Below are 56,141 nucleotides of genomic sequence, written 5' to 3' on the forward strand. Positions count from 1 at the left end.
GGTCGCGGGGTTGCTCGCCGGGTTACTTGATCAGCGGGTCGCGCGGCATGCCCAGGATCCGCTCGGCGATCTGGTTACGGGTCACCTCGGAAGTGCCTCCCGCGATGGCCATTCCACGCGCACCCATCACCATCCGGCCGGCCAGCGCCGCCGGCCCGTCGGTCAGCGCGACTTCCGGGCCCAGCAGCGCCGACCAGATCGCCGCCGCCTCGCCCATGTGCTCGGCGAGGGTCAGCTTGGTGACGTTGCCCTCCGGGCCCGGGCCGGCACCGGCGATGCTGCGGGCGGCGCGGCGCAGGTTGAGCAGTCGCAGCGCGTGGTCCTCGGCCAGATAGTTGCCCATCCGGATCCGGGCGCCCGCCACCTGGTCTTCGTGCTTCTGGACCAGTCCTACCAGCAGATCGGCCACCCCGTCGTAATACGTTGTGCCGCCGCCGATGCTGACCCGCTCATTGCCTAGCGTCGCCCGGGCCACCGTCCACCCGGTGTTGGGTTCGCCGACCACGTCTTCGTCGGGAACGAACACATCATTGAAGAACACCTCGTTGAAGTCCGAGCCGCCGGTGATCTGCCGCAGCGGACGCACCTCGACGCCGGGGCCCTTCATGTCGATGATCACCGTGGTGATGCCGGCGTGCTTGGCGGCATCGGGGTCGGTGCGCACGGTGGCAAGGCCGCGGCTGCAGTAGTGCGCCCCCGACGTCCACACCTTCTGCCCGTTGATCTTCCAGCCGCCGTCGACGCGGACCGCGCGGGTTTTGACCGCCGCGGCGTCGGATCCGGCGTCGGGCTCGGAGAACAGCTGACACCACACTTCGTCCTGGCGCAGTGCCTTCTCCACGAATCGTTCGATCTGCCAGTCGGTCCCATGTTGGATCAACGTCAAAATGACCCAGCCGGTGATCGAGTAGTCGGGCCGCTTGACACCGGCGGCCGCGAACTCCTCCTCTGTCACCAGCTGCTCCACCGCATTGGCGGCCCGGCCCCACGGCTTGGGCCAGTGCGGCATGATGTAGCCGGTCTCGATCAGCTTGTCCCGCTGCGCGTCACCCTCCAACGCGGCGATCTCGGCGATGTCGGCGCGAATCTGGACACGCAACTCCTCTGCCTCGGGCGGCAGGTCCAGGCTGTTGGCCCGGGTGACGCCGGCCGCGGTGTCCTCGAACACATCGCGGGCGGGTCCGTCTCCGCCGAAGATCGCCCGCACCGCCAGCGCGCGGCGCAGATGCAGATGCGCGTCGTGTTCCCAGGTGAAGCCGATGCCGCCGTGCACCTGAATATTCAGCTCGGCGTTGCGCGCGTAGGCCGGGAACGCGAGCGCCGCGGCCACCGCCGCGATCAACCGGAACTGGGCTTCGTCTTCGTCGGCCGCGCGGGCGGCGTCCCATACCGCCGCAGTCGCCGACTCGGCAGCCACCAGCATGTTCGCGCAGTGGTGCTTGACGGCCTGGAAAGTGGCGATGGTGCGCCCGAACTGCTGGCGTACCTGGGCATATTCGACCGCGGCGTCCACGCAGTCGGCGGCCCCGCCGACCGCCTCGGCCGCCAGCAGTGTCCGGGCCCGCGCCCGCGCCGAGGCGAGGGCGCCGGGCAGCACATCGTCGTCGGTGACGGCGACGTCGCTCAGACTGACCCGCCCCGAGCGTCGGCCCGGATCCAGGTTCTCGGGCACCTGCACCGATAGCCCCGCCCGCTCCCGGTCCAGCACCAGCACGTCCTCACCGGCGGCGATCATCAGCACGTCGGCCAACCCCGCGCCCAGCACGATGCCGGCGTCACCGCTGGCCACCCCGCGCTCGATGCGAACAGAACCGCCCAAACCCACTGCGGCGGTGACCGTTCCATCGATCAGTCCGGGCAGGAGCCGGGACTTCTGATCGGAGTTGCCGTCGGCGGCGATCGCCGCCGAGGCGATCACGGTGGGAACGAACGGTCCGGGTGCGACCGCACGGCCCAGTTCCTCGATCACCACGACCAGTTCGGGCAGCCCGAACCCGGAACCGCCGTACTGCTCGTCGATGTGCAGACCCAGCCAGCCCAGCTCGACGAGGTCCGCCCAGAACGGTGGACGGGTCTCCTCGGCGGCGTCGAGCAGGTCCCGCGCCGCCGCGCGGGCCTTCTGCGCGGTCAGGAACCCCCGGGCGACTTCAGCGAGCTCGCGGTGGTCGTCGGTAACTGCGATTCCCATCAGGGCCTCCTCATCAGCCGAGCCAGTGGACCGAGCGTACGCACAGGCACAGCCCGCGAATCACTTGGGCGCGAAGCGCTGCCCCGCGTCGAGCCGCAAGCACTGACCGTTGAGCATCGGGTTGTCCACGATGGCCGCCACCAGCTTGGCGTACTCCTCGGGCCGGCCCAGCCGCTTGGGAAATGCCGCGTCCTTGGTCAGGGCCGTCGCGTACTCGTCCGGGATGCCCTTGGTCAGCCCGGTGGCGAACAGGCTCGGCGCGATCGCGAGCACCCGGATGCCCTGCGAGCCGAGGTCGCGCGCGGCGGTCAGGCACATGCCGGCGATCCCGGCCTTGGCCGCGGTGTAGGCGACCTGACCGATCTGGCCCTCGAAAGCGGCGATCGAAGCGGTGTTGATGATGACGCCGCGCTCGTCGTCCTCGGGCTCGTTGCGGCTCATGTGTGCCGCCGCCAGCCGGGTGATGTTGAAGGTGGCGATCAGGTTGAGGTCGATGACCTTGCGGAAGGCGTCGAGATCATGCGGGCCGGACTTGGACAGTGTCCGCTGGGCGATGCCGCCACCGGCGGTGGTCACGATGACGTGCAGGCCGCCCAGTGCGTCGACGGCCTCGGCCAGCACGGTTTCGGTGCCGTCGAAGTCGGTGACATCGACCGGGTAGAAGTTGCCGCCGATCCCGGCCGCGACCTCTTTGCCGTCCGACCCCTCCCGGTCGAGCACCGCGACATTGGCGCCGCGAGCGGCCAGCAGTTCGGCACTGGCGCGCCCCATACCCGAGGCGCCACCGATGACGACCACCTTCTTGCCGCTGATCTCCATGCCGATCTCCTTGTCTGTTTTTGCTATTAATGCAAGTTAGCGCGCCGTGGACGACGGTCACGCCCGGGGTCCACCGCTCCGCCCCCACTGAAATCCATACAGTATCAGGAACGGGATGCCCCCACCGGGCCAGTACCCGGCACGGCTGTCCGGGTCGTGCGAGGATCACGCGCAAGCAGAACTCGACCGTCATCCAGGGAGGCCCAGTGGCGGTACCGACAGCCCAGCACGACGGACCGGTCCGCCTCATTCGCACCGATGCCGAACTGCCGCCGGTCGCGATCATCGACCGCTCCCCGATCACCGCCCGGCATCGGCTGATTTTCGGCCTCGTCGCCGTGCTGGGCGCGCTGGCCTGGGCGGTCATCGCATTCACCCGCGGCGAGACGGTCAACGCGGTGTGGTTCGTGATCGCCGCCATCTGCACCTACGTCATCGGATTCCGGTTCTACGCACGGCTGATCGAGTACAAGATCGTGCGTCCGCGCGACGACCACGCCACCCCCGCCGAAGTTCTCGAGAACGGCGCCGACTACATGCCCACCGACCGGCGGGTGCTGTTCGGACACCATTTCGCCGCGATCGCCGGGGCCGGTCCGCTGGTCGGACCGGTGCTCGCCACCCAGATGGGCTACCTTCCCGGCGCCATCTGGATCGTGTTCGGCGCGGTGCTCGGCGGCTGCGTGCAGGACTACCTGGTGCTGTGGATCTCCACGCGTCGCCGCGGCCGCTCGCTGGGCCAGATGGCCCGCGACGAGCTCGGCCCTGTCGGGGGCACCGCGGCCATCGTCGGCATTCTGTTCATCGTCGTCATGCTGATCGCGGTGCTGGCCCTGGTGGTGGTGCGGGCGCTGGCGGTCAGTCCATGGGGCGTGTTCTCGATCGCCATGACGATCCCGATCGCGGTGTTCATGGGCGTCTATCTGCGGTTCCTGCGGCCCGGCCGGGTTTCGGAGGTGTCGCTGATCGGCGTCACACTGCTGCTGCTGGCCATCATCTCCGGGCGTTGGGTCGCCGACACCGCCTGGGGCGCCTCGTGGTTCAGCCTGTCGCCGGTCACGCTGTCGTGGTGTGTGATCGGTTACGGCTTCGCCGCATCCGTGCTGCCGGTGTGGCTGCTGCTGGCACCGCGCGACTACCTGTCGACGTTCATGAAGGTGGGCACCATCGCGCTGCTCGCCGTGGGCATCCTGATCGTTCGCCCGGTGATGGCGGCGCCCGCTGTCTCACCGTTCGCCGACCGCGGCGACGGCCCGGTGTTCGCCGGTTCGCTGTTCCCGTTCTTGTTCATCACGATCGCCTGCGGTGCGCTCTCCGGATTCCACGCGCTGGTGTCCTCGGGCACCACCCCAAAGCTGCTGGAGAAGGAAAGCCAGATGCGGCTGATCGGCTACGGCGGCATGCTGACCGAATCGTTCGTCGCGGTGATGGCGCTGATCACCGCCTCGATCCTCAACCAGCACCTGTACTTCACGCTCAACGCGTCCGCGGCCCAGACCGGCGGAACCGCGACCGGCGCCGCGGCCTACGTCAACGGCCTGCAGCTGACTGGGGCGCCGGCTACCGCCGAACAGATCACCCAAGCCGCCGCCGATGTCGGGGAAACGTCGATCGTGTCGCGCACCGGCGGGGCGCCCACGCTGGCGTTCGGGATGTCCGAAGTGCTGCAGCGGATGTTCGGCGGTACGGGGCTGCAGGCGTTCTGGTATCACTTCGCGATCATGTTCGAGGCACTGTTCATCCTGACCACCGTCGACGCCGGCACCCGGGTGTCCCGGTTCATCCTGTCCGATGCGTTGGGCAATCTGGGCGGGCCGCTGCGCAAGCTGTCCAATCCGAGCTGGCGGGTCGGCGCCTGGGCGTGCAGCCTGGCCGTGGTCGCCGGCTGGGGCTCCATCCTGCTGATGGGCGTGAGTGACCCGTTGGGCGGGATCAACACTTTGTTTCCGCTGTTCGGCATCGCCAATCAGCTGTTGGCGGCGATCGCGCTGACGGTGGTGACGGTGGTCGTGATCAAGAAGGGGTTGCTGGCCTGGGCGTGGATTCCGGGGATCCCGCTGCTGGGCGATCTGGTGGTGACGCTGACCGCCTCCTGGCAGAAGATCTTCTCCAGCAACCCCCAGTTGAGTTACTGGGCACAGCATCTGCAGTACCGGTCGGCGCAGCTGGCCGGCAAGACTGAGTTCGGTTCGGCGCACAACCCCGATCAGCTCGCCGCGGTCATCCGGAATACGTTCATCCAGGGCAGCCTTTCGGTGGTGTTCGCCGCGGTCGTCGTGGTGGTGGTCGCGGCGGGAATCGTCGTGGCATTGGGTGCGATTCGTGGCACCGGACGCCAGCTGACCGAGGAGGAGCCGGTGTTGTCGCGACGGTTCGCTCCGTCCGGGCTCATCGCCACCGTCACCGAACGGGAGGTGCAGGCCCAATGGGACGCATTGGCCGAATAGCTCGTGGGATCGGCTGGTACTGGGGCGCCTTGATGGGCGACTCGCACTACCGGCGCTACCTGGACTACCGGCGCCGCGCGCACCCGGGCGAGCCGGTGTTGTCAGAACGGGACTACTGGCGCCGGCGCTATCAAACCGACCCGGGTGCGCGCTGTTGCTGACACCGTCTACCGTCTAGGTGGACCAACCAACCGGTTAGGAGAGACGGATGGACTTGCAGTGGTCAGCGGCCGACTCGGCATTCCGCGACGAGGTCCGCGACTTCCTGGACGCGAAACTGACCGCAGAGCTGCGGCAGGCCGGGCGCCTGATGACCAGCGTCTACGCCGACCACGACGCCAGCATGGCCTGGCAGGCGATCCTGCACGAGCGCGGTTGGGCGGCGCCGGCGTGGCCGGTCGAGCATGGCGGCTGTGATTGGTCCTTGACCCAGCACTACATCTTCCAGCGGGAATCGATCCTGGCCGGCGCCCCGTCGTTGTCACCGATGGGGATCAGGATGGTCGCGCACGCCATCGTCGCATTTGGGACGCCCACGCAAAAGGAGTTCTTCCTGCCGCGCATCCTGACCGGCGAGGTGTTCTTCTGCCAGGGCTACTCCGAGCCGGAGGCGGGTTCCGACCTGGCGGCGCTGTCGATGGCGGCCGCTGAAGACCCGGCCGACGGCGCCTACCTTCTCTGCACCGGCAGCAAGATCTGGACCACCCATGCCCGGGAAGCGAATTGGATGTTCGCGTTGGTGCGCACCTCGCGGTTGGCCAAGAAACAGCAGGGCATCACCTTTGTGCTTCTGGACATGGCCTCGCCGGGCATCGAGATCCGGCCGCTGGTGATGACCTCGGGTGAAGAGGTCCAGAACCAGGTGTTCTTCGACGCTGTCCGAATCCCCAAGGAGAACGTGATCGGCCAGATCGACGACGGCTGGACGGTCGCCAAGTACCTGCTGGAGTTCGAACGCGGCGGCGGGGCGGTGGCGCCCGCGTTGCAGGTGATGGCCGCTGAGGTCGCCGAGGCGGCCGCCACCCAGCCCGGGCCGGCGGGCGGTTCGCTGCTGGATGACCCGGCATTTGCGGCCCGGCTTGCCGACGCCCGGATCCGCACCGAGGTGATGGAAATCCTGGAGTACCGCACGCTGTCGGTGGTGGCCGGGGGCGGCAATCCCGGTCCGGCATCGTCGATGCTCAAAATCCTCGGCACCGAGCTGAGCCAAACGCTGACAGAGCTCGCCCTGGTGGCGGCGGGACCGCGCGGTCGGGTGTATCAGCCGCATGCCACCCGTCCCGGCGGACCGGTCACCGAATTCGAGCCGCCGCCAGACGGATACGTCAGCGGCGAGCCGTGGCAGGCGGTGGCGCCGCTGCGGTACTTCAACGATCGTGCCGGCTCGATCTACGCCGGCAGCAACGAAATTCAGCGCAACATTCTGGCCAAAGCGGCGTTGGGACTCTGATGGACTTCACCCTGACCAAAGAACAGCAGCTGCTGCGCGACGGGCTGGCCAAGTTCCTGGCCACTCGCTACGACCTGCACACCAGCCGCGCCGCTGCCAAGACCGGCGCCGGCTGGCAGCCGGACGTGTGGCGGGGATTCGCCGAGGAGCTGGGCATCCTGGGCGCCACCCTGCCCGAAGAGGTCGGCGGGATGGGCGGCGGCCCAGTCGAATCGATGGTGATCGCCGAGGAATTGGGTCACGCGTTGGTGATCGAGCCGTATGTGGACACCGTGGTGGTAGCCGGTGGTCTCCTGCGGCGCGCGGGCGGTCATCGCGCCGGCGCGGTGCTGGAGGCGATCGCCGCCGGTGACGCGGTCGTGGCGTTGGGGGCGACCGAACCCGAGTCCGGCGATGACCTGACCCGGATTTCGACGACGGCGGTGCCCGACAGCGACAGCTGGGTACTGAACGGCACCAAGATCGTCGCGGTCGGTGCGCCGCTGGCCACCCATCTGCTGGTCACCGCCCGCACCTCGGACGGGGTCTCGCTGTTCCTCATCGACCTGACCGACGTTGAAGGCCTGGCGCTGCACGGCTATCGGACCATCGATGACCGCCGTGCCGCGGACCTGACGCTCGATGGTGTGCGGTTGCCGGCCGACGCGCTGCTCGGTGAGGCCGGGCAGGCCGGGGCGTCGTTGGAGCAGGCCCGTGACGAGGGCGCGGCGGCGGTCGCCGCCGAAGCGGTCGGTTGTATGCGGAAAGTGTTGGCGGACACCGTCGCCTACTGCAAGCAACGCCAGCAGTTCGGCCAGCCGATCGGCAGCCTGCAGGTGCTGCAGCACCGCATGGTGGATATGAGCCTCGAGGTGGAGCAGGCGGTGGCCGCGGTGTATCTGGCGGTGCTCAATCTGGACGCCGACGCCGCTGAGCGGGCGCGGGCAGTGTCGGCGGCCAAGGTGACGATCGGCCGCGCGGCCCGCTTCGTCGGGCAGAACGCGGTACAGCTGCACGGCGGGATGGGCATGACCGAGGAACTGGCGATCGGGCATTACTTCAAGCGGTTGACCGCCGTCCAGCAGGAGTTCGGGTCAACTGATTTCCACCTGGCCCGCTACTCCGCGCTGACGAGACCGTAGACCCCACCACCCGCGTTGACTCTGCGCTGACGGCGCACTTCACTCGCACTTTCGCGCCCTCACCGCAGAGTCATTGGAGCTTCACCCGCTACGGCGTCGACGAGGACTGCGCGGCAATCGCCCCGCCCAGCCAGCGGCGCACGAAGCGCCGCAACTCATCTGGGCTGCGATCAAGGTCGTTGGGCGCGACGAAGAACGACAGCATGGTGCGCAACGTAAACTCCACCAGGTCCCGTAGCGCGGCGTCGTCGTAGCCATGACTTTGCCAGTCCACGTCGAACCGGGTGATCATCCGCATGCCCAACTCCTGGGCTTGCGGGGAGGCCAGACCGCTGGAATGCGCGCCCAAATACGGCTCGGACAACAGGATGCCCAGGTGCGGGGTGCGCGCGACGGCCTCCAGGGTGTGGAGCACCCCTTCGGTCATCGCCTCGGCCGGGTCGTGGATGCCGCGCACCCGTTCGGCGAGCTGATCGAAGAAGTCGTCGACCGAGGCGATCGCGGCGGCTTCCATCAGCGCATCGGCGGTCGGGAAGTAGCGGTACACGGTCTGGCGGATGACGCCGAGCGATTCGGCGACGTCGGCGATGCTGATCGCCGACCCGGTCGCCGCGAGTAGGTCGACGGCGGCCGCCACGATGCGCCGGGTGGCCTCGTCGTCGCTGGCCGGCGGGTTGCCGCCCCACCCGCGCCTGCGTGCCATCGCGTCCATCCTCCCGGCGTTGACGAAACTCGCCTCGGGCTGCAATCATACGACCATACACACAACATCTTATTTGTATGATTACTGGAGAGCGTGCAGATGACCGACCTACAAATACGCAAGATGCGGTTCGCGTTCGCCGACCGCCCGGTTCCGTTCGTGTGGAACGAGACCAACCCGGCGTTCTCGTCGATGGCCAACGCGGTGTCGTTCTTGGCCATCGCGTTCGAGAAGATGATCGGCAGCATGATTCCCGAGGCGATGCCGCTGATCACCGATCCGGTGATCGCCGAGGAGGCCGATGCGTTCGTGCGCCAGGAAGGCCAGCACGCGATGGCGCATCGCCAGCACGCCAAGGGACTGATCAAGAGTCACCCCGGGCTCAAAGAAACCCTGGACCAGGTGATCGCCTCATTCGACGATCTGACCGCCCATACGCCGTTGAAGTACCGGCTGGCCTACACCGCCGATCTGGAGGCGACGTTCACGCCGGTGTTCAAGCTGATGCTGGACAACGACACGACGCTGTTCGCGCCCGGCGATGACCGGGTGGCCTCACTGTTCTTGTGGCATTTCGTCGAGGAGGTCGAGCACCGCAGTTCGGCGCTGATCATCTACGACGCGGTGGTCGACGACCCGTGGTATCGGATGCGAGTGCTGCCGTCGATCTTCAAACACGTCCTCGACGTGATGCGCATCGCCTGCGAGGGCTTCAACAAGCACGTCCCGCTGGCGGATCGCCAGGTCGATGCGATGAGCATGTTCGCCCGCTACCGGCGCAAGCAGAATCTGTTGCGGCGACTTCCGTTTGGCTCCCCGGCCAACAATGGGACGATGCCGCGGGCGTTCGCACACCTGTCGCTGCGGGAACAGCTGATCGCGTTGTCGGGCGTGGTCCGCAGCCAGCTGCCCAATCACAATCCCGCCCACGAAAAGCTCCCGGTGCTGGCGGGACAGTGGTTCGATCGCTACGACGCCGGATACGACGTCACCCACTGGTACACCGCGGAGGCCTCGCATGTCTGAGCACTGCTCCCCCACGTTCGACCGACTCGCCGAATCGATGGGGTTCTCCTGCCAGACCGCCGGCGGGCTGTTCGAGGTCCGCAACCCCTTCGCTCTGGAGAACTGGACCCTGCCGGTGCTGGAACTCACGGTGATCACCGGCGCGGTGCTGGCACTGGTCTACGCCATCATCCGGCTGCGCCGCCACGGTGACGCCACCAACCTGGTGCTGTGGTCCGGGGCCATCGCCTATCTGCTGATCATCGAACCGCCGCTGTACTTTCCGGCGGCTTTCGGCATCGACAGCCAGGTCGACACCATGTTCGCCCACAACGTATTCACCGTCGACTTCCTGTGGGGCCGGCTCCCCCTCTACATCGTCGCGATCTACCCGATGATGGCCACCGTCGCGTTCGAAATCGTCCGATGCCTCGGGGTTTTCCGCCGCTACGGAACCCTGATCGGCGCGGTCTGCGTCGGCTTCGTACACCATGCGTTCTACGAGATTTTCGATCACCTCGGTCCACAGCTGCGGTGGTGGGAGTGGAGCGTGGACAACCCGCTCAATCAGCCGATGTTCGACTCGGTTCCGTTGCCCAGCGTGGTGGTGTTCGCGGCGCTGTGGCCGATGTCGCTGGCGTTCTGCGTGCAATGGTTCGTCGGCCGGCAGGTCGACCGGGGCCGACGGCTTTCCGGTTGGCAGATCACTTGGCGCACCGTTGTGGTGGGGGTGTTGGCGTCGCTGGGCACCGGCATCCTGCCGCTGCCCGCAACGCTGCTCGGCGGGCTGACCGGTAGCACCACGGTGACCGGTATCGCCTACGCCACCGAGCTCGTGGTGTTGAGCGTTGTCGCGGTCTATATCTTTGCCCAACAGTGGAAGCGGTTCCGCCACGGTGGGGTGGCCATTCTCGACGGCGTCCCGGCCAGCAGGGGCTACGCCAGTCCGTTAGTGATCGGCTATGCCGCAGCGTATCTCGCGGTGATGGCGGTGCTGTGGATCACCGCGCTGCCGGCGTACTTCGGCGCCGTGAACGGCGTCACCGCTAGCGGTGATCCCACCGGCAGCCTGTGGTACACCCTCGTGTGCTTCCTGGTCGCCGGCGCGTGTGTCTACCTGGCCCGCACCGTCAATCGCGCCGCGGCGGCGTCGTCGGGCGCCAAGACATTGGCGGCTGCGGCCTAAGCGGTTGACTCTGCGCTGACGGCGTCTTCTACTCGAACTTTTGCGCCGTGGACGCAGAGTGAACGCCAAAATAGGTGAAGTGGAGCTAAGGGGACTCGAACCCCTGACCCCCACACTGCCAGTGTGGTGCGCTACCAGCTGCGCCATAGCCCCGAAGTGATGCTCATCGAAGCTACACCACCGGCCACTCCGGTTCAAAACCGCAGGTCACCGATGCGCCGAGATCGACGGTAGCGTGGAAAACTGCGAGTGCCGGCCGCGCTGACGTCGATCTCGGCGTAAAACACCCCTCAGGCCGGGTGACCATGCCGGTGCAGCCCATAGGGCACCGCCTCGACCAGGGTGACCGACACCGTGGCGCCGCTGGGCACCCGGTAGCTGCGCCGCTCGCCCGGGCGGGCGCCGGCGATCGCGATCCCCAGCGGCGACTGCGTCGAGTAGACCTCGATGTCGCCGTGCTCGACGCCGCGGGCTCCCAGCAGGAAGGTCTCGGTCTCATCGCCGCCCTCGTAGCGCACGGTGAGCACCATGCCGGGCTCGGCGACGCCGTCGTCGGGCGGATCTTCACCGACGACGGCGTCGTTGAGCAGGTCATGAATCTGGTGGATCCGTGCCTGGCGGGCCCGTCGTTCATCCAGGTCTGCTGTCTCGCCGTCGGCTTGCGGCTCGGACAGTTCGGCCAGTTCGGCCTGCAGTCGGTCGCGGGTCTCCGGGGTGATCCACACCGCGGGGTTGGTCATCAGCTGTCTCCTTTTCAACAGGTTTCGGGGGGCGATCGCTGAATGGCTCAGCGCAACGGATCAAGGGCCCGCAGGGCGGCGGGTTGCTTGCCGGTGGTGATCTGCTCGGCCAGCGTGCGCCCGGTCGCCGGACCGTGCGCCATCCCCCACATCCCGTGCCCGCCCGCGACATAGATGCCCGCCGCCGCCTCCCCCACCAGGGGACGCCCATCGGGGGTGACCGGACGCGGGCCGACCCAGAGATGTTCGCGTTCCTCCCAGCGAACGCCGGTCAACATCGGGCGCGCCGCCTCGACGATGGCGTCGACGCGGGCGGCGACGGGCGGGGCGTCGGGCGCTCGGAACTCCATGGTGCCGGCGACCCGCAGCCGACCGTTCAACGGTGTGCAGGCCACCTTCGCGTCGGGCAGATAGACCGGCCCGAGCACCGGAGCGTCCACCGGAACGGTGAATGAGTAGCCGCGGCCGGCCTGCACCGGCACCTGAATCCAGGGTGCCGCCAACCGGGACAACCAGGCGCCGGTGGCGATCACCGCCGCCTCCGCGGCCAGCGGTTGGCCGCTGCGCAGCGCAACCGTGACCCCGTCGTGTGAGGGATGCACCTCGGTGACCTCCGCCGTGTGCAGTTCAGCGCCCCGCTCGACGACGGCACGGCCCAGCGCGGCGACGAACCGCCCGGGGTCCACGAAGCGCTGCCCGTTGATCTGCACCGCGGCCGCGACCGCGCTGGACGCCAGCGGCACCCGTTCACGCAGCGCGGCCCCGGTCAACTCCGTGGTGAGGATCGGCTGCCCGATCTCGGCGAAGCGTCGCAGCTCGTCCAGCAGATGTTCGGCGTCGCGGCAGGAGCGGAACACCGCGGTGATCGGCGCGTCGGTGATCGGCGCCTCGACCCCGTTGGCGACCAGCACGTCGTAGGCCTCGATGCATTCGGAGTTCAGCGGCAGGTTCGCGCGCACCGCACGGCGCCAGGAGTGCCGCCGCGAATTCGCCGCGAACCGCACCAGGAAGCTCCATAACGACGTGTCAAAAGTCAGCGGAACATGCAGGGGCGCCGACGGATTCAACAACGACCGGAGTCCCAATCGAAGGGTCGCCGGTTCGTTGAGCGGGATCGTCAGCGCCGGCGAGATCCAGCCGGCATTCCCCCACGAGGCGCCGGCCGCCACACCGGTGCGGTCCACCACGGTGACCTGCACGCCCCGCTCCTGAAGAAACCAGGCGGTCGACAGGCCCACGATGCCGGCACCCACCACGATCGCCGACCGCGGTGGGCAGTCGATGCGGTTGCTGTCGGCCATAACTCCATGGTTACCCGGTTCGCCGGCGGGGTGTTTGCCCGAATCCGACAACCCTGACGTCAGCGATTGTCGGCTTCCCACACATCGTCGGTCGATGTCAGGTGGATCATCATCGCGAACCGCTTGCGGGCGTCGTCGAGCCCGAGGTCGGTCACCTCCGCCATTTTGCGCAGCCGATACCGCACCGTGTTCTCGTGCACGCCCAGCCGGTCCCCGGCCTGCGCCAGGTCGCCCTGCGCCTCCAGCCATGCCCGCAGGGTGGCGACGTACTGCGTCGCGTTGTCACGGTCGTGGCGGCGCAGCTCGGCGACGGGGCCCCGTGCGGGGGCGCGGCCGGCGCGTGCCGCGGTGCGCAACCGCTGCAGCAGGATCTCGTCCCAGGATTCGTCGTAGGCCGGCGGCGACGCCTGCGCCGGGCTGACCTCGTGCAAAGCCAGGCACTCGTCGGCCTCGCGGCGTGCGGCCGGCAGATCCTGCGCGGTCGCGGCCGCGCTGATCCCGGCCAGCACCACCGCCTGCGCCGGCAACGACGCCTGCAGCTCCGCCACCCAGCGGCGCGCCTGCTCGGCGTCTTCGGCCGGCAACAGGGTGTAGACGGTGTTGGCGGCCAAGGCGCTACGCCCGGGCCGCGACCAGCCGAATCCGGCGGTGACGGCATCGAACGCCAACAGCAGCGCGGCGTGCGACTCGCCGGCGATCTGCGCGTGCACCGCGACCACCCGCAGCGCCGCCTGCGGCAGTCCCAGCCTGCTGGCCAGCGTGGCCGCATCGGCGGTGCCGTCCAGTAATCGGGTCACCCATTCCGACTCGATCTGACGTTCCAGGTCTGCGCTTGCCCGTGACCGCAGCACATGCAGCGTGACGGTGCGGGCACCGTCGGACAGTGCGGCCAGCCGGATCCCGGTCAGCGGCGCCGAGCACGCCACCCACACCGCGCCCAGCAACTCCCGCCCCGCCCGCACCGCCACCGCCATCCGCCCGGTCAGTCCGTGGGCGGCGTCCGCCGACACGAACAGCGGCTCATCCGAAACCGCCAAATGCGCGAGAACACCTTCTTTTTCGAAGAGTGCGCGCAGCGTCTCGGGTGCCTGGCGGTTCAGGATGGTCGCGGCCCGCGCCGGGTCGGCGTGCTGCTGGCCCCGTGAGTACGCCAGCACCCGAAAAAGCTGGTCTTCGATCGTCACCGCACCACCGACCGCCTCGGCGAGGTTGTCGGCCAACGCGAACAAGTCGGTGGGGCCGCGACCGGATTCGGTCTCGCGTCCCTCGAGCACCAGGCCGTAGACCACGGCGGCCAGCTCACTCCAGGACACCTCGGGTTCGACCACCATGACGGCGATCGACTCGCCTTCCCCGACGAACGGGGTTGTGTCCTCGCCGCCGCGCACCAGCACCGCCACCGCCCGCACGGCCACCGCCCAGCGCACCGCTTCTTTGACCGAGCGGGCGCCGATGGCCAACAGCACGTCACCGACCACCGCGCGCGCGGCGGCGGTCTCGTGAATGACCACGCTGCTCAATTCCGTCGAGCGGGGCACCGAGCAGAACCTCAGCCGCACGCCGTAACTGCCCAGCACATTGACCAGTCGGTCCAGGGTGACCATGAATCGAGCCTACGAGGCGCTCAGGCCGGCTCCGGCGCAGTCTCTGCATCGATCGCCGCGACCACCGGCCGGGTCTCGGGTGCCGCGACCCACCCGATCGCGGCGACGAACAGGATGACGCCGCTGATCGCGAAGCTCCATCCGAAGGTGGCGTGTTGTGCGATCTCGCCGACGGCGACCGACCCGGTCACCGCGCCGACGTCGGCCATCATCTGAAACGTGGCCACCGCGGTGCCCGCACGCGCCCTGCTGCCGATGATGTCGGCGACGGCCGCCTGCTGCGGGGCGCTGAAGATGCCCGATGTCGCGCCGGTGAGGAATCCGGCAACCAGCAGCACGGTCAGCGATGACGACTCGCCCAGCAGGATCGTCGCGGCACCGGTGGCGGTCAGCCCGGCGATCAGCAGACCCCGCCGACCCATCCGGTCGGACAGGTAGCCGCTGGGAACGACGGCGCAGACGTTGCCGATCGCGATCACCGACAGGGCCAGCCCGGCCACACTGGCGCCGCGGCCCAACACTTCGGTGACGAACAGTGGGACCAGCGCGATCCGCAACCCGAACACCGCCCAGCCGGTCGCGAAGTTGGACAGCAACGCCGAACGGTAGGCGCGGTGACGTAGCGCTGCCCGTACGGTGACGGTCGGCTCGCCCGCGTGCATCGGCTCGGTGAGCGACGAATGCCGCAGGTTGACGAAGACCACCACCGCCGCCACCAGCAGGATGACGCCGTAGATGAGGAACGGGGCGCTCAACCCGAACCCCGCCGTCAGGCTGCCCAGCACCGGGCCGCCCACGGTGCCGAGCAGGAACGAACTCGCGAACAGGCCCGAGATCCGTCCACGGGCATCGTCGGGGCTGATCCGGATCATCAGGCCCAACGAGGAGATGATGAACATGGTCGAGCCGACACCGCTGAGGGAGCGAAAGATCAGCAGCTGCCAGTAGGTCTGCGCGAACGCGCACGCGACGGTGGACGTCGCCACGATCAGCAACCCGCTCACGTAGACGGGCCGCTCGCCGAGTCGCTGCACCAGCAGCCCACCGACGGGAGCGAAACACAGCCGCATCAGCGCCACCACGGTGATCACGAACGTTGCTGCGGAGATGCTGACCCCGAAATGGCGGGCGTAGGAGGGCAGCACCGGCGCCACCACGCCGTAGCCGAGCGCGACCATGGTGTTCGCCACGATCAGCACCCAGATTTCGCGGGGCAGCCGGTGTCGCGGCAGCTCAGCTTCCTGGGCGCGGGAGCAGCGGGCAACAAAGGTCACCCGATGACTGTATTCACCAGTTCCCGGGCGGTGTCCTGCACCTGCGATAAATGCTGCGGACCGCGGAACGACTCGGCGTAGATCTTGTAGACGTCCTCGGTGCCCGAGGGCCGTGCGGCGAACCAGGCACTGGCGGTCGTGACCTTCAGCCCGCCCAGCGGCGCACCGTTGCCGGGTGCGGTGGTCAGCTTTGCCGTGATCGGTTCCCCGGCGAGTTCGGTGGCGGTGACTTGCTCCGGCGAGAGTTTGGCCAGCCGCGCCTTCTGGTCACGGTCGGCGGGCGCGTCGACGCGCGCGTAGCTGGACGCACCGTAGCGTTCGGCAAGCGCGCCATACCGCTGCGACGGGGTGGATCCGGTGACCGCGAGAATCTCCGCGGCCAGCAGGGCGGCGATGATGCCGTCCTTGTCGGTGGTCCACACCGAACCGTCGCGGCGCAGAAACGATGCGCCCGCCGATTCCTCACCGCCGAAACCGATACTGCCACTGCGTAATCCGTCGACGAACCATTTGAATCCGACCGGCACCTCGACCAGACGACGGCCCAGCCCCCCAACCACCCGGTCGATGATCGAGGAACTGACCGCGGTTTTGCCGATGGCGATGTCGGTCGGCCAGTTCGGCCGGTGACCCAGCAGGTAGTCGATCATCACCGCCAGGTAGTGATTCGGGTTGAGCAGGCCGGCGTCGGGGGTGACGATGCCATGCCGGTCGGCGTCGGCGTCGTTGCCGGTGGCGATCTGGTAGCCGCTCCCGCCGATCTTGGCGATCAGCCCGGCCATCGCGTCCGGTGAGCTGCAGTCCATCCGGATCTGACCGTCGGTGTCCAATGTCATGAACCGCCAGGTGGCGTCCACCAGCGGGTTCACCACGGTCAACTCCAGGCGGTGCCGCTCGGCGATCGCCGCCCAGTAGTCCACACTGGCCCCGCCGAGCGGGTCGGCGCCGATCCGGACCCCGGCCGCCCGGATGGCGTCGAGGTCGACGACGTTGGGCAGGTCGTCGACATAGCCGGCCAGATAATCGTGGCGTTGGGCGATCGTCAAGGCGCGGGCCAGCGGGATGCGCCGCACCGCGGCACACCCGCCGCGCAGGATCTCGTTGGCGCGGGCGGCGATCGCGGCGGTCGCGTCGCTGTCCGCCGGCCCGCCGTGAGGCGGGTTGTATTTGAAGCCGCCGTCCCGCGGCGGATTGTGCGACGGGGTGACGACGATGCCGTCGGCCGGCGCGCCGATGTGCTCGCGGTTGTGCGTGACGATGGCATGGCTGATGGCCGGGGTGGGCGTGTAGCGGTCGCGCGAATCGATCACCGCGGTGACATCATTGGCGGCCAGAACCTCCAGCGCGGACACCCAGGCCGGCTCGGACAGGCCGTGCGTGTCGCGGCCGATGAACAACGGGCCGGTCACGCCCTGCGCTGCGCGGTACTCGACGATGGCCTGGGTGGTGGCCAGGATGTGCGCCTCGTTGAACGCACCGTCAAGCGCCGAGCCGCGATGTCCCGAAGTGCCGAACGTCACCTGCTGGGCAATGTTGTCGGGATCGGGCTGGATCGCGTAGTACGCGGTCACCAGATGCGGCAGGTCGACAAGGTCATCAGGCTGGGCCGGCTGACCGGCGCGCGGGTGGGCCACGCTCATACATTCTGCCGGTACCGCCTGAAGACGCGATAGGTTGTCGACGTGCTGGGCCACGACAACCGCGAGTTGGCCGCCGTTTTCGCAGGCGGCGCCCTCGGGGCGACCACCCGCACGCTGCTGGGCACGCTGGTGGCCCCCGACCCGGCGTCCTGGCCCTGGCCCACGTTCGCCGTCAACATCGTCGGCGCCTTCCTACTGGGCTACTTCACCACGCGACTCCTGGAGCGGCTGCCGGTGACCAGTTACCGCCGCCCACTGCTGGGTACCGGTCTGTGCGGCGGTTTGACCACGTTTTCCACCATGCAGGTCGAGACGCTGCGGATGCTCGAGCACGGGCATTGCGGGTTGGCCGCCGGCTACACCGGCGCCAGCGTGCTGCTGGGGCTGCTGGCGGTCTATCTGGCCTCGGCGCTGGTACGCCGGGCGAAGGTGCGCCGATGACCGCGTCGATCATGTTGTGGGCGGGTGTGGTGGTGCTCGGCGGTGTCGGGGCGGTGCTGCGCTTCGTGGTGGACCGGGTGGTGGCCCGGCGGGCGGCCCGTTCGTTCCCGTTCGGCACATTCACGGTGAACCTCACTGGCGCCGCCGCGCTCGGTTTCATCAGCGGTGTCGCGTTCAGTCCGCATACCGCGATGTTGGCCGGCACCGCGTTCGTCGGCTCTTACACCACGTTCTCGACGTGGATGCTGGAGACCGAACGCCTGGCCGAGGAACGCCAAATCGTCTCGGCGGTCGCGAACCTCGCGTCCAGCGTCATCTTCGGGCTGGGTGCGGTGTTGCTCGGCCAGTGGATCGCGGGGTGGATCTAGTCCGAGGCGCCGGGGATCACCAGCGCAGCATCGGCATCGGGCGCAGCGGATGCCGCAGCGTCCACCGGGCGGCGGTGGCGACCATGAAGGTGTGGAACCCGCGGTAGGGCAGCGCGTTGACGATCTCTGACACGTCACGTCGGTCGATGGCCGTGCCGAGGGTGAGCCCGCGAAACGCGTCGATCCGGTCACCGACCCGAAATGTCTCCACCGACGGGTGGTCGACGGCACGCAGCTTGTGATGCTCGGCGATCATGGCCCGCACGTCGGTGGTGTCGGTGACGCCGAACCGAGGCGCCAGCGCGACGGCGAGTTCTTCAGACGGCCCAAGGTAATCCCACGTCCCCGCCGTCCAGATTCCGATGTCGTGCGTCGCCCAGGCAAGTGCCATCTGCGGTGTCGGTTCGTCCAGGCCAAGAAGCCGCAACTGGTAGTTCATCCCGCGGTACACGTGGTTGCGGTAGTCGGTGAAGCTGGCACCGAGCGCCGCCGCGTGCTGATCCAGGATCGCGTCCACGACGGGGTTCTCCACGACGACAGTCATGCCGTTATCTTCCCGGTAGCCGTCAGTGCTTGTTGAGCAGGCCGGCCAGTACCGCGGCCTGGCTGGCCTCCACGTCTTTGGTCGCGGTGACCAGCGTGACGGTGTGCCCCTTGGTCAGCTCACGCAACTCGTCGAAGGCCGCGCGACCTGCCGCGGTGCGCAGTTCATCCTCGTAGCGGGCCACGAATTCGTCGAACCGTTCGGACTGGTGGCTGTACCAGTGCCGCAAATCGTTCGACGGGGCGGCGTCTTTGAACCACCGACCGACTCGCGGGTCGTCCTTGCGGAAGCCGCGGGGCCAGATCCGGTCCACCAGAATCCGTTCGCCCTCGTCGGGGCTGGGTTCGTCGTAGACGCGGGCAACCCGAACTTTCTTCTTGGCGGCCATAGCGCCAGCGTAGCCCCGCCAGAAGGCAGTTCGCACGATTGCGCTCGCCACGGGCGATACTGGTCGGGCGAACCGATGGGAGGCCACCATGTCCGATCGCCCCGACATCGTCATCATCATGACCGACGAGGAGCGCGCGGTGCCGCCGTACGAGGCGGCCGACGTGCTCGCCTGGCGTCACCGCGTCCTGAGCGGGCGGCGCTGGTTCGACGAGCACGGGGTGAGTTTCGCGAGGCACTACACCGGTTCGCTGGCGTGCGTGCCCAGCCGTCCGACGCTGTTCACCGGCCAGTATCCGGATCTGCATGGCGTCACGCAGACCGACGGGATCGGCAAGCGGTTCGATGATTCGCGGCTGCGATGGCTGCGCGCCGGCGAGGTGCCGACGCTGGGGAATTGGTTTCGCGCGGCCGGATATGACACCCACTACGACGGCAAATGGCACATCTCGCACGCCGACCTGCACGACCCGGCGACCGGCGCCGCACTGGCCACCAACGACGCCCACGGTGTCATCGACCCGCTGGCCGCGCAGCGCTACCTCGATGCAGACCCGCTGGGCCCCTACGGATTCTCCGGGTGGGTGGGCCCCGAGCCGCATGGTGCGGCGATGTCCAACAGTGGTTTTCGCCGTGATCCGCTGATCGCCGAGCGCGTCGTCGCCTGGCTGTCCGACCGCTACGCACGCCGGCGCGCCGGTGACACCGAGGCGCTGCGCCCGTTTCTGCTGGTGGCCAGCTTCGTCAACCCGCACGACATCGTGTTGTTCCCGGCGTGGGTGCGGCGCAACCCATTACGGCCCTCGCCGCTGGACCCGCCCACGGTGCCGGCTGCCCCGACCGCCGACGAGGACCTGTCCACGAAGCCCAGCGCGCAGCGCGCCTTCCGGGACGCCTATTTCTCGGGATACGGTCCGGCACGCGCGGTCAGCCGCAGCTACCGACGCAACGCACAGCGCTACCGCGACCTCTACTACCGCCTGCACGCCGAGGTCGACGGGCCGATCGACCGGGTGCGCCGCGCGGTTACCGAGGGCGGGTCGGACAGCGCCGTGCTGGTGCGTACGTCGGATCACGGCGATCTGCTCGGGGCGCACGGCGGATTGCACCAGAAGTGGTTCAACCTGTACGACGAGGCCACCCGGGTTCCGTTCGTCATCGCCCGTATCGGCGCGGCATCCACCGAGCCCCGCGTCGTGACCTCACCGACGTCGCATGTGGATCTGGTGCCTACCCTGCTGGCGGCGGCAGGGATCGATGTGTCCGCAACGGCGGCGTCGCTGGCCGAATCCTTCTCCGAGGTGCACCCGCTGCCCGGCCGCAATCTGTTGCCGGTGGTGGACGGCAGCCCGGCCGATGACCGGCGTGCGGTGTATCTGATGACCCGCGACAACGTCCTCGAAGGGGACACCGGGGCGTCGGCGGCGGCCCGCCAACTCGGCATGTCCGCCAACCCACCCGCGCCGTTGCGGATCACGCTGCCCGCGCATGTCGCCGCCAATTTCGAGGGCCTGGTGTTGCGCGTCGACGACACCGACGGCGGGGCGGGGCATCTGTGGAAGCTGGTGCGCACCTTCGACGATCCGGCCACCTGGACCGAGCCGGGGGTACGCCACCTGGCCGCCGACGGGAGCCGCGGGCAGGCCTACCGCGCCGACCCGCTCGATGACCAGTGGGAGCTCTACGATTTGACCGCCGACCCCACCGAGGCCGACAACCGATGGACCGACCCCGCATTACATGGGCTGCGACAGCATCTGCGGACGCAGCTCAAACAGGTGCGGGCGGCCGCGGTGCCCGAGCGCAATCAACCGTGGCCGTACGCTAACCGGCAGCCCCCCACCGGCCAGCCACCGAACCTGGTGCGTCGGCTGCTGACCCGACTGCGACGCTGACTACTCGGGCTTGCCAACCCGGCGGGTCGCGCCCCAGAGCCCAACGGCGATCCCGACCACCGCCCCGCCCAGGCCGATGACCTGTTGGGAGCGCTTCATCTCGTCGTGAACGCTCATGCCGCCGAGCAGATCGGCGGCGTCGGCACCGCCGGACGCCAGAAACCAACCGCGGGTGTCCCTGCCGCGCAACGCCGCAGTTGCCAGCAGGCCACCGATCAACGCATCGCGATAACCCATCGAGCGCAACAACAGTCGCGCCGTCGGTGATGACTCCTGGGCCTCGGCGCCCCACAACCGGTTTGCCCGGACCGGGTCCACCAGGAACGACACCCCCGAGGCGAATCGGATGGCGCCCGCGACCAGCGCGGCACGATCCATCGGCGCCTGCCGGCGGCTCACCGTGCTCCGCGGACCAGCGCGCCCGGCCGCGCACCGGTGTCCACGCCGTCGCGGCGGGTCACGATCCCGTTGACGATGGTGGCGCTGTAGCCCGAGGCGCCCTGGACCAACCGGTGCCCGCCGGCGGGCAGGTCATAGGCCATCCGCGGCGCATGCAGCGTCAGGGCATCCATGTCGATGACGTTGAGGTCGGCCTTCTTTCCCACTTCGATGACCCCGCGGTCGGTCATCCCGAACAGGTGCGCGGTGTCGCGGGCCTGCTTGCGGATGACGTACTCCAGCGGCAACTTCTCGCCGCGGTGGCGGTCGCGGGCCCAGTGGGTGAGCAGGAACGTCGGGTAGGAGGCATCGCAGATCATGCTGCAGTGCGCCCCGCCGTCGGAGAGCCCAAGCACCCCGGCGGGGTGGGTGAGCATCTCCCGGATGGCGTCGTGGTTGCCTTCGGCGTAGTTGTACATCGGCATCATCAGCATTGCGCCGGCGTCGGCCTCCAGCATCAGGTCATACATCGTGGCCAGCGGATCCTGGCCGCGCTGGCGGGCGATCACGGCCACGGTGCGGTCCGGGGTGGGCTCGTAGTCCGGTGGCTCGCCGAGCACGAAGAGGCGCTCCACCGAGTGCTGCGCGAACGCGAACATGCCGTCGAACAACAGATCCGGGTTGATCGGCAGATCATCCTCGGCCAGGATGGCCGCGCGCACCGCGGGATCGGCCAGCCGCGCCGCCAGTTCCTCGCGTCCACATTCGGCCTTGAGGCGCCGGAACGTCGGGCGGTGGGTAAACGCGTGGTGCCCCGGGAATCCGAGCAGCATGCCGAATGGGCGTGCCGCGATCTGCGGGTAGAGCCGGCTGCCCGCTTGGTGCGCGGCGGCCGAGATCTCCAGCTGCTCCCGCCACAGGTTCGGGTCGGCGTCGACCTGGATCAGCGCAAAGCTGAGGGCACAGTCGATTTCGCCGCCCAGCCGTTGCATCCATTCCATCTCTTTCTTGGGCGCCACGATGTCCTCCCCGGCGGCCCCCTGCGGCGCCAGCTCGAAGACCGCGCCGCCTCCGGCTGCCATGGCGTGTCCCAACGCGAAGAGTTCGTCTTCGGCCGCGAACGTTCCCGGCACCGGTTCACCGTCCATGGCGCGATGGGCGATGGTGCGCGACGACGAGAATCCCAGCGCTCCGGCTTCCACGGCCTCCTGCACCAGCCGGCTCATCGCGGCGATGTCCTCCGGGGTGGCCGGCTCGTTGCGGGCGCCGCGCTCCCCCATCGCGTAGGCGCGCACGGTGCCATGGGCGATCTGGCTGCCGACGTCGACGGCCAGCTTGCGTCGGCCGATCACGTCGAGGTACTCCGCGTAGCTTTCCCAGCCCCAGGTGATGCCTTCGGTCAACGCGGTGCCCGGGATGTCTTCGACGCCCTCCATCAGCTCGATGAGCCACTGTTCCTGCCCCGGCCGCACCGGCGCGAAGCCGACACCGCAGTTGCCCATCACGATCGTGGTGACCCCGTGGTTGCTGGACGGTTCGAGCACGTCATCCCAGCTGACCTGGCCGTCGTAGTGGGTGTGGATGTCGACGAAGCCGGGGGCGACGATCTTGCCGCTGGCGTCGATGGTCTCAGCGGCTTCGCCGTCCAACGGCGCGTCATGGGGCCCGCGGCGGCGAACCTCGACGATCTTGCCGTCCCGCAGGGCCACATCGGCGTGGAATCGGTCCGCGCCGGTTCCGTCCACCACAGTTCCGCCGGTGATTTTGAGGTCGAACACGGGTTGCTCCCTATCTGCGGTGCCAGCCGGTACAGTGACCAATGTAACAGCGTTACAGAGCTCTGAAAAGGTGGCGTGATGACGACCGGAACAGCCCAGACCCGCCGCGAGGACGCCATCGGCACTCCGCCGCAGCGCCCCACCCTGGTGCCCGCCGAGCGCTACTACTCCCCGGAGTTCGCCCAGCTGGAGGCGCAGCGGATGTGGCCCAAGGTGTGGCAGTTCGCGTGCACGGTCGACCACGTCGCGGAACCCGGCAGCTATTTCGAATATCGTTGCGGCCCTTACTCGGTGTTGATCATTCGCGACGACGCCGGTGTGCTGCGCGCGTTTCAGAACGTCTGCCGCCACCGCGGCAACTCGTTGCGGCAGGGCGCCGGGTCGGGGTTGACCGAGGTGCGCTGCGGCTATCACGGGTGGACCTGGGATCTGTGCGGGGCGCTCAAACGCGTGCCCGGACGCAAGGGGTTCGGATCCCTTGGGCTCGCGGATTTTCCCCTCCTTACGCTCCGGGTGGATACCTGGGAAGGGTTGGTCTTCATCAACCTGGACGCCGACGCGAGGCCGTTGGCCGACTTCCTGGAGGCGGTGCCTCAGGACATCGAGTGGTGCCGGCTGCGCGAGTTTCGCTGTTATGCGACGCTGACCGTTTCGATCGAGGCGAATTGGAAGACGATCGCCGACGGGTTCAGCGAGACCTACCACATCCAGACCCTGCACCCCGAGCTTCACCGATGCATGGACGACGTCTATGCGCCACAGCAGATCTGGGGACACACCGGCAAGTCCGAGCAGCTCTACGGTGTGCCCAGCCCGCGGATCACACCGGCACCCAGCGATGACGAGGTGTGGGACGCCTACGTGTGCACGCAGGGCGCGCTGATGGGTGTCGAGGACGGCACCCCGTTCCCCGGCGACCAGCGCAGTCCCGGCCAGTCGGTCGCCGACGTGATCGTGGAACGCACCAGGGCTTTCGCCGCCGGGCGCGGCGTCGATTTGGACTGGGCCAGCGCCGATCAGGTGATGCGGCTGCATCAGTACAACATCTTCCCGAACATGTCGCTGCTCACCAACGCCGACCATCTCACGGTGCTGACCGCGCTGCCCGGACCCGACCCGGATCACGGCTCACTGGTGATGACCCTGTTCGCCCGGATGGCTCCCGGCGCGCCACACAACGCACCCGCCGATGTGCGGATGACGTCCGAGGAGGCCCACCCCGGCCTGGTGATGACCCAGGACCTGACGGTTCTGGCGGCGTTGCAGCGTGGGCTGCACCAGCCGGGCTTCACCCACCTGGTGTTGTCAGGAGAGGAACGGCGCGTGATCAACATGCACCGGAACCTCGAGCGGTATCTGGACCTGCCCGAGGCGCAACGCATCACCGGGGGTGAGACCGTTGACAGCCCCGAAGCGCAAGCCGACCGGTAAAAGTGAGCGGGCCGGTGAATCCGTCAGCGCCGAAACGATTCTCGACACCGCGACCGGGCTGATCGAACGCGACGGTGTCGAGGCGTTCACCATGCGCGGTCTCGCCGAGCAGCTCGGGGTGGCGGTCACCTCGATCTATTGGCATGTCGGCGGCAAGGACAAACTCTTCGACAGCCTGGTCGATCGCCTGATGGAGCAGATGGCGAATCTGCCGGTCGACGGCGATACCCCGGTGGCGCGCATTGCGTCGCTGGCCCGCGCCCAGCGCACCGCGTTCATCGAGCGACAGCACCTGTTGGCCGTCGCCCACGAGCGCGACCGGACGCCGCGGTTGTTCTTGCCGATCCAGCAGCGGGTGGCTGCCGAGTTGGCCGAACTGGGGGTCACCGGAACCGATGCCGCGCTGATCCTGCGCGCGGTGCAGGTCCACGTCGTGTCGTCGTCGCTGATGCAATTCTCGGCGGTTCGCGGTGCCCAGCACGAGGAGGAGGACCCGTCGCTGTGGGCGCAGGACTGGCCGGATGCGGCACTGGTCGAGGCGTTGCAGTCCCCGACCGACTATGACGCGGTGTTCGAGTACGGGCTCAACGCGCTGCTGGCTCCGTTGTCTCGCTAGGCAGCTGGGCTAGCTTGCCGGGTAACCGAATTCGGCCTGCATCTCATCGAGGAGTCGCAGCGTCTGATCGTTCGGTTCGGTCGGCAACTCCACAACAAGACGCGCTCCCATGCCGTCGTCGGTGACGAACGTCAGAACACCAAGTTCCATGACAGCTCCCCTTTTCAGATGACCGGTGGAACCGGGCAATGCAGCACACCGCAGACCGTGCGCAACAGCCCGGACTCCTCCTCGGTCACCACCCGGTCGGCCAGCACCGTCGTCACCACGGCGGAGACAACCGTCGCCTTGTCAGCGCCTTCCAGTCCGTCGATGACCGGCCACACCTGTTCGAGCGCGAACACGCCCGAGACGGGCAGGAGCGGAATCCGCGCCTGCGGATACGCGACGGAGATCCCGGCCTGGAATGCCGCGGCCGCCGCCCGCGGATCGCTGTTCCCGGCCTGTGCCAGCACCGCGATCAGGCATGAGACGGCGTTCTGGGCGCTGGACAGGCTCTGACGTTTGCTCCGCCACGGCGATCCGGAGGTCAGGGCTTCGTTGAGCCCGACGAAAAGCAGTGTACCGAGACAATATTCGAAGACATCGATCTGACCGTCGGCGTTGATCAGTTCGCCGAGAACCGAGGTCATCGGGCGGGTCTCGGCCTCGGGACGGCCCCGCAGCGCCGGGAATGCGATGGCCGCCACCGGCAGGCGCAACCCCGGGTCCAGGTCTGCCAGCGCCGCGGCGCACCGCCACGCCTCATCGGCCAGCTGCTGGCCGTGGTGGCGAGCGACGATCGCGTGCTGGGCTGTGCGGACATTCTGTTTGCGGTCGAAGACCAGCCCGTAGATCAGCGGAACCACGGTGGCCGGATGGTGGGCCAAGTCGGCCACCTGCTGCGGGATGGCTTGGCGGATACGCACTCCCGCTTCGTAGGCAGCGGCACCCGGGTTGCCGACAGCGGCAGCGTAGTCGCGGGCGCTGCGCGGCGCCGTCTGGCGCGGGGGCGCCGGTCGCGGGGCGGCTTGCGGCGGAGCCTCCGCGAGGCCCATCCGCACGTCCTCGGCCAGTCCGCTGGGCGGCTGCTGGTGCCACTGCTGTCGCAGTTGCTCCAGGGTGCCCGGCATGAAGCCGGGTTCGAGCACCTGGATGCGGTTGAGCAGCGGTGGGTGGGTCGCGTACAGCGCGGAGAACCTCATCCCCTCGCCGAACAGCATGTGGCTGACGTTTTCGGTCTTGGGACTGTTCAGCTTCGAGCCCGCTTCCAGGCCGCCGATCTTCTTCAGGGCGCCGGTCAGCCCGCTGGCCTGCCGCGTGTACTGCACCGCTGAGGCGTCGGCGAGATATTCGCGCTGACGAGACACCGCCGCCTTGATCAGCCGGCCGAAGAAAACCCCGATCCAGCCGACCAGGAACAGGATCAGCCCCACCGCCCAGAACGGAACGCCCTCGCGGCCCCGGCTGCGTCCCCCCGTCTGCAGCAGCACCCGGCCGATGACTGCCAGCGCGGTGATCCCGGCCAACACACCGATGAGCTTGAGACTCAACCGCATATCGCCGTTGACGATGTGGCTGAACTCGTGGGCGATGACCCCCTGAAGTTCGTCGCGGTTGAGCCGGTCCAGCGAGCCCTGGGTCACGCACACGGCCGCGTCCGCCGGGGTGTACCCCGCGGCGAAGGCGTTGATGCCCGCTTCGCCGGGCAGGTAGTACAGCACCGGCACCGGCGTGCTGGACGCGATCGCGATCTCCTCGACGACGTTGCGGTATCGCTTGAGCTGTGGATCATTCGGCATGTCCGGAACCCGAACCGCGCCCAGGCTTTCGGCGACCTTGACGCCGCCGCCCTGGCGCAGCGACAGCGTTTTGAAGATCGACACCGCGGTGATGATCGCCAGCATGGTGGCGCTGACGAGCGCCGACAGCCCGAGGAGCTGCTCCGGTGTGGTGTCCTGCTGTGTCGCTGTCGGCAGCAGGATGGCCGCATTGGCGACAGCGACAATCCCGAGCACGGCCATAATGAAAAGGAACACCATCCTTTTCGACGCCGAGCGAACCTGTCGCTGGCGCTCGAAGAAGTCCATGACCTACGTCAGAACTGAATGCGCGGGACTTCGCGTGTCTCCGGGCCGGCGACCTCCAGCGGTGCGGCCGCGGTGAAGCCGAACATGCCGGCGAACAGCACAGCCGGGAACACCTCGCGCTTGTTGTTGTAGTTCATCACCGAGTCGTTGTAGGCCTGGCGCGCGAAGGCGACCCGGTTCTCCGTCGAGGTCAGTTCCTCGGACAGCTGCATCATGTTCTGGTTGGCCTTGAGGTCCGGGTAGGCCTCGCTCAGCGCGAACAGCCGGCCGAGGGCACCGGTCAACGCACCTTCGGACGCGGCCAACTGTCCCATTGCGTTGGGGTCACCGGGATTAGCGGTGGCGGCCGCCTGCGCGGTGATGGCGGAGTTGCGGGCCTGGATGACCGCTTCCAGGGTGCCGCGCTCGTGCGCCAGGTAGGCCTTGGCGGTTTCGACCAGGTTGGGGATCAGGTCGTGGCGCCGGGTCAGCTGCACATCGATCTGTGCGAATGCGTTCTTGTACGCGTTGCGCAACCGGACCAGGCCGTTGTACACGCTGAGCGCGAACAACGCCAAGAGCACCACTAGGGCGACAACGACGATGAGGGCGATGACCACCTGCTCCACCTTTGCTGTTGATAGTCAACTGTGCGTCCATCGTGCCACAGCCGGGCGACGGCAAATAGCGTCTAATTCCGTCGACCTACCGGGGCACACCCGCCGCGATCTGGCCGGCGATATCGACGCCGGAGTTCCCCGGGTTGTAGCTGCACGCGGCAATGTCGATGGCTACGTTGTTGGCGATCGTCAGTGCCCGCTGGCACGCCCAGCCGTTCACATTCTGCTGGGTTCGCGACACCCGCAGTATCCCATCGATATTGGACACCGCACCCACGTCCCACACCCCGTAGGGCTGGCCGTCTTTGGTGTAGGTGTAGGGCGCGTTGGAGCAGCTGGACCATTGTTCTTGGGAAGTTGTGGCGAAGGCAGCCGCCTGGGTCGCGCTCGGGAACAACACCACATCCTGATTCACTAGATATTGGTCGGTCGCGATGTCGCCGGTATCTTCCAACTTCTGCCGCAAGACGGTGGTCCACCCGCTGCCCGCGTACGGTGCTGTGGCTGCCGCGTCGTTGAGCGCCTGGCAGCCGGTGCCCGCCACATGATCGCCGGCGTCCACCAGCGCGCGGAACGTGCCGGTGATTTTCAATCCGGTGGTTCCCATCGCCGTGCTGATGCGCTCGGGACCGAGCAGCAGGCCGGGCAGCGCTCCCTTCTCAACGGGTGGCGCTGCTTTGTCCGCGACGACGGCCGGAGCCGTTGTGGCATGCGCGGATACGCTCGACGTCGACGATTCGCTGGATCCGCTGGAGGATGAGCGGCTGGACGACAAGTGGATTGCGATCGAGGCCACCGCCACGACGGCCAGCACCGCGACGGTACCGAGAATCCAGTTCCTGGCATGGCCGGACCGCTGCGCAACCGGGTGCCCGACCAGGGGTGCGACCGGGGTAGGCCAAGGGGAAGGCTGGGGGCGGTTGGCCGCGTTTGCGGGATGTGGTTGCCCAACCGCACGGGCGGCGGGTTGGCCCCCCTGCAGCGGGCGATCGGCAGAAACCCCGTGTGTCCCGGACAAGGCGGCGTCCCATACCGAGGGGGCCGGCGACGGGCGCGGGGGTGCCGGCGACGGAGGCGCGGGTGCCGCCAACGCCTTGCGCGCCGCCACCGCAAGGTCTTTCACGCTGCGGTAGCGCTGGGCGGCGTCCTTGGCCATGCCGGTGGCGATCACCTGGTCCATCGCTGCGGGCACCGCCGCGTGGAGCTCGGACGGACGCGGTGGCGGATGGAACATGTGCGCCATCGCGACCTGGTCGATGCCGTCGCCGGTGAAAGGTTGGCGGCCCGTCAATGTTTCGTAGAGCACGCAGGTAAGGGCATAGGTGTCCGAACGCGCATCCGCGGTTCCGGCCTGGAATCGTTCGGGGGCCATGTAGGCCCAGGTGCCAAGCGTTGTGCCGGTGCTCGTCAACGCCGCTGCGCCCGCGGCACGGGCGATACCGAAGTCGATGAGATAGGCGAAGTCCTCGGGGGTGACCAAGATGTTCGACGGCTTGACGTCGCGATGTACCAGCCCCGACTGGTGAGAGGCGTTCAGCGCCGACGCGATCTGCTCGATGATGGATACCGCGCGCGACGGCGCCAATGCGCCGCCGCGCAGTATCCCCAGCAGGTCGGAACCCGCGATCAGCCGCATCGTCACGAACAGCCGCCCGTCGATCTCGCCGAAGTCGTAGATCGGGACCACATGGGGTTCATCGAGTCCGGCCACTGCCCTGGCTTCGCGCCGAAAACGTTCCTGGAAGACCTGGTCGTCAGCGAAGCTGGCAGGCAGCAGTTTCAGCGCGACGACGCGGTCGATTTCGGTGTCATACGCACGCCAGACTTCCCCCATGCCGCCGCGGCCCAGCAGCTCCACTATCCGGTAGCGGCCGAATTGCGCGCCTTCCTCCACCACATCCTCCCTGCACAGCGTGTGTACGCAGTGTAGACACAGCGGGCCTGGTCAGCAGCGCGAACGCCAAGCAACTGCGGCGTTCACTAAATCTCCCGCACCGGCCGCTCCAGGCGGATGCCGCCCACCGCCGAGCAGCAACGAGCAATCCGTCGGGCTGCGGCGTGTCCCCGAGATCAGCGTCTGGTCGCGCGTCCCCGAATAGGGAAGGCGGGATTCAGAACACAGCCAGGAGGTCAGACCACCACGTGCCGAGATCGGCCAGCGCGCCGGGGTCACCCATGTCCAGACCCGTCGACATCGCAGGTGGGGCCGGAATATCGATAATGGGCACCCATGTTCCGAAGAAACCCAGCGCTTCCAGTGTGCCCGTTGGCCCGGTTGAGAAGTAATTGCCAACTGAGAAGCCATTGCCAACGTTGAGTATTTCGAACAGGCTGGCTGACGTTCCGTCTGGGCTACTCATATGCTCGTAGTTGACGAAGGCCACGCTGGGGGTAAACAGGCCGAGAGCCGTCCCGTCCCACTCGGTTCCGACAGCCGGGGCCGCGCCAGTGCTGTCGGTGACCACCACCGAATGGGCGGTGGCGCCGATGACGGGCAATAAACCGACGACCCCCCCGATCTCCTTGGCCTCATACTCTGCATCGTCCGAAATGGTGTACGTGTCGTTCGCCACGAAGAAGTTGTACAGGTACGGAAAATATAAGTCTTCGATAACATGCGGGTCGCGGAAGCCGGGCGGACCGAAATCGAGCATTGCGGGCACGGGGGGCGGGTCGGTGGCGTAGGCCATCGGGCTGCTGATGAGCGCGGCGCCCACAACCGCACCGGCGACTGCGCCCAAGGCGAGTGCTGATCCACCAAAACTACGACGACCCATCGCTTGCTCCCCCATCGCTGACGACCCCGGGAACCGCAGAACCGAAGCGGTCTGCCTTGTCACTGACCCGAGGGCTTATTGCTTGAGATCTCCCCGATGGGTGAGACTACCTAAGAACAACCCGAGGGTAAAGGAAAAGAAGCCTAAGAACGAGAACGTGCCGCGCTGACGAGATTGTCGCTAGCGAGGCGGGCCGGCTAGCGACAGCCATACTGCCGCGCGCCCACCCAACGCCTGACCAGCACTTTCTTTTGTGGAGCTGCCGGGAATCGAACCCGGGTCCTACGGCATTCCCTCAAGACTTCTCCGTGCGCAGTTCGCTGTGCCTCTACTTGGATCTCCCGGTCACGCGAACAAGCCGAGATGACGATCCCAGTCGCTGTGGTTGTCCCGTTACATCCCGCGACCGGACGTAACGGTTGATCCCTCTAGTCGATGCCAGGGTCCGGGCCGAGGGCGTTCCCGGTCTGACAGACCAGCCGTCGCTTAGGCAGCGAGGGCGTAGTCGCGCTGTGTAGAAACGGCGCTTAATTGGTTGCAACGACGCTTACGGTGGTCTCTTGCCTGCACCGGCACGCTTCCCTTGATTCGATGCACGAAGTCGAAACCGTTCAGCCCCTTGTCTTTGTTGCTTCGGCATCCCCGCCGACCTTCGGCAGGACGTCACCTATGGTACGCGGTATACAACACGACGCCATCGAATATTCATCCCGACGGCCCGCGGCGACGCTCGCCCAAGTGCTCGCGCCGAGTGTGAAGCTGTGGCGCGATCTCGGCGGAATTCTCGCCCTGGCTTCACACTCGGCGCAGCTGGCGGCGACGCAGGTCAGCGGATCGTGATCATCGCGACGGCCACCCCGGCCAACACCATCCCGACCACCTGCCAGGGGTGCACCCGCTCACGCAGCACGATGATGGCCAGCACCACAGTGGCCGCCGGGTACAGCGCGATCAGCACACTGGCCAGCGACAGCGTCGAAACGTGCAGCGCCAACAGCATCGTGACGTTGGCGGCGGTGTCCATCAGCGCGGCCAGCAGCGCCAACCGCAGCGGTGTCCCGGTCGGCATGTGCAGGTTGCGGCTGGCGGCGGCCACGATGATCACCATCACGCTGGCGGCCGCCCGCGCGAACAGCAGCGGCCACAACCGGGATTCCACCGGCGTCTGGTCGATGAAGACGAAGTTCAACCCCAGGGCCAGTCCGGACCCGATCGTCAACCAGGCCACTTTGCGGGTGAACGGGTGCGGCTTGACGTCCTCGTCGGTGGCTTCGCGACTGATCAGCACCACCGCGATCAGCGCCAGCGCGATGCCGCCCATCGCCACCGGGCCCGGCCGCTCCCCCAACATCAGCCCGACGCCGACGGGCACCGCCGCGTCCACCACCGCCGACAGTGGAGAGACCACCGCGATCGGACCGGCGCCGAGCGCGGCGTAGAACCACCAGATCCCCAGCGCCTGACTGATACCGCCCAACGCACCCCAGATCGCCGCCTCCGCGGTGATGGCTCCCCCGGCGGCCACGGCGAGCACCGCCAGCAGCACCATCGCCGCCGGCGTGGACACCAGCACCACCCGCAGCGCGGCCACCCGGCGCGACGCGAGCCCGCCGACGAAATCGCTGATACCGAAGCTGGCCGCAGACACCAGCGCCAGCGCCGGACCAGCTGATGCGCCGATCAGGACATGCCCTTGGCGCGTTGGCCCAGCGCGCGGGTCATCTCACGCTGGGCGTCCCGGCGGGCCAGGTCCTGCCGCTTGTCCCGGGCCTGCTTGCCGCGTGCCAGCGCCAGCTCGATTTTGACCTTGCCGTTCAGGAAATACACCGACAGCGGGACCAACGTGAGGTTGCCGTCGCGCAGCTTCCCCACCAGGGTGTCGATCTGGCGACGATGCAGCAGCAGTTTGCGGTTGCGTCGCGGCGCATGGTTGGTCCAGGTGCCGTGGTGATACTCGGGGATGTGCATGTTGTGCAGCCAGACTTCCCCACCGTCGACGCTGCCGAACGCGTCCACCAGCGACGCGTGGCCCTCCCGCAGGCTTTTCACCTCGGTGCCAACCAGCGCCACGCCCGCCTCGAACACCTCCAGGACGGAGTAGTCGTGTCGCGCTTTGCGATTGGTCGCGACGACTTGCTTGGCGGGCTGCTTGCCCTTGTCGGCGCCGGATTTCTTGGCCACCGCTAGCGCCGAACGTAAAGGCGCAGCGTCACGTAGGCGGTCAACCCCGACATCACCACGCCCGCGAAGAACAGCCACGGCGCGACGTAGTAGATGACATCGAGATAGTCGACGCGCGCGATCAGGTTGGATTTCTGGAACTGGCTCAGCGCCTTGTCCAAGAACATCGCCCGCGCCAGGATCAGCCCGACGATGGCGAGAACGACGCCGATGGTCGCCGCCACCATCGCCTCCACCAGGAAGGGCAGCTGGGTATACCAGCGGGTGGCACCCACCAATCGCATGATGCCGATCTCGGTGCGCCGGGTGTATGCCGCGACCTGAACCATGTTGAAGATCAACAAGATCGCCCCCACCGCCTGAACCAGCGCCACCGCGAACGCGATGTCGCGGAAGCCGTTGAGCACCCCGAACAGCCGGTCGATCAGCTCCATCTGGTTGAGCACTTGGCGCACCCCGGGCTGACCCTTGATGGCGTCGTCGAAGTCCTTGTGCCGCAGGGGGTCATACAGCTTGACGTAGAACGAGGCCGGGAACACGTCCTTGCTGGCGAAGTCTTTGGCCTGCGGGATTCGGCGGATCGCCTCCGCGTAGGCCTCCTGACGGTTGACGAATCGCACCGATTTGACGTCGTCGCGTGCGTTGATCTTGTCCCGCAGCGCCTTGCACACCTGGCTCTCACAGGTCAGGTCGTTGGCCGAGATGTCGTCGGTCAAAAAGACCTGGGTCTCGACGCGATCCACATAGATGTCGCGTGATTTCTCGGCCAGCCGGATCACCAGCAGACCACCACCGAACAGCCCGAGCGAGATCGCGGTGGTCAGGATCATCGCAACGGTCATGGTCACGTTGCGCCGAAGCCCGGTCAGGACTTCGTTGACGAGGAAGCTGAAACGCACTTACCGATCCATTCCGTAGACGCCGCGCTGCTCGTCACGCACCAGCCTGCCCAATTCCAACTCCACCACCCGCTGCCGCATGGAGTCGACGATGTGGTGGTCGTGGGTGGCCATCAGCACCGTGGTCCCCGTGCGGTTGATGCGATCCAGCAGGCCCATGATGTCCTTGCTGGTGTCGGGGTCGAGGTTTCCGGTGGGCTCATCGGCCAGCAGCACCAGCGGCCGGTTGACGAAGGCGCGGGCGATCGCGACCCGCTGCTGCTCGCCACCGGACAACTCGCTGGGCATCCGGTTGGACTTGCCCGACAGCCCGACCATCTCCAGGGCCTCGGGAACCACCCGGTTGATCATGTCGGGCTTCTTGCCGATCACCTCCAACGCGAACGCGACGTTGGCGAACACCGACTTCTGCTGCAACAGGCGGAAGTCCTGGAACACGCAACCGATGACCTGGCGCAGCAGCGGGATCTGACGACCGGAGAGCTTGTTGACGTGGAACTTCGAGACCCGCACGTCACCGCTGGTCGGTGTCTCGGCCCCCAACAGCAGGCGCATGAACGTCGACTTGCCCGACCCGGAGGGGCCGATCAGGAACACGAACTCGCCCTTGTCGATCTTGACGTCGACGTTGTCCAACGCCGGACGGGCCGACGATTTGTACTGCTTGCTGACATGGTCGAGCGTGATCATCACGGCTACGCAGTGTAGCCGTGATGAGCGTTGGCGCTGTTCACGCCGCAGCGACGGCGGGGCCGTGTTGTGCGCTGCTGACGAGCGCACCCTCGTTCAACGCGGGTGCGGCGGCGTGGTGGATGGGCTGGGCGTGACGGGCGCCGACGAGGATGCCGGGGGCTCCGGTGCCGGCGCCTCCGGCGGGGGCGGTGGGCAGAACGGCGGGCAGAAGGGCGGGGGCGCCTCGGTGGTGGTGGGCGACGGTGTCACGGTCTCGGTGACCGTCGACGGTGTCAGCGTCTGGGTGATGGTGGCGGGTGGCTGCTGCAGCCGGGTGCGCGGCACCCAGGTGTAGGCCGGGTCCGGGACGAATCCGGGCGGGACCACCTGCGGGGCCGCCGGCGGCGCGGGCTGCTGGTAGCTGTCGTACACCCACCACGCCAGTCCGAACGCGATGATCAACACCACGGTGGATACCCGGATCCGTCCGCCCAGCAGGCGGCCGGAGCGCCGCGGCGGCGCGTCGTCGTCGGTCGTCGGTTTCGTCAGCTTGAACCTCACCGCGCCGAACCTTCCGAGTCGTCGCCGCCGGGTGCCGCCGGGACGCCCTGCACGCTGGGGGCATCCGAGCCGGCGGTGACCACCCCGACGCGGGCCAGCGCCCGAACCACCTGCGCCCGCAGCCGTCGTCCCACCTCGAACTGCTTGCCGGGCAGCGTGCGTGCCACCATCCGCAGGTTGACGGTGCCGACTTCGATGCTTTCCACCCCCATCAGCGACGGCTCATCGAGCAGCAGCTCGCGCAGCGGGGCGTCGGCGTTCATGGCGTTCTCGCACACCTGGTGCAGGACGTCGTTGACCTGGCTGAGATCGGCGGTGGTCGGCACCGGGATATCGACTACGGCTCGCGCCCAGTCCTTAGACAGGTTCAACGACCGGACGATATTGCCATTCGGGACGGTGAACACCTCACCGTCGGAGGTGCGCAGTTTGGTCACCCGCAACGTGACCTCTTCGACGTGGCCGCGGGCATCAGAGGGCGCCCCCACCATGCTCAACTGCACCAGGTCCCCGTACCCGTACTGCTTCTCGGCGATGATGAAGAACCCGCTGAGCAGGTCCTGGACGATCTTTTGGGCACCGAAGCCCAATGCGCCGCCCAGCACCGCGGCCGGTCCGACCAGGGAACCGACCGGAACGTTGACGATGTCGGTGATCTGGACGGTGACCACCACGGCCAGCAGCACCACCGCGCCCCAGGAGATCACCGAGGCGACGGCCTGGCGATGCTTGGAGGCCTCGGAACGCACCAGGTCGTCGCTGGCCAGAAAGCCCTTCTCCAGCCGGGAGGTGACCTTGCGCGCCGTCCAGGTGATGAATCGGGCGGCCAGCACCGCACCGATCAACAGCAGCACGATCCGCAGACCCCGCATGATGATCCACTGACCGATCGGGCCGCGCCAGAAGTCGTGCCAGCTCTGGTCCGGCGTGAAGGCCCAGACGGCCGAGACCGCTGCGCTAATCGTCATCTGGCCGGTTGCGCCAGCGGATTCCGGCCTCCAGGAACCCGTCGATGTCACCGTCGAGCACCGCGGCCGGGTTGCCGACCTCGAACTCGGTGCGCAGGTCTTTGACCATCTGATACGGGTGCAGCACATAGGACCGCATCTGGTTGCCCCAGGAGCTGCCGCCGTCGCCCTTGAGGGCATCCAATTCGGCGCGTTCCTCCTGGCGTTTACGTTCCAACAACTTGGCCTGCAGCACCCGCATCGCCGACACCTTGTTCTGCAGCTGCGACTTCTCGTTCTGGCAGGTCACGACGATACCGGTGGGAATGTGGGTGAGCCGCACCGCCGAGTCGGTGGTGTTCACCGACTGCCCGCCCGGGCCGCTGGATCGGTACACGTCGACGCGCACGTCGCCCTCTGGGATGTCGATGTGGTCGGTGGTCTCCACCACCGGCAGCACTTCGACTTCGGCGAACGAGGTCTGGCGGCGGCTCTGGTTGTCGAACGGGCTGATCCGCACCAGCCGGTGGGTGCCCTGCTCGACCGACAAGGTGCCGTACGCGAACGGCGCGTGCACGACGAACGTGGCACTCTTGATTCCCGCCTCCTCGGCGTAGGAGGTGTCGAACACCTCGACCGGGTACTTGTGCTGCTCGGCCCACCGGATGTACATCCGCATCAGCATCTCGGCCCAGTCGGCGGCGTCGACGCCGCCCGCGCCCGAGCGGATGTTGACCAGCGCCTCGCGCTCGTCGTACTCACCCGAGAGCAGGGTGCGTACCTCCATCGCCTCGATGTCGGCGTGCAGTGCCTTGAGTTCGGCGTCGGCCTCAGCCAGCGCGTCGGCGGCTTCGCCGTCGCCTTCCTCGGCGATCAGCTCGTAGAGCACCGGCAGGTCATCGAGGCGGCGGCGCAGCTCCTCGACCCGGCGCAGCTCGCCCTGGGTGTGTGACAGTTCGCTGGTCACCCGTTGTGCGTTGGCCTGGTCGTCCCACAGGTTGGGGTCGGCGGCCTCGGTTTCGAGTTTTTCGACGCGGCGACGCAAGCCGTCCACGTCGAGCACCCGCTCCACCGTGGTCAAGGTGGTGTCGAGGGCGGCGATGTCGGCTTGACGGTCTGGTTCCACGTTTATTCAGGTTACCGGCGTCGGTGGACAGCAGACGTTTAGCATCAGGGGGTAACCGTCTGTGCCCGCCGCGCGACAGCCCCTTGCGCGGTGCGGGCACGAAAGAAGGCTTGTATGCGGCCCTACCATGTGGCGATCGTCGGCTCCGGTCCGTCCGGTTATTTCGCGGCGGCTTCGCTGCTGAAGCTCGACGGGGTCGATGTGAACGTCGACATGTTGGAGATGCTGCCGACGCCGTGGGGCCTGGTGCGCTCGGGGGTCGCACCGGATCATCCGAAGATCAAGTCGATCAGCGCCCAATTCGACAAGACCGCCGGCGATCCGCGGTTTCGGTTCTTCGGCAACATCACCGTGGGCCAGGACGTGCACCCTGACGAGCTGGCACAGCGCTACGACGCGGTGATCTACGCGATCGGTGCGCAGTCCGACCGGTCGCTGCGGATCCCCGGCGAGGAGCTGCCGGGCAGTGTCGCCGCGGTGGATTTCGTCGGCTGGTACAACGCCCATCCGCATTTCGAGGCGATGGCTCCGGACCTGTCGGGGGCGCGGGCGATCGTGGTCGGCAACGGCAATGTCGCGCTGGACGTGGCCCGCATCCTGATCAGCGACCCGGCCGCGCTGCGCCGCACCGACATCGCCGATCACGCGTTGCAGTCGCTGGATCCGCGCGGCGTGCAGGAAGTGGTGATCGTCGGACGCCGCGGGCCGTTGCAGGCGACGTTCACCACGCTGGAAGTGCGCGAACTCGGCGACATGGAGAGCCTGCAGGACGTCGACGTGATCGTCGACCCGGCCGACGTCGAGGGCATCACCGACGACGAAGCCGAGGCGGCCGGTAAGACCCCCAGACAGAACCTCAAGGTGTTGCGCGGCTACGCGAGCCGCGAGCCACGTCCCGGCGACCGCCGGATCGTGTTCCGGTTCGCCACCTCCCCGATCGAGATCCGCGGCGACGGCCACGTCCAAGAGGTGGTGCTCGGCCGCAACGAGCTGATCACCGACGACAGCGGCCGGGTGGTGGCCAAGGACACCGGTGCGCGCGAGGCGCTGCCGGCGCAGCTGGTGGTGCGCGCGGTCGGCTATCGCGGCGTGGCCACCCCCGGACTGCCGTTCGACGAGGGCAGTGGCACGATTCCGCACACCGACGGCCGCATCGAGGGGACGTCCAACCAGTACGTCGTCGGGTGGATCAAGCGCGGGCCGTCGGGAGTGATCGGCAGCAACAAGAGCGACTCCCAGCACACCGTCGACACGCTGGCGGCGGACTTGGCCGCCGCCGAGCCGGCCGACTTCGGGCCCGACCACGCCGAGCAGTTGCAGCAGTGGTTGCTGTCTCGGCAGCCCAAGCTGGTCACCACCGAGCACTGGCAGCTGATCGATGCGCACGAGCGGTCGACGGGCGAGCCGCACGGCCGGCCGCGGGTGAAGCTGGCCAATGTCGCCGACCTGCTGCGAATCGGCCACGGCTGACGCAGTGCAGCCGGCGTCTGGTCAGTGCGATGCGCTCATGACCGAACCGAGTAGCGAGCTCAACACGACCAGGGCGATCGCGATCGGCATCCAGAAGCACATGTACCAGCCCTTCAGCAGCGACACCAACGGGCCGATCGTCGCCGCGGCGATTGCCGCGCCGATGCCGCCCCACACCACCGGGTAGATGTAGTAGTTGATGCCGAGCGGGGCCGGCGGGCAGTCGTCCTCAACGCACACGTCCTCGAGGAACCCGAACAGCGTCGGCCACCAGTTGGTTGTGGTGACCACAACGACGATCAGCACCAGCAGCGTGACGGTGCAGATCAGATCCGCGGGCACGATCCGTAGCCGCAGGATCCGCGGTTGCTCCGGTGGCGGGGACATCGCCCTAATCGTCGTCCGAGCGGGCCATCCGCCACTTGTCGGGATTGCGCGGCGAATACACCACCGGGATCAGCTCACCGATCGACGGCCACTTGGCGACGTCGACCACCATGCGCTCATAGACCGAATGCTCGTTGAGGGTCGGCCCGCTGATCACACCGGCGATCGTCACGTACTGCTCCCCGGTGGCGTCGGGCCGTGGGCTGACCCCGGTCACCAACAGCGTCCCCGACACCACGTCACGCTCGGTGCGTTGCGGTATGAATCGGGGAATCAGAAACATCGCGAGCACCATGAGGAGCAGCAACACAATCCAAAGGGTCGACACCGGTTCATGGTAGGACTGCGCGTATGACCGCGAACCGCGCCGCCGACGATGCAGAGCGCAGCGATGAGGAGGAGGGGCGCGATGAGCACCGCCGCCGACGATGCAGAGCGCAGCGATGAGGAGGAGGGGCGCGATGAGCACCGCCGCCGACGATGCAGAGCGCAGCGATGAGGAGGAGGGGCGCCATTAACACCGACTGGATGCCGGACCTGACGCTGGCGTTGGAGCTGGCCGAGCGCGCGGACGCCATGACCATGGCCCGCTTCGGCGCGCAGGACCTGCGGGTCGACACCAAACCGGATCTCACCCCGGTCACCGACGCCGACAAATCGGTCGAGACGGCGTTGCGCGGCGTCCTCGTCGACCGCCGTCCCGAGGACGCGGTGCTCGGCGAGGAGTTCGGCGGAGACGCCACATTCGCGGGGCGGCAATGGATCATCGATCCGATCGACGGCACCAAGAATTTCGTGCGCGGCGTACCGGTGTGGGCCAGCTTGATCGCGTTGCTGTCCGATGGTGTACCCGTCGTCGGCGTGGTCAGTGCCCCCGCGCTGGGCCGGCGGTGGTGGGCCGGGCAGGGGCTGGGCGCGTTCGCCGCCGCCGGCACCGTCGCGCCACGCCGGCTGTCGGTGTCCAGGGTGACGCAGATCGGTGAGGCGAGCCTGTCGTTTTCCAGCCTCACCGGGTGGGCTGCCCTGGGCCGGCGGGCACAGTTTGTGGAGCTGACCGATGAGGTGTGGCGGGTACGCGCCTTCGGGGACTTCTGGTCGTATTGCCTGGTGGCGGAGGGTGCGGTCGATATCGCGGCCGAGCCGGAGGTTTCGGTGTGGGATCTGGCGCCGCTGGACATCCTGGTGCGCGAGGCGGGCGGCAGGTTCACCAGTCTTGACGGCACCGCCGGCCCGCACCGCGGCAGCGCGGTCGCCACCAACGGACTGCTCCACGACGCCGTGCTGACCAGGCTTTCCGCACGCTAGGTCGGGGCCCGGTATCGCCGCCGCCCGCTGAAATCGACGTGTAAATTTCGCAAACCCGCCGTTTTCGGGGCTCAAGGTCAATCTGGACGTCGATCTCAGCAGCACTCGGGCCGCAGTGTGAATTGCGTAACAAAAGCACCGGACCTTACTCTGGAGTAAGATACGGTTCATCGCACTGTCCCGCTCTGCCCCAACGATCAAGGCTGCTGACATGACCAACTCTGCGACCAACGGCTCCAAGCAACCACGGCCAGGCCGAGAAAGCGGCGTCGGACTGCAAAAGCACAAGCGCTCCGCCGTCGACATCGGGTTGGCGCTCGTCACCCCGCTGGTCGGCCAGGAGTTCCTGGACAAGTACAACCTGCGTGACCCGCTCAACCGGGGGTTGCGCTACGGCGTCAAGCAGGTGTTCTCCGCAGCCGCCGCCGGCACCCGCCAGTTCAAGCGGGTGAAGGGCCTGCGCGGCGGGCCGACCCGCCTCAAGGCGAGTGGTCAGGACTACTTCGATCTGACCCCCGACGAGGACCAGAAGCTCATCGTCGAGACGGTCGATGAGTTCGCCGCCGAGGTGTTGCGTCCGGCCGCCCACGACGCCGACGAGGCCCTCGGCTACCCGCCCGAGCTGATCGCCAAAGCCGCCGAGTTGGGCATTACCGCGGTGAACATCCCGGAGGATTTCGACGGGATCGCCGCGCAGCGCTCCAGTGTGACCAGCGTGCTGGTGGCCGAAGCGCTGGCCTACGGCGACATGGGGCTGGCGCTGCCGATCCTGGCTCCCGGCGGTGTGGCCGCGGCACTCACCCACTGGGGCAGCGCCGACCAGCAGGACACCTACCTGCGTGAGTTCGCCGGCGACAACGTCCCGCAGGCGTGTGTGGCCATCGCCGAACCGCAGCCGCTGTTCGACCCGACCAACCTGCGGACCACCGCGGTGCGCACCCCGAGCGGTTACCGACTGGATGGGGTCAAGTCGCTGGTGCCCGCGGCAGCCGAGGCCGAACTGTTCATCGTCGCCGCGCAGCTGGACGGCAAACCGACACTGTTCATCGTCGAGTCGTCGTCGCCGGGGCTGAGCATCAAGGCCGACCCCAGCATGGGTATCCGGGCCGCGGCTCTGGGCCAGGTGGAACTGAACAAGGTCACCGTGCCGCTGTCGGCCCGCCTCGGCGAGGACGGGGCGAGCGACGCCGACTACTCCGAAGCACTCGCACTGTCCCGGCTGGGCTGGTCGGCGCTGGCGGTCGGCACCTGCCACGCGGTGCTGGACTACGTGGTGCCCTACGTCAAGGAGCGCGAGGCGTTCGGTGAGCCGATCGCACACCGCCAGGCTGTCGCGTTCATGTGCGCCAACATGGCGATCGAGTTCGACGGCCTGCGGCTGATCACCTGGCGCGGCGCCTCTCGCGCCGAGCAGGGCCTGCCGTTCATCCGGGAGGCGGCGCTGGCCAAGCGGCTGGCCACCGACAAGGGCATGCAGATCGGCCTGGACGGCGTGCAGCTGCTCGGCGGCCACGGCTACACCAAGGAACACCCGGTCGAGCGCTGGTACCGCGACCTGCGCGCCATCGGCGTCGCCGAGGGCGTCGTCGTCATCTAGGTCGCCGTCCACGCCTCCCCTACCCGCTTCAAGCTGAAAGACCTGTCATGGCAATCAATCTGGAACTGCCCCGCAAACTGCTCAACGTCATGGAGAAGGGACATCAAGGCGCCGCGGAGATGCTGCGGCCGATCTCCCGCAAGTACGACCTCGCCGAACATGCCTACCCCGTCGAGCTGGATACGCTGGCCAGCCTGTTCGAAGGCATCTCGGAAGCCGGCTCGGTGGACTTCGCCGGTGCGGACGCGTTCCGCGGCGCCGAGGGTAAGGACAAGAACCACAACGGCGCCAACATGTCCGCTCTGGTCAACGCCCTCGAAGTCAGCTGGGGCGATGTGGCGCTGTTGCTGTCGATCCCCTTCCAGGGGCTGGGCAACGCCGCGATCTCCGGGGTGGCCACCGACGAACAGCTCAACCGCCTGGGCAAGGTGTGGGCGGCGATGGCGATCACCGAACCCGGCTTCGGATCCGATTCGGCCGCGGTGACCACCACCGCCACCCTCGACGGCGACGAGTACGTCATCAACGGGGAGAAGATCTTCGTCACCGCCGGATCGCGGGCCAGCCACATCGTGGTGTGGGCGACCTTGGATAAGTCGTTGGGCCGCGCCGCGATCAAGTCGTTCATCGTGCCCCGCGAGCATCCCGGCGTCACCGTCGAGCGCCTCGAGCACAAGCTGGGCATCAAGGCGTCCGACACCGCCGTGATCCGCTTCGACAACGCCCGCATCCCCAAGGACAACCTGCTGGGCAGCCCGGAGATCAACACCGGCAAGAGCTTCTCGGGGGTCATGGAGACCTTCGACAACACCCGCCCGATGGTGGCGGCCATGGCGGTCGGTGTCGGGCGTGCCTCGCTGGAGGAACTGCGCAAGCTCATCACCGACGCCGGCATCGAGATCTCCTATGACAAGCCGGCGCACGCTCAGAATGCCGCCGCCGCAGAGTTTTTGCGGATGGAAGCCGACTGGGAGGCCGGCTACCTGTTGACGGTGCGCTCGGCGTGGCAGGCCGACAACAAGATTCCCAACTCCAAAGAGGCGTCGATGGGTAAGGCCAAGGCTGCCCGGGTAGCCAGCGACATCACCCTCAAGGCCGTCGAGCTGGCCGGCACCACCGGTTATTCCGAGCAGACGCTGCTGGAGAAGTGGGCCCGTGACTCGAAGATCCTGGACATTTTCGAGGGCACCCAGCAGATCCAGCAGCTGGTGGTGGCCCGCCGACTGCTGGGCTTGAGCTCCGCCGAACTGAAGTAGATCCGAATTCTTCTTGCGCGAGCAGACGCTAAATCGCATGCGAGCGACCCCTGCAATGCGATTTGGCGTCTGCTCGCGACCGATGGTGCTCAGCCGCCGAAGCGCAGCGAGATCGCCAGGCCGATGAGCGCGACCACGCCGGCCGCCAGCATCAGCACCTTGGGATTGCCGAAGTTGAACGTCCAGCCCAGACCGAATCGGCGTGCGACGAACAGCGCGGGGTCTTCGCGGTTGATGTAGAAAAGTCCGCCCCGCCAGTGCGTGTCGTCGTCGCGATGGGTCAGGCCGGTGTCCTCGTCCCCCAGGTCCTGCTCGCGGTTGTTGACCGCCAGGACCGCGACGGCCACCACCACAGCGGCCAGGATCGGCAGCACGATCACCGCCGGCGCCCATGACGTGACCGTCCCGGTCCACATCAGTAGCGACGATCCCAGCATCCCCAGATCGATCATCGCGACCAGACCAAGCAACGCCTTGGCGCCCAACGACATGTATCTGCGGTGCCAACGCGCCGAGCCGACTGGGTGCGCTGGGTCGACGTCGGCACGGCTGCTGCGCAGGATCGCCGCCGCGAAACCCGCCAGCAGTGCGGTCACCGCGATCTGCACGAACACCAGGGCGAACGCCGAGCCGACCGACTTGCTCGCCCACCGATCGGGCGCGCCGTCCGCGCCGTAGTGCGCGACAAGAACGTCGGGCATCGACGGATAGCTGATCACACCGATCACCACCGTGACGGCGGTGACGATCAGCGCCGGCGCCAGCCAACTCCAGGGAAACCGCGGTGGATTGGTGCGTAGCTCGGTGTCAACCGAGATGCCTTGGCGCAAGCCCTCAAACCAATCCCCGGCCGCCTTGGCGGCCCGGATCTCGTGGTTGGCCAAAAAGAAGCAGCCATACCAGAGTCCGACCAGCACCAGCATGGACAACGGCAGCAGCAATGGTTCACCAGTGAGGCGGTAGCCGACGACGCCGACCCCGCCGGCAAGGACTCCGCCTGCGGACACCCGCCGTCGGTAGAGGCGGGTCTGGTGCAGGACCGACGGGTCGTCGACGCGACTCGCCGGCACCCGCACCCCGAACGGCACCGTCGGGGTGCCGATTGCCGGCAGCGCCAGCGCGAGCAGCAGCACCAGGGCCAGCAACCCAATACTCACGGTGACGGCAACGATCATGGTGTGTCCTTGGGCTGCGTGGCGCCGAATGAATCCAGGAGCGACCGACAGGTCTGCAGCGCCTCATCGGGCGGTAATCCTTTGGCGGCGGCCTCGGCCAGCAGGGTGCGCGCCTTGGCGGTCCATTCCACCCGGAACCGCGCGTCCGCGACCGTCGGGGCGATCACCGCGCCCGACCCGCGGTTCAGCCGGATCAGGCCCTGCTGCCGCAGCAGGTCGTAGGCCTTGTTCACGGTGTGGAAGTTGATCCCGAAGTCCGCGGCCAGCGCCCTGGTGGCGGGCAGCGAGTCGCCTTCGACCAGCACGCCGGCCGCGATCGCCTCCACGATGCGGTCTCGAAGCTGCTGGTAGATCGGCACTTCGCTGCTCAGGTCGACGTTGAGTATCACCAGATCGCCTCATACTTGTTCTATAAGTTATAGAATAGCTCAACTCATCACGAGCAGACGCAAATACGCCTGTTTCGGCGCCGAAACAGCGCATTTTGCGTCTGCTCACGCCTGAAAATGCCCCTTGCCTTCCCGCAAAACAAAAAGTAACGTCACTTTCAGTTTTGCTGCGGACAACCCGGGAGCGGCCGATGGAATCCTTCGTTCACCTGCGCAAGGGCAAGACCCCCAAGCGCATCCATGCCGACCTCGACGGCCTCAAGGATGACGAGCTCGGCCGCGGCGGGTTCACCGGCCGCACCGCCAACATCTACCGCCGCAACGATCCCACCGCCTACCGCGCCGAGGGACCGCTGCGTCCACTGGACGTCCTGTCCTCGCAGTTGACGCCGAGCGACGCGACCGATGCCGCGGGTGGTCCGCTGCTGCTGTTCGCCAACGCCGATTGCCGCATCTCGCTGTCACAGCGAGCCCAGGAGATGCCCTTTCACATCCGCCACGTCGACGGCGACCTGCTCTGCTTCGTGCACGCCGGTTCGGGCCTGATCGAGTCCGAGTTCGGCCCGATGCCCTACCGCCAAGGCGACTGGATCTACCTCCCCAAGGCCACCACCTGGCGTCAGCTCCCCGACAGCCAGACCACGCTGCTCATGATCGAAGCCACCGATGAGTTCCGGGCGCCGCCCCCGGGTCCGCTCGGCCGACACTTTCCGTTCGACCCCTCGCAGGCGACCATCCCGGAGCCGGCGCCCATCGACGATGACGGCCGCGACGACTACCCGGTCCGGCTCGTGCACGAGGGCGGGCCGACAACGCTTCACTACCAACACAATCCGATCGATGTCGAGGGCTGGCGCGGCGACAACTTCGCCTTCACCTTCAACATCGACGACTACACCGTGATCACTTCCGACGCGGTGCACCTGCCGCCCACCGTGCACATGTTCATGCAGGCCACCGGACTGGTCGTGATGAACTTCCTGCCTAAGCCCGCCGAGGGCGTCCCCGGCACCGAACGCACGCCGTGGTATCACCGCAACGTGGACTACGACGAGATCGCGTTCTTCCACGGCGGATCGCTGTACGGAATCCCAATGCCGCCCGGCCTGATCTCGCACGCACCGCAAGGTGTCCACCACGGGGCGCCGGAGAAGGCCCGGGAACGGGCACGCCGCAAGTTCGGCGACTACGACAGGGTCGACTGGCAGGTGATCGCCGTCGACACCCGCCGCCGACTGACCCCCTCCCCCGAAGTTCTGGCCGCCGACCTGGGACAGCACGCATGAAACATGAATACGACCGGATCCCGTATCTGATTGCCTACCAGAATGATTCCCGCGTCCGCGATGTCTACGGCGGCGTCGCCGAGCTGGTGGTGCTGGAAAGCTACCTGCTGCGGCCGAAGAAGCCCAGCGACACGGTGCTGGTGTTCATGCACCCCATCGGTGGCGGCGCCTACCTGCCGATGATCAACGGCCTGGCCCGCGCCGGACACCACGTCATCTACTGCAACAGCCGGTTCCGCGGCACCGACTCGGCGCTGCTGATGGAGAAGGTGGTCCAAGACCTCGGCGAAGCCATCAAGGACGCCAAGAACCGGCTCGGCTACTCGAAGGTGGTGCTGGCCGGCTGGAGCGGCGGCGGTTCGTTGTCGATGTTCTACCAGCAGCAGGCCCAGAATCCGACGGTGACCGCCAGCCCGTCCGGCGACGGCCCGGATCTCACTGCCCTGGGCCTGATCCCGGCCGATGCGATCATGCTGCTGGCCGCCCACATCAGCCGGCACGGAACCATGACCGAATGGCTGGACGCCTCCATCCTCGACGAGGCCGACCCCACCAATCGGGACCCGGAACTGGATCTCTACAACCCGGATAACCCCAATCAGCCGCCGTACAGCCAGGAATTCCTGAATCGCTACCGGCAGGCACAGATCGACCGCAACCGACGAATCACCGCCTGGGTCAAAGACAAACTGGCCGAACTCAAGGCCGCCGGACGCCCCGATGATGAGTTCGCGTTCGTCGTGCACGGCACCATGGCCGACCCCCGCTGGCTGGACCCGACGGTGGACCCCAATGAACGCACTCCCGGCACCTGCTACCTGGGCGACCCACAGGTGGTGAACATGAGCCCGGTCGGGCTGGCCCGGTTCTGCACGCTGCGCAGCTGGCTGTCGCAGTGGAGCTACGACGATGCCCACGGCGACGGCGTGGACTGCGGGCGCGACATCACCGTGCCCGCCCTGGTGATCGGTAATCTCGCCGACGATGCCTGCACCCCCAGCCACACCCGCCGGCTGTTCGAGGCGATCGGCCACGACGACAAGGAGATTCACGAGATCTCCGGCGCCAACCACTATTACGCGGGTCCGGATCAGCGGGACACCCTGCGGCACGCGGTCGGTATCGTCACCGACTGGTTGGCGCGGCACGACTTCGCGGAAGCAGAATCGGAAGCGGCGCGCGCATGACTCCTACCGGGGCGCTGGACGGCATCCGGGTCATCGAACTCGGCACGCTGATCTCCGGGCCCTTCGCCGGGCGACTGCTCGGCGACATGGGAGCCGACGTGGTCAAGATCGAGCTGCCGGGCGCACCGGATCCGTTGCGCACCTGGGGGCAGGCCGAACTCGACGGGCACCACTTCTTCTGGACGGTGCACGCCCGCAACAAGAAAGCCGTGACGCTGGACCTGCGCACCGAGCGGGGCCGGGAACTGTTCCTGACGCTGGTCGACAAGTCCGACATCATCGTCGAGAACTTCCGACCCGGCACCCTGGAGAAATGGAACATCGGCTACGACGTTCTGCGACAGCGCAATAGGCGCATCATTCTGGTGCGGGTGTCCGGATACGGGCAGACCGGTCCGGATGCCCACAAGGCCGGCTACGCCTCGGTGGCCGAGGCGGCCAGCGGTCTGCGTCATATGAACGGCTTCCCCGGTGGGCCGCCGCCGCGGTTGGCGTTGTCGCTGGGTGACAGCCTGGCCGGCATGTTCGCCGCCCAGGGTGCGCTCGCGGCGCTATACCGGCGCACCGTCACCGGCGAGGGCCAGGTGGTCGACGTGGCGCTGACCGAATCCTGCTTGGCGATCCAGGAATCCACCATTCCCGACTATGACGTCGGCGGCGTGGTTCGCGGTCCGTCGGGCACCCGCCTGGAGGGAATCGCGCCGTCGAACATCTACCAGAGTGCCGACGGCAGCTGGGTCGTGATCGCCGCCAACCAGAACACCGTCTTCGCCAGGTTGTGCGCGGCGATGGGGCGACCGGAGCTCGCGTCCGACGACCGGTTCGCCACCCATGTGGCCCGCGGCGTCAATCAGGACGAGCTCGACGCCATCATCGCGGCGTGGGCCGCACAGCGCCAACCGGCCGAGATCATCGAAACGCTGTCGGCCGCAGGCGTGATCTCCGGGCCCATCAACACCGTCGCCGAAGTGGTCATCGACCCGCAGTTGCGTGCGCGCGGCATGATCGCCGAACACTGGGATGAGCGGGTCGACCGGGCCGTTCTGGGTCCCGGGATCGTGCCGGTGCTGTCCGAATCCCCCGGTTCCATCCGCAATGCCGGCTCGGCGCGGCCGGGGCAGCACAATGAGGAGATCTATACCGGGCTGCTCGGTCACAGCACCGCGCAGCTGGATGAGCTGCACGAGCAGGGGGTGCTATGACCGGGCACGTCACCATCCGCGAGGTATCGCTGCGCGACGGGCTGCAGATCGAGCAGCCGGTGCCGCTGGCCGCCAAGCTGGAATTGTTGGCCGCCGTGGCTGCCACCGGGGTCCGCGAAGTCGAGGTCACGTCGTTTGTGTCACCCACCAAGGTGCCGGCGCTGGCCGATGCCGCTGAGTTGGCGGCCGAGCTGTGGCGCTATCCCGACATCGAGTTTTCCGCGCTGGTCGCCAGTCCCGGCGGTGCGACCCGGGCGGTCGCGGCCGGACTGAAGTCGATCGGATACGTGGTCTGCGCGTCGGACTCGTTCAGCCAGGCCAACGTGGGGCGGTCCACCGGCGAGGCCACCACCGCGATCGCCGATATCACCCGCATTGCGCACGACGCCGACGCGACGGTGGAGGTGATCATCGCCACGGCCTGGGACTGCCCGTTCGACGGGCCGACACCGCCGCGACGTGTTCTCGACATTGCTCGTGCAGCAACGGACTTCGATGTCGATCGGATCAGTATCGCCGACACGATCGGCACCACCACCCCGCGACGGGTCACCGACCTGATCACGGCCCTGCGGCCCCATCTCGGGGACCTACCGCTGGGCGCCCACTTCCACAACACCCGCGGGGCGGGATTGGCCAGTGCCTACGCGGCGGTCGACGCCGGCGTCACGCGGCTGGATTCCTCCGTCGGCGGGCTGGGCGGCTGCCCGTTCGCGCCGGGAGCCACCGGCAATATCGCCACCGAAGACCTGGTGTATCTGTTGCGGGACAGCGGGATCACCACCGACGTCGACCTGCGGGCGGCGATCGCTGCGGCCGAGACCGCCCGCGCAGTCGTCGGACACGACCTTCCCGGCGCGTTGCTGCGAGCCGGTGACCGGAAACTGACCGACAGCTGATGGTCGCCACGGTGCTCAGCTCGAAGGGCCGCCAGACCCGGCAGTCCCTGGAGCAGGCAGCCCGGAAGCTGTTCGCCGAACGCGGCTTTCACGGGACCACTCTGGCGGATATAACCTCGGCGGCGGGAAAGTCGCCGGCGGTGTTCTATCGCTATTTCGCCGACAAGGAGGATCTGCTGGCCGCGTTGGCGGAGTCGTTTCTGCATGACGTCGTGGCCCCGTCCGGGCTCAGCGTCGCGCTACCCGACTCTCCCGAGGACACCGAGTTCTTCTCCACGGTGGTGACCGGATACTGGAACATGTTCAAACAGAACATCGGCATCATGATCGCGGTGGCACAGCTGGCCGCCACCCAGCAGCGATTCGCCTCGGTACAGAACGAATTCCGGCGTTTCGGCATGGACATCGTCGCCGCATCGGTGCGCCACGCCCAGCGCCAGGGGTATGGCCGCGAGCTGGAACCCGAACACACCGCTGCGGCCATCGCGTTGTTGTTCGAAAACTTCACCACCGTCTTCGTCGGCCCGTCCGGTCTGGGCATCCAGATCAGCGATGCCGACGCCGTGACGACGCTGGCGACGATTTGGAAGAAGACGCTGTACGGCTTCTAGAAAGGAATGGACGTGGATTTCACTCTGCCGGACCACCTTCCGCAGCTGCTCGCGGAGATGGACGAGTTCATCGAACGCGAGATCGCACCGTTGCAGGCCGAGAACATGCAGTACTTCGACCGGCGCCGTGAGTTCGCCCGCACCGACCTGGACGGCGGCGGCATCCCGGCACGGGCCTGGGAGGACCTGCTCGACGAGATGCGCCGGCGCGCGGACGCGGCGGGCTGGCTGCGCTACGGGTTGCCGTCCTCGCTGGGCGGCCGTGACGGCACCAACGTCGACATGGCGGTCATCCGGGAACACCTGGCCGGCAAGGGCCTCGGGCTGCACAACGACCTGCAGGACGAGTCCTCGATAGTCGGCAACTTCCCGCAGGTCATCATGATGGAGCGGTTCGGCACCACTGAGCAGCGGCGGGTGTGGTCGGAGGCGTTGATCACCGGCGAACGCTCGATGGCGTTCGGCCTGTCCGAGCCGGGTCACGGGTCGGACGCCACCTGGCTGGAAACCCACGCCGAAGCCGAGGGTGACGGCTGGGTGATCAACGGCGCCAAGCGCTGGAACACCGGGGTACACCGCGCCACCCACGACCTGATCTTCGCCCGGACCTCGGGGGATCCCGGCCACGCACGCGGCATCACCGCGTTCCTGGTGCCCACCGACACACCGGGATTCACCGTCCCGTTCTACTGGTGGACGTTCAATATGCCGAGCGACCACGGCGAGGTCGAACTCACCGACGTCCGGGTGCCCGCCGACGCGGTGCTGGGCGAGGTGGACCGCGGTCTGGACGTAGCACAGACGTTCCTGCACGAGAACCGGATTCGGCAGGCGGCGTCCAGCCTGGGTGCAGCGCAGTACTGCATCGACCGCGCCGCCGAGTACGCCAGAGAGCGCACCGTTTTCGGCAAACCGCTGTCGGTCAACCAGGCCGTGCAGTGGCCGCTGGCCGAGCTGCAGACCGAAGCCCAGATGGTCCGGCTGCTGGTCTACTACGCCGCCTGGCATCTCGACCGCGACCATCACCTGGAGGTCTCCGACAAGGTGTCGATGGCCAACTACCGCGCCAACCGGCTGGTCTGCGACGCCGCAGACCGCGCCATGCAGATCTTCGGCGGTCTCGGATACAGCCGCCACGAGCCGTTCGAGCACATCTATCGCCACCACCGCCGCTACCGGATCACCGAGGGGGCCGAGGAGATTCAGATCCGCCGGGTGGCACAGCGGCTGTTCGGGTTCGACAAGCGGTGACCAGCGCCGACACGCTCGCTGCCCAGTTGGTCCCGGTGCTGCGTCCGATCCTGGGCGACGACGTCGCCGTGGCGGACTTACACGTGCTGACCGGTGGCGCCAGCCGCACGACGTGGGCGTTCGACGCCGTCTGCCACGGCGTTCGGCGCGCGCTGATCCTGCGCACCGGCCCGCTCGATGACACCCATGCCAGCATGGAGCTGGAGGCCCGCGTCCAAGCCGCGGCCGCTGCCGCCGGAGCCCGCGTCCCGCACATCCTGACCGCCCGCAATTCGCCTACGGCGCTGGGTAAACCGTTTCTGATCTGCGATGCGGTCGCCGGTGAGACCATCGTGCGGCGGATCTTCCGGCAGCTCGACGCCGTCGGCGACGCCGCAGCGCGCGCGGCGCTGCTGCAGCAGTGCGCGCAGGCCCTGGCCGCCATCCATCGCGCCGACCCTGCCGCGGTGGGCATGGTGCAGGAGGATCAGCTCGACGCGTGGCGAACCGAGCTCGATGCGATGGGCGACACCACCGCGACGTTCGAGTGGGCGTTTCGTTGGCTCGACGCACATCGCCCGGCGCCGTCGCCGCACGGCTTGGTGCATGGCGACTTCCGGATGGGAAATCTGATCGTCGACGGTGCCGACCTGGCAGCCGTGTTGGATTGGGAGCTGGTTCACGTCGGCGAGGTTCTCGAGGATCTGGCCTGGTTCTGTGTACGGGCCTGGCGGTTCGGTGCGCCCGCCGCCCAGGGCGCCGGCGGGCTGGGCAGCATCGACGACTTTCTGGACGCCTACGAGCAGGCCAGCGGAACGGTCATCGACCGGGCGGGGTTCCGTTGGTGGCGGGTGCTGACCACGTTGCGCTGGGGTGTCATGTGCCGGTATCAGGCCGAACGCCATCTCAGCGGGCAAGACCGATCGGTGGAACTGGCGGCCATCGGCCGACGGGTCTGTGAAAACGAATGGGACCTGCTGCAGCTGATGGCCCCGGGGCAAACGCGGACCGACACGACGGGCGCGGACCCCACCCCCGCCCAACCGAGCGACGCACACGGACGCCCGACCGCCGCCGAACTCATCGATGCCACCGCGGAGTTTCTGGAGACCGATGTGCGGGCCGCGACCAGCGGGCCGGTCAACTTTCACGCCCGCGTGGCCGCCAACGTGCTGCGGATCGTCGAACGCGAATTGGCCGACAGCGGTGGCGCCGACTCGGCCTTTGCCCTGGCCCGGCTCGGATTCACCGACGAAGCCGGGCTCGCCGCGGCGATCCGGGCCGGTGAGCTCGATGGCCGCGCCGACGAGGTCACGGCCTGTCTACGCGTCCTGGTACAACGACGGGTAGCGGTTGCGCACCCGGGATATGACAGCGAATAGGAGTGTCGGATGCCAGCCAGCAACGCCGAGGTGATCAGTGCCGCCGCCGATCGGCTCTTCGCCGCGATCGAGCGCACAGACCTGGATTACCTGACCGAGGTCTTTCACCCCGACGTCGCGGTGTGGCGGACCGGTGCGCACCGCGATGACGACAAGCTGCGCGCGCTGCGGGTGCTGACCTGGTTCATCGACCGAACGACCGACCGCCGGTATCAGGTGCTGGACCGGCGGATTTTCGACGACGAGTCCGGGCGAGGCTTCGTGCAGCAGCACATCCTGCACGCCACCCGCACGACCACGGGAGCAACGTTGGCCCTGCGGGTCTGTCTGGTGGCGAAACTGACCGACGACTTGCGGATCGGCCGGATCGACGAATATTTCGACCCGGCCGACCTGGCACCCCTGCACGACCAAGCGCAGTAGCATCGGCACCGTGTCCGACACCACCGCGTCGCTGCGGATTCTCGTGTACAGCGACAACGCCCTCACCCGCGAACAGGTGATGCAGGCGCTGGGCGACCAGCTGCATCCCGATCTGCCGCCGCTGAGCTATGTCGAGGTCGCGACCGCGCCCATGGTGATCCGGCAGATGGACGCCGGTGGCGTTGACCTGGCCATTCTGGATGGCGAGGCCACCCCGGCCGGCGGTATGGGGATCGCCAAACAGCTCAAAGACGAGATCAGTCCGTGTCCGCCGCTGCTGGTCCTGACCGGCCGCGCCGACGACGCCTGGCTGGTCAATTGGTCGCGGGCCGACGCCGCCACGCCGCACCCGGTGGACCCGATCCGGCTGGGTCAGAAAGTGCTGGGGCTGCTGCGCACTCCAGCGCATTGACGGGGCGTCCGCCTGCCCGATTTCAGGGCGCGCTAAACGCACGAATTACCGTGTCGCCGTTGATACTTCGTGGCTGACCCGGTCCACTTTATTTATCCAGCCGATCCTAACGAAAATCTGGCATCCCGGCGGGGATCATCGCTAGGCTGTGGGAGAGCTCACATCGACAGCCCACGAGAGAGCGGCGTCATGAGATGAATCTGTACCTGCCGATCCTGGTACTCGGCGCGATCGCTGCGGCGTTCGCGGTGGGTTCGGTCGTCATCGCCGCGCTGGTCGGCCCATCCCGCTACAACCGGGCCAAACTGGAAGCCTACGAGTGCGGGATCGAGCCCACCGACCAGCCGGTCAGCGGTCCGCACGCGGCCGCCGGTCAGCGATTCCCGGTGAAGTACTACCTGACCGCCATGTTGTTCATCGTCTTCGACATCGAGATCGTTTTCTTGTACCCGTGGGCGGTCAGCTTCGACTCGCTGGGGCTGTTCGCACTTGTCGAGATGGGTTTATTCGTCCTCACCGTCTTCGTCGCCTACGCCTACGTGTGGAGGCGCGGCGGTCTGAGCTGGGATTGAGGTAACTAGTGGGCTTGGAAGAACAGCTGCCCGGCGGGATCCTGCTGTCCACGGTGGAGAAAGTGGCGGGCTATGTGCGCAAGGGTTCCCTGTGGCCCGCGACGTTTGGGTTGGCCTGCTGCGCGATCGAGATGATGTCGACCGCATCGCCGCGGTTCGACATCGCGCGCTTCGGGATGGAGCGGTTCTCCGCAACGCCGCGGCAGGCCGATCTGATGATCGTCGCCGGTCGGGTCTCGCAGAAGATGGCTCCGGTGCTGCGCCAGATCTACGACCAAATGGCCGAACCGAAATGGGTTCTGGCGATGGGTGTGTGTGCGTCCTCGGGCGGGATGTTCAACAACTACGCCATCGTGCAAGGGGTGGACCACGTCGTTCCGGTCGATATCTATCTCCCCGGCTGCCCGCCGCGACCCGAGATGCTGCTGTACGCAATCCTGAAGCTGCACGAGAAGATTCAGCAGATGCCACTGGGCGTCAATCGGGAGCAGGCTGTTGCCGCCGCCGAGGAGGCCGCCCTGTCAGCCCGGCCGACCATCGAGATGACGGGCCTGCTGCGGTGACCGGTGAGCACGACGAACAGATCGAGGTTCGCCGCGGCATGTTCGGCGTGTCCGGAACCGGCGACACTTCCGGGTACGGACGGCTGGTCCGCGGCGTCGAGCTGCCCGGCAGCAGCCCCCGGCCCTACGGCGGGTACTTCGACACAGTGGTTGACACGCTGGCCGAGGCCCTGGCCCGCGACGGCGTCGAGTTCGCCGACGCCGTCGAGAAAACCGTCGTGTACCGCGACGAGCTGACCCTGTTCGTCCACCGCGACCAGTTGCCACAAGTCGCCCAACAGCTGCGCGATGATCCGGAGCTGAGGTTCGAACTGTGCCTGGGTGTCAGCGGCGTGCATTACCCCGAAGACCACGGCCGCGAGCTCCATGCCGTATACCCGCTGAGGTCGATCACGCATAGCCGCATCATTCGGCTGGAAGTGGCTGCGCCCGACGCCGATCCGCACATCCCGTCGCTGTTCGCCGTCTATCCCACCACCGACTGGCACGAACGCGAAACCTATGACTTCTTCGGGATCATCTTCGACGGCCACCCGTCGCTGACGCGCATCGAGATGCCCGACGACTGGCACGGGCATCCGCAGCGCAAGGACTACCCGCTCGGCGGAATCCCGGTCGAATACAAGGGCGCCCAGATACCCCCGCCCGACCAGCGGAGGGCCTACAACTGATGAGCGAATCCACCATACTGGCCGGCGGACAGGACTGGGAGAAGGTCATCGAGGCCGCCCGCACCGCGGACCCCAGCGAACGCATCGTGGTGAACATGGGGCCCCAACACCCCTCCACCCACGGGGTGCTGCGGTTGATCCTGGAGATCGAGGGCGAGACGGTCACCGAGGCCCGCTGCGGAATCGGATTCCTGCACACCGGGATCGAGAAGAATCTGGAGTACCGCAACTGGGCCCAGGGTGTGACGTTCGTGACCCGGATGGACTACCTGTCACCGTTCTTCAACGAGACCGCCTACTGCCTGGGTGTGGAGAAGCTGCTGGGCATCACCGAGGAGATCCCGGAGCGGGTCAACGTGATCCGGGTACTGCTCATGGAGCTCAACCGGATCTCCTCGCACCTGGTTGCGATCGCCACCGGCGGCATGGAACTGGGCGCGATGACTGCCATGTTCCTCGGCTTCCGGGAACGTGAGCTGGTGTTGTCGATCTTCGAGTCGATCACCGGATTGCGGATGAACCACCAGTACATCCGCCCCGGCGGGGTGGCGCAGGATCTGCCCGAGGACATCGTCACGCGGTTGCAGGAGTTTCTCGAGTTGATGCCGCGCCGCCTGCGGGATATCGACAACCTGCTCAACGAGAACGACATCTGGAAGGCCCGCACCCGCGGCGTCGGTTATCTGGATCTGACCGGCTGCATGGCGCTGGGCATCACCGGCCCGGTGCTGCGCTCCACCGGCTTGCCGTATGACATCCGCCGGGCGGAGCCCTATTGCGGGTACGAATCCTATGACTTCGACGTCATCACCGACGACGGCTGCGATGCCTACGGCCGCTACATGATTCGCATCAAGGAGATGAAGGAGTCGTTGAAGATCATCGAGCAGTGCCTGGACAGAGTGGTCCAGCTGGGTGTTTCCGGACCGACCCGGGTCGATGACCGCAAGGTCGCCTGGCCCGCCGATCTGAAGCTG

At 67.5% G+C, this 56,141-nt stretch carries 57 protein-coding genes, 1 tRNA gene and 1 other RNA gene (1 of these 59 running past the window's edge); 29 read left to right on the forward strand and 30 right to left on the reverse strand.

Annotated features, from left to right (window positions below):
• Positions 1–22 precede the first annotated feature (22 nt).
• Together AC5Y36_RS19260 and AC5Y36_RS19265 are read right to left on the reverse strand one after the other, a co-directional pair.
• A complete protein-coding gene (locus AC5Y36_RS19260; RefSeq protein ID WP_500042547.1) occupies positions 23–2,188 on the reverse strand; it encodes an acyl-CoA dehydrogenase family protein in 2,166 nt (721 codons plus the stop codon).
• Positions 2,189–2,248: 60 nt separating this feature from the next.
• A complete protein-coding gene (locus AC5Y36_RS19265) occupies positions 2,249–3,007 on the reverse strand; it encodes an SDR family NAD(P)-dependent oxidoreductase (RefSeq protein ID WP_500042548.1) in 759 nt (252 codons plus the stop codon).
• A 206-nt stretch (positions 3,008–3,213) separates the two neighbouring features.
• Here AC5Y36_RS19265 and AC5Y36_RS19270 point away from each other — a divergent pair, with 206 nt between their 5' ends.
• Genes AC5Y36_RS19270 through AC5Y36_RS19285 form a run of 4 tightly spaced genes read left to right on the forward strand, consistent with a single transcriptional unit; the run spans position 3,214 to position 8,025 of the window.
• Positions 3,214–5,454 (forward strand): carbon starvation CstA family protein, encoded by a 2,241-nt coding sequence (locus AC5Y36_RS19270; protein ID WP_500042549.1) that lies wholly within the window; start codon positions 3,214–3,216, stop codon positions 5,452–5,454.
• 32 nt (positions 5,455–5,486) lie between these two features.
• Complete coding sequence (locus AC5Y36_RS19275) at positions 5,487–5,615, forward strand: CstA-like transporter-associated (seleno)protein (protein WP_500042550.1); 129 nt, start codon at positions 5,487–5,489, stop codon at positions 5,613–5,615.
• Positions 5,616–5,662: 47 nt separating this feature from the next.
• A complete protein-coding gene (locus tag AC5Y36_RS19280; RefSeq protein WP_500042551.1) occupies positions 5,663–6,904 on the forward strand; it encodes an acyl-CoA dehydrogenase family protein in 1,242 nt (413 codons plus the stop codon).
• A complete protein-coding gene (locus AC5Y36_RS19285; protein ID WP_500042552.1) occupies positions 6,904–8,025 on the forward strand; it encodes an acyl-CoA dehydrogenase family protein in 1,122 nt (373 codons plus the stop codon). Before AC5Y36_RS19280 ends, AC5Y36_RS19285 begins: the two co-directional genes overlap by 1 nt.
• Before the next feature lie 88 nt (positions 8,026–8,113).
• Here the strand turns inward: AC5Y36_RS19285 and AC5Y36_RS19290 are convergent, their stop codons facing one another.
• Entirely contained in the window at positions 8,114–8,728 is a 615-nt protein-coding gene (locus tag AC5Y36_RS19290; protein ID WP_500042553.1) for a TetR/AcrR family transcriptional regulator, read from the reverse strand.
• Positions 8,729–8,827: 99 nt separating this feature from the next.
• Here AC5Y36_RS19290 and AC5Y36_RS19295 point away from each other — a divergent pair, with 99 nt between their 5' ends.
• Together AC5Y36_RS19295 and AC5Y36_RS19300 are read left to right on the forward strand one after the other, a co-directional pair.
• On the forward strand, positions 8,828–9,754 hold the full coding sequence (locus tag AC5Y36_RS19295; RefSeq protein WP_500042554.1) for a metal-dependent hydrolase: 927 nt from the start codon (positions 8,828–8,830) through the stop codon (positions 9,752–9,754).
• Positions 9,747–10,919: a hypothetical protein gene (locus AC5Y36_RS19300; protein WP_500042555.1), complete on the forward strand. Its 1,173-nt coding sequence runs from the start codon at positions 9,747–9,749 to the stop codon at positions 10,917–10,919. The genes AC5Y36_RS19295 and AC5Y36_RS19300 overlap by 8 nt, the downstream gene beginning before the upstream one ends.
• Before the next feature lie 80 nt (positions 10,920–10,999).
• On the opposite strand, the gene AC5Y36_RS19305 is transcribed toward AC5Y36_RS19300, so the two are convergent.
• The 6 genes from AC5Y36_RS19305 to pgm all read right to left on the reverse strand — a co-directional run bounded on the left by AC5Y36_RS19305 (position 11,000) and on the right by pgm (position 17,472).
• Positions 11,000–11,072, reverse strand: a tRNA-Ala gene (locus AC5Y36_RS19305).
• 137 nt (positions 11,073–11,209) lie between these two features.
• Positions 11,210–11,659 carry a GreA/GreB family elongation factor gene (locus AC5Y36_RS19310; protein ID WP_500042556.1) on the reverse strand — a complete coding sequence of 150 codons (450 nt, stop codon included), beginning with the start codon at positions 11,657–11,659 and terminating at the stop codon, positions 11,210–11,212.
• A gap of 47 nt (positions 11,660–11,706) precedes the next feature.
• Positions 11,707–12,960, reverse strand: coding sequence for an NAD(P)/FAD-dependent oxidoreductase (locus tag AC5Y36_RS19315; RefSeq protein WP_500042557.1), 1,254 nt, complete (start codon positions 12,958–12,960; stop codon positions 11,707–11,709).
• Positions 12,961–13,019: 59 nt separating this feature from the next.
• Positions 13,020–14,564: a PucR family transcriptional regulator gene (locus tag AC5Y36_RS19320; protein ID WP_500042558.1), complete on the reverse strand. Its 1,545-nt coding sequence runs from the start codon at positions 14,562–14,564 to the stop codon at positions 13,020–13,022.
• A gap of 20 nt (positions 14,565–14,584) precedes the next feature.
• Positions 14,585–15,838 (reverse strand): MFS transporter, encoded by a 1,254-nt coding sequence (locus AC5Y36_RS19325; protein WP_500042559.1) that lies wholly within the window; start codon positions 15,836–15,838, stop codon positions 14,585–14,587.
• Entirely contained in the window at positions 15,835–17,472 is a 1,638-nt protein-coding gene (gene pgm, locus AC5Y36_RS19330) for a phosphoglucomutase (alpha-D-glucose-1,6-bisphosphate-dependent) (protein WP_500042560.1), read from the reverse strand. The genes AC5Y36_RS19325 and pgm overlap by 4 nt, the downstream gene beginning before the upstream one ends.
• A gap of 48 nt (positions 17,473–17,520) precedes the next feature.
• Between pgm and crcB (AC5Y36_RS19335) the strand changes: the two genes are divergently transcribed.
• On the forward strand, positions 17,521–17,919 hold the full coding sequence (gene crcB, locus AC5Y36_RS19335) for a fluoride efflux transporter CrcB (RefSeq protein ID WP_500042561.1): 399 nt from the start codon (positions 17,521–17,523) through the stop codon (positions 17,917–17,919).
• The gene (gene crcB, locus AC5Y36_RS19340) at positions 17,916–18,287 is read left to right on the forward strand and encodes a fluoride efflux transporter CrcB (RefSeq protein ID WP_500042562.1); all 372 of its coding nucleotides are present in this window, start codon (positions 17,916–17,918) and stop codon (positions 18,285–18,287) included. Before crcB (AC5Y36_RS19335) ends, crcB (AC5Y36_RS19340) begins: the two co-directional genes overlap by 4 nt.
• A 16-nt stretch (positions 18,288–18,303) precedes the next feature.
• Here the strand turns inward: crcB (AC5Y36_RS19340) and AC5Y36_RS19345 are convergent, their stop codons facing one another.
• A complete protein-coding gene (locus tag AC5Y36_RS19345; RefSeq protein ID WP_500042563.1) occupies positions 18,304–18,831 on the reverse strand; it encodes a hypothetical protein in 528 nt (175 codons plus the stop codon).
• Positions 18,832–18,853: 22 nt separating this feature from the next.
• Positions 18,854–19,219, reverse strand: a complete 366-nt coding sequence (locus tag AC5Y36_RS19350) for a DUF488 domain-containing protein (protein WP_500042564.1) — start codon at positions 19,217–19,219, stop codon at positions 18,854–18,856.
• An 88-nt stretch (positions 19,220–19,307) separates the two neighbouring features.
• Between AC5Y36_RS19350 and AC5Y36_RS19355 the strand changes: the two genes are divergently transcribed.
• Positions 19,308–21,113, forward strand: a complete 1,806-nt coding sequence (locus tag AC5Y36_RS19355; RefSeq protein ID WP_500042565.1) for a sulfatase-like hydrolase/transferase — start codon at positions 19,308–19,310, stop codon at positions 21,111–21,113.
• Here the strand turns inward: AC5Y36_RS19355 and AC5Y36_RS19360 are convergent, their stop codons facing one another.
• A complete protein-coding gene (locus tag AC5Y36_RS19360) occupies positions 21,114–21,491 on the reverse strand; it encodes a DUF4267 domain-containing protein (RefSeq protein WP_500042611.1) in 378 nt (125 codons plus the stop codon).
• Positions 21,492–21,508: 17 nt separating this feature from the next.
• Positions 21,509–23,269: an N-acyl-D-amino-acid deacylase family protein gene (locus tag AC5Y36_RS19365; RefSeq protein ID WP_500042566.1), complete on the reverse strand. Its 1,761-nt coding sequence runs from the start codon at positions 23,267–23,269 to the stop codon at positions 21,509–21,511.
• Positions 23,270–23,347: 78 nt separating this feature from the next.
• Between AC5Y36_RS19365 and AC5Y36_RS19370 the strand changes: the two genes are divergently transcribed.
• Together AC5Y36_RS19370 and AC5Y36_RS19375 are read left to right on the forward strand one after the other, a co-directional pair.
• A complete protein-coding gene (locus AC5Y36_RS19370; protein WP_500042567.1) occupies positions 23,348–24,700 on the forward strand; it encodes an aromatic ring-hydroxylating oxygenase subunit alpha in 1,353 nt (450 codons plus the stop codon).
• Complete coding sequence (locus AC5Y36_RS19375) at positions 24,669–25,316, forward strand: TetR/AcrR family transcriptional regulator (protein ID WP_500042568.1); 648 nt, start codon at positions 24,669–24,671, stop codon at positions 25,314–25,316. The genes AC5Y36_RS19370 and AC5Y36_RS19375 overlap by 32 nt, the downstream gene beginning before the upstream one ends.
• A 9-nt stretch (positions 25,317–25,325) precedes the next feature.
• Here the strand turns inward: AC5Y36_RS19375 and AC5Y36_RS19380 are convergent, their stop codons facing one another.
• The 6 genes from AC5Y36_RS19380 to ssrA all read right to left on the reverse strand — a co-directional run bounded on the left by AC5Y36_RS19380 (position 25,326) and on the right by ssrA (position 31,380).
• On the reverse strand, positions 25,326–25,466 hold the full coding sequence (locus AC5Y36_RS19380) for a hypothetical protein (RefSeq protein WP_500042569.1): 141 nt from the start codon (positions 25,464–25,466) through the stop codon (positions 25,326–25,328).
• Between the two features lie 14 nt (positions 25,467–25,480).
• Positions 25,481–27,385, reverse strand: coding sequence for a M48 family metallopeptidase (locus tag AC5Y36_RS19385; protein ID WP_500042570.1), 1,905 nt, complete (start codon positions 27,383–27,385; stop codon positions 25,481–25,483).
• Between the two features lie 8 nt (positions 27,386–27,393).
• On the reverse strand, positions 27,394–27,984 hold the full coding sequence (locus AC5Y36_RS19390; RefSeq protein WP_500042571.1) for a LemA family protein: 591 nt from the start codon (positions 27,982–27,984) through the stop codon (positions 27,394–27,396).
• Positions 27,985–28,069: 85 nt separating this feature from the next.
• The gene (locus AC5Y36_RS19395; RefSeq protein ID WP_500042572.1) at positions 28,070–29,878 is read right to left on the reverse strand and encodes a serine/threonine-protein kinase PknH/PknJ; all 1,809 of its coding nucleotides are present in this window, start codon (positions 29,876–29,878) and stop codon (positions 28,070–28,072) included.
• A gap of 217 nt (positions 29,879–30,095) precedes the next feature.
• Positions 30,096–30,761 (reverse strand): hypothetical protein, encoded by a 666-nt coding sequence (locus AC5Y36_RS19400; protein ID WP_500042573.1) that lies wholly within the window; start codon positions 30,759–30,761, stop codon positions 30,096–30,098.
• A 251-nt stretch (positions 30,762–31,012) separates the two neighbouring features.
• Positions 31,013–31,380, reverse strand: a transfer-messenger RNA (tmRNA) gene (gene ssrA, locus AC5Y36_RS19405).
• Here ssrA and AC5Y36_RS19410 point away from each other — a divergent pair.
• A complete protein-coding gene (locus AC5Y36_RS19410; RefSeq protein WP_500042574.1) occupies positions 31,353–31,601 on the forward strand; it encodes a hypothetical protein in 249 nt (82 codons plus the stop codon). The genes ssrA and AC5Y36_RS19410 overlap by 28 nt on opposite strands.
• Here the strand turns inward: AC5Y36_RS19410 and AC5Y36_RS19415 are convergent.
• From AC5Y36_RS19415 to prfB, 7 genes are all read right to left on the reverse strand, one after another.
• Entirely contained in the window at positions 31,588–32,445 is an 858-nt protein-coding gene (locus AC5Y36_RS19415) for an EamA family transporter (protein WP_500042612.1), read from the reverse strand. The two genes, AC5Y36_RS19410 and AC5Y36_RS19415, sit on opposite strands and share 14 nt — an antisense overlap.
• Positions 32,442–32,942: an SsrA-binding protein SmpB gene (gene smpB / locus AC5Y36_RS19420; protein ID WP_500042575.1), complete on the reverse strand. Its 501-nt coding sequence runs from the start codon at positions 32,940–32,942 to the stop codon at positions 32,442–32,444. The genes AC5Y36_RS19415 and smpB overlap by 4 nt, the downstream gene beginning before the upstream one ends.
• A 2-nt stretch (positions 32,943–32,944) precedes the next feature.
• A complete protein-coding gene (ftsX, locus tag AC5Y36_RS19425; RefSeq protein ID WP_500042576.1) occupies positions 32,945–33,841 on the reverse strand; it encodes a permease-like cell division protein FtsX in 897 nt (298 codons plus the stop codon).
• On the reverse strand, positions 33,842–34,531 hold the full coding sequence (gene ftsE, locus AC5Y36_RS19430; protein ID WP_500042613.1) for a cell division ATP-binding protein FtsE: 690 nt from the start codon (positions 34,529–34,531) through the stop codon (positions 33,842–33,844).
• Between the two features lie 96 nt (positions 34,532–34,627).
• On the reverse strand, positions 34,628–35,074 hold the full coding sequence (locus AC5Y36_RS19435) for an Rv3103c family proline-rich protein (RefSeq protein ID WP_500042577.1): 447 nt from the start codon (positions 35,072–35,074) through the stop codon (positions 34,628–34,630).
• The gene (locus AC5Y36_RS19440; protein WP_500042578.1) at positions 35,071–36,042 is read right to left on the reverse strand and encodes a mechanosensitive ion channel family protein; all 972 of its coding nucleotides are present in this window, start codon (positions 36,040–36,042) and stop codon (positions 35,071–35,073) included. The genes AC5Y36_RS19435 and AC5Y36_RS19440 overlap by 4 nt, the downstream gene beginning before the upstream one ends.
• A complete protein-coding gene (gene prfB, locus AC5Y36_RS19445; protein WP_500042579.1) occupies positions 36,032–37,147 on the reverse strand; it encodes a peptide chain release factor 2 in 1,116 nt (371 codons plus the stop codon). The genes AC5Y36_RS19440 and prfB overlap by 11 nt, the downstream gene beginning before the upstream one ends.
• Positions 37,148–37,261: 114 nt before the next feature.
• Here prfB and AC5Y36_RS19450 point away from each other — a divergent pair, with 114 nt between their 5' ends.
• Positions 37,262–38,617 carry an FAD-dependent oxidoreductase gene (locus AC5Y36_RS19450; RefSeq protein ID WP_500042580.1) on the forward strand — a complete coding sequence of 452 codons (1,356 nt, stop codon included), beginning with the start codon at positions 37,262–37,264 and terminating at the stop codon, positions 38,615–38,617.
• Between the two features lie 21 nt (positions 38,618–38,638).
• Here AC5Y36_RS19450 and AC5Y36_RS19455 read toward each other — a convergent pair whose 3' ends face one another.
• On the reverse strand, positions 38,639–39,004 hold the full coding sequence (locus tag AC5Y36_RS19455) for a hypothetical protein (protein ID WP_500042581.1): 366 nt from the start codon (positions 39,002–39,004) through the stop codon (positions 38,639–38,641).
• Positions 39,005–39,008: 4 nt separating this feature from the next.
• Positions 39,009–39,299 carry a hypothetical protein gene (locus tag AC5Y36_RS19460; RefSeq protein WP_500042614.1) on the reverse strand — a complete coding sequence of 97 codons (291 nt, stop codon included), beginning with the start codon at positions 39,297–39,299 and terminating at the stop codon, positions 39,009–39,011.
• A 233-nt stretch (positions 39,300–39,532) separates the two neighbouring features.
• On the opposite strand from AC5Y36_RS19460, the gene hisN reads away from it, so the two are divergent.
• From hisN to AC5Y36_RS19475, 3 genes are all read left to right on the forward strand, one after another.
• The gene (gene hisN, locus AC5Y36_RS19465; RefSeq protein ID WP_500042582.1) at positions 39,533–40,309 is read left to right on the forward strand and encodes a histidinol-phosphatase; all 777 of its coding nucleotides are present in this window, start codon (positions 39,533–39,535) and stop codon (positions 40,307–40,309) included.
• A 211-nt stretch (positions 40,310–40,520) separates the two neighbouring features.
• Complete coding sequence (locus AC5Y36_RS19470; RefSeq protein WP_500042583.1) at positions 40,521–41,906, forward strand: acyl-CoA dehydrogenase family protein; 1,386 nt, start codon at positions 40,521–40,523, stop codon at positions 41,904–41,906.
• 47 nt (positions 41,907–41,953) lie between these two features.
• A complete protein-coding gene (locus AC5Y36_RS19475) occupies positions 41,954–43,162 on the forward strand; it encodes an acyl-CoA dehydrogenase family protein (RefSeq protein ID WP_500042584.1) in 1,209 nt (402 codons plus the stop codon).
• A gap of 89 nt (positions 43,163–43,251) precedes the next feature.
• Here AC5Y36_RS19475 and AC5Y36_RS19480 read toward each other — a convergent pair whose 3' ends face one another.
• Both AC5Y36_RS19480 and AC5Y36_RS19485 read right to left on the reverse strand, forming a co-directional pair.
• A complete protein-coding gene (locus AC5Y36_RS19480; protein ID WP_500042585.1) occupies positions 43,252–44,337 on the reverse strand; it encodes a DUF1648 domain-containing protein in 1,086 nt (361 codons plus the stop codon).
• On the reverse strand, positions 44,334–44,726 hold the full coding sequence (locus AC5Y36_RS19485) for a GntR family transcriptional regulator (RefSeq protein ID WP_500042586.1): 393 nt from the start codon (positions 44,724–44,726) through the stop codon (positions 44,334–44,336). The genes AC5Y36_RS19480 and AC5Y36_RS19485 overlap by 4 nt, the downstream gene beginning before the upstream one ends.
• 191 nt (positions 44,727–44,917) lie before the next feature.
• Between AC5Y36_RS19485 and AC5Y36_RS19490 the strand changes: the two genes are divergently transcribed.
• From AC5Y36_RS19490 to nuoD, 13 genes are all read left to right on the forward strand, one after another.
• The gene (locus tag AC5Y36_RS19490) at positions 44,918–46,012 is read left to right on the forward strand and encodes a homogentisate 1,2-dioxygenase (protein ID WP_500042587.1); all 1,095 of its coding nucleotides are present in this window, start codon (positions 44,918–44,920) and stop codon (positions 46,010–46,012) included.
• A complete protein-coding gene (locus tag AC5Y36_RS19495; protein WP_500042588.1) occupies positions 46,009–47,199 on the forward strand; it encodes an alpha/beta hydrolase family protein in 1,191 nt (396 codons plus the stop codon). Before AC5Y36_RS19490 ends, AC5Y36_RS19495 begins: the two co-directional genes overlap by 4 nt.
• Positions 47,196–48,401 (forward strand): CaiB/BaiF CoA transferase family protein, encoded by a 1,206-nt coding sequence (locus tag AC5Y36_RS19500; RefSeq protein WP_500042589.1) that lies wholly within the window; start codon positions 47,196–47,198, stop codon positions 48,399–48,401. The genes AC5Y36_RS19495 and AC5Y36_RS19500 overlap by 4 nt, the downstream gene beginning before the upstream one ends.
• A complete protein-coding gene (locus AC5Y36_RS19505) occupies positions 48,398–49,300 on the forward strand; it encodes a hydroxymethylglutaryl-CoA lyase (RefSeq protein WP_500042590.1) in 903 nt (300 codons plus the stop codon). The genes AC5Y36_RS19500 and AC5Y36_RS19505 overlap by 4 nt, the downstream gene beginning before the upstream one ends.
• On the forward strand, positions 49,300–49,911 hold the full coding sequence (locus tag AC5Y36_RS19510) for a TetR/AcrR family transcriptional regulator (RefSeq protein WP_500042591.1): 612 nt from the start codon (positions 49,300–49,302) through the stop codon (positions 49,909–49,911). Before AC5Y36_RS19505 ends, AC5Y36_RS19510 begins: the two co-directional genes overlap by 1 nt.
• Before the next feature lie 12 nt (positions 49,912–49,923).
• A complete protein-coding gene (locus AC5Y36_RS19515; protein WP_500042592.1) occupies positions 49,924–51,162 on the forward strand; it encodes an acyl-CoA dehydrogenase family protein in 1,239 nt (412 codons plus the stop codon).
• Positions 51,159–52,523 carry a phosphotransferase family protein gene (locus AC5Y36_RS19520; protein WP_500042593.1) on the forward strand — a complete coding sequence of 455 codons (1,365 nt, stop codon included), beginning with the start codon at positions 51,159–51,161 and terminating at the stop codon, positions 52,521–52,523. The genes AC5Y36_RS19515 and AC5Y36_RS19520 overlap by 4 nt, the downstream gene beginning before the upstream one ends.
• A gap of 9 nt (positions 52,524–52,532) precedes the next feature.
• Positions 52,533–52,946 carry a nuclear transport factor 2 family protein gene (locus tag AC5Y36_RS19525; protein ID WP_500042594.1) on the forward strand — a complete coding sequence of 138 codons (414 nt, stop codon included), beginning with the start codon at positions 52,533–52,535 and terminating at the stop codon, positions 52,944–52,946.
• Positions 52,947–52,956: 10 nt separating this feature from the next.
• Positions 52,957–53,358 carry an Rv3143 family two-component system response regulator gene (locus AC5Y36_RS19530; RefSeq protein ID WP_500042595.1) on the forward strand — a complete coding sequence of 134 codons (402 nt, stop codon included), beginning with the start codon at positions 52,957–52,959 and terminating at the stop codon, positions 53,356–53,358.
• 194 nt (positions 53,359–53,552) lie between these two features.
• Positions 53,553–53,930, forward strand: coding sequence for an NADH-quinone oxidoreductase subunit A (locus AC5Y36_RS19535; RefSeq protein ID WP_500042596.1), 378 nt, complete (start codon positions 53,553–53,555; stop codon positions 53,928–53,930).
• Positions 53,931–53,938: 8 nt separating this feature from the next.
• Entirely contained in the window at positions 53,939–54,493 is a 555-nt protein-coding gene (locus tag AC5Y36_RS19540) for a NuoB/complex I 20 kDa subunit family protein (protein WP_500042597.1), read from the forward strand.
• 38 nt (positions 54,494–54,531) lie between these two features.
• A complete protein-coding gene (locus AC5Y36_RS19545; RefSeq protein ID WP_500042616.1) occupies positions 54,532–55,164 on the forward strand; it encodes an NADH-quinone oxidoreductase subunit C in 633 nt (210 codons plus the stop codon).
• A protein-coding gene (gene nuoD / locus AC5Y36_RS19550) for an NADH dehydrogenase (quinone) subunit D (RefSeq protein ID WP_500042598.1) crosses the window boundary here: on the forward strand, positions 55,164–56,141 show its 5' portion. Its footprint extends 327 nt past the window's final position; the window shows 978 of its 1,305 coding nt (coding positions 1–978); the start codon lies at positions 55,164–55,166; the stop codon falls past the right edge of the window. Before AC5Y36_RS19545 ends, nuoD begins: the two co-directional genes overlap by 1 nt.

The organism is Mycobacterium sp. NGS50 (genome assembly GCF_059812545.1).

Bases quoted from the DNA above. Each gene is read 5' to 3' on its own strand.
- AC5Y36_RS19295 (WP_500042554.1), top strand. From the start codon at position 8,828: ATGACCGACCTACAAATACGCAAGATGCGGTTCGCGTTCGCCGACCGC.
- AC5Y36_RS19275 (WP_500042550.1), top strand. From the start codon at position 5,487: ATGGGCGACTCGCACTACCGGCGCTACCTGGACTACCGGCGCCGCGCG.
- AC5Y36_RS19265 (WP_500042548.1), bottom strand. From the start codon at position 3,007: ATGGAGATCAGCGGCAAGAAGGTGGTCGTCATCGGTGGCGCCTCGGGT.
- AC5Y36_RS19460 (WP_500042614.1), bottom strand. From the start codon at position 39,299: ATGGTGCTCGCGATGTTTCTGATTCCCCGATTCATACCGCAACGCACC.
- AC5Y36_RS19260 (WP_500042547.1), bottom strand. From the start codon at position 2,188: ATGGGAATCGCAGTTACCGACGACCACCGCGAGCTCGCTGAAGTCGCC.
- AC5Y36_RS19440 (WP_500042578.1), bottom strand. From the start codon at position 36,042: ATGACGATTAGCGCAGCGGTCTCGGCCGTCTGGGCCTTCACGCCGGAC.
- AC5Y36_RS19480 (WP_500042585.1), bottom strand. From the start codon at position 44,337: ATGATCGTTGCCGTCACCGTGAGTATTGGGTTGCTGGCCCTGGTGCTG.
- AC5Y36_RS19410 (WP_500042574.1), top strand. From the start codon at position 31,353: ATGCACGAAGTCGAAACCGTTCAGCCCCTTGTCTTTGTTGCTTCGGCA.
- AC5Y36_RS19360 (WP_500042611.1), bottom strand. From the start codon at position 21,491: ATGGATCGTGCCGCGCTGGTCGCGGGCGCCATCCGATTCGCCTCGGGG.
- AC5Y36_RS19315 (WP_500042557.1), bottom strand. From the start codon at position 12,960: ATGGCCGACAGCAACCGCATCGACTGCCCACCGCGGTCGGCGATCGTG.
- AC5Y36_RS19290 (WP_500042553.1), bottom strand. From the start codon at position 8,728: ATGGCACGCAGGCGCGGGTGGGGCGGCAACCCGCCGGCCAGCGACGAC.
- AC5Y36_RS19385 (WP_500042570.1), bottom strand. From the start codon at position 27,385: ATGGACTTCTTCGAGCGCCAGCGACAGGTTCGCTCGGCGTCGAAAAGG.
- AC5Y36_RS19310 (WP_500042556.1), bottom strand. From the start codon at position 11,659: ATGACCAACCCCGCGGTGTGGATCACCCCGGAGACCCGCGACCGACTG.
- AC5Y36_RS19510 (WP_500042591.1), top strand. From the start codon at position 49,300: ATGGTCGCCACGGTGCTCAGCTCGAAGGGCCGCCAGACCCGGCAGTCC.
- AC5Y36_RS19505 (WP_500042590.1), top strand. From the start codon at position 48,398: ATGACCGGGCACGTCACCATCCGCGAGGTATCGCTGCGCGACGGGCTG.
- AC5Y36_RS19535 (WP_500042596.1), top strand. From the start codon at position 53,553: ATGAATCTGTACCTGCCGATCCTGGTACTCGGCGCGATCGCTGCGGCG.
- crcB (WP_500042562.1), top strand. From the start codon at position 17,916: ATGACCGCGTCGATCATGTTGTGGGCGGGTGTGGTGGTGCTCGGCGGT.
- AC5Y36_RS19280 (WP_500042551.1), top strand. From the start codon at position 5,663: ATGGACTTGCAGTGGTCAGCGGCCGACTCGGCATTCCGCGACGAGGTC.
- AC5Y36_RS19525 (WP_500042594.1), top strand. From the start codon at position 52,533: ATGCCAGCCAGCAACGCCGAGGTGATCAGTGCCGCCGCCGATCGGCTC.
- AC5Y36_RS19545 (WP_500042616.1), top strand. From the start codon at position 54,532: ATGTTCGGCGTGTCCGGAACCGGCGACACTTCCGGGTACGGACGGCTG.
- AC5Y36_RS19370 (WP_500042567.1), top strand. From the start codon at position 23,348: ATGACGACCGGAACAGCCCAGACCCGCCGCGAGGACGCCATCGGCACT.
- AC5Y36_RS19285 (WP_500042552.1), top strand. From the start codon at position 6,904: ATGGACTTCACCCTGACCAAAGAACAGCAGCTGCTGCGCGACGGGCTG.
- AC5Y36_RS19320 (WP_500042558.1), bottom strand. From the start codon at position 14,564: ATGGTCACCCTGGACCGACTGGTCAATGTGCTGGGCAGTTACGGCGTG.
- AC5Y36_RS19475 (WP_500042584.1), top strand. From the start codon at position 41,954: ATGGCAATCAATCTGGAACTGCCCCGCAAACTGCTCAACGTCATGGAG.
- hisN (WP_500042582.1), top strand. From the start codon at position 39,533: ATGCCGGACCTGACGCTGGCGTTGGAGCTGGCCGAGCGCGCGGACGCC.
- AC5Y36_RS19495 (WP_500042588.1), top strand. From the start codon at position 46,009: ATGAAACATGAATACGACCGGATCCCGTATCTGATTGCCTACCAGAAT.
- AC5Y36_RS19300 (WP_500042555.1), top strand. From the start codon at position 9,747: ATGTCTGAGCACTGCTCCCCCACGTTCGACCGACTCGCCGAATCGATG.
- AC5Y36_RS19455 (WP_500042581.1), bottom strand. From the start codon at position 39,004: ATGTCCCCGCCACCGGAGCAACCGCGGATCCTGCGGCTACGGATCGTG.
- AC5Y36_RS19345 (WP_500042563.1), bottom strand. From the start codon at position 18,831: ATGACTGTCGTCGTGGAGAACCCCGTCGTGGACGCGATCCTGGATCAG.
- AC5Y36_RS19380 (WP_500042569.1), bottom strand. From the start codon at position 25,466: ATGGAACTTGGTGTTCTGACGTTCGTCACCGACGACGGCATGGGAGCG.
- AC5Y36_RS19490 (WP_500042587.1), top strand. From the start codon at position 44,918: ATGGAATCCTTCGTTCACCTGCGCAAGGGCAAGACCCCCAAGCGCATC.
- AC5Y36_RS19355 (WP_500042565.1), top strand. From the start codon at position 19,308: ATGTCCGATCGCCCCGACATCGTCATCATCATGACCGACGAGGAGCGC.
- AC5Y36_RS19500 (WP_500042589.1), top strand. From the start codon at position 47,196: ATGACTCCTACCGGGGCGCTGGACGGCATCCGGGTCATCGAACTCGGC.
- AC5Y36_RS19400 (WP_500042573.1), bottom strand. From the start codon at position 30,761: ATGGGTCGTCGTAGTTTTGGTGGATCAGCACTCGCCTTGGGCGCAGTC.
- AC5Y36_RS19470 (WP_500042583.1), top strand. From the start codon at position 40,521: ATGACCAACTCTGCGACCAACGGCTCCAAGCAACCACGGCCAGGCCGA.
- ftsE (WP_500042613.1), bottom strand. From the start codon at position 34,531: ATGATCACGCTCGACCATGTCAGCAAGCAGTACAAATCGTCGGCCCGT.
- AC5Y36_RS19350 (WP_500042564.1), bottom strand. From the start codon at position 19,219: ATGGCCGCCAAGAAGAAAGTTCGGGTTGCCCGCGTCTACGACGAACCC.
- AC5Y36_RS19450 (WP_500042580.1), top strand. From the start codon at position 37,262: ATGCGGCCCTACCATGTGGCGATCGTCGGCTCCGGTCCGTCCGGTTAT.